Below are 55,441 nucleotides of genomic sequence, written 5' to 3' on the forward strand. Positions count from 1 at the left end.
ATCACCGGCGCACCTGGCCGGCCGGAGGGAGAACCGTGACCACCTCGAGTGTTGACCGTGCTCGGGAGATTCCCGACGAGTCCCGCTGGCCGGGCCTGGCCGCCCCGCCGCACTCGGCGCTGCGCGCGCGGATCGCCGCCACGTTGTTCCGCCGCGCGGTCCGCCCGCTCGATCTGCGGGTGACGTTTCCGGACGGCACGGTGCTCGGCGCCGGCGGGCCGGAATCGCCCGAAATGCGCATTCTGCGTCCCGAAGCGTTCTTCCACCGCCTCGGCGTCGACGCCAAGATCGGCTTCGGCGAGTCCTACATGGCCGGTGACTGGACTGCGTCCGACCTCGCCGAGGTGCTGACGCCGTTCGCCGAGCGGATGGCGACCCTGGTGCCGCCGGTGCTGCAGAAGTTCCGGAAGATCGCGGAGCGCACGCAGCCGCCGTCCGAGGCGAACACCCTCGAAGGCGCGCGGGCCAACATCCACCGGCACTACGACCTGTCGAACGACCTTTTCGGCGCCTTCCTCGACGAGTCGATGATGTACTCCTCGGCGCTGTTCGGCCCGGGCGACGACCTGACCGGGGCCCAGCACCGCAAGATCGACAGCGTGCTGGACTACGCCGGCGTCCGCGAGGGCAGCGAGGTCCTCGAAATCGGTACCGGATGGGGTGAACTCGCGATCCGCGCGGCCGCCCGCGGCGCGCACGTGACGTCACTGACCATTTCGGAGGAACAGCGCGCGCTGGCGACCGAGCGCATCGCGGCGGCCGGGTTCTCCGACCGCGTCGACGTGAAGCTGTGCGACTACCGCGAGTCGAGCGGTCAGTACGACGCCGTGGTCAGCGTCGAGATGATCGAGGCCGTCGGCGCGTCCTACTGGCCGGCGTTCTACGCCACGATCGGGGACCGGCTGCGCCCCGGCGGGCGGTTCGGCCTGCAGGCCATCACGATGGACCACGACCGGATGCTGGCGGCTTCGCGCGCCTACACCTGGATCCACAAGTACATCTTCCCCGGCGGCATCATCCCGTCGGTGCGCTCGGTCGAGGAGGGCGTCAAGGCGAACACCCGGCTCAAGCTGGCCGGGATGCGCGAGTTCGGCCAAGACTACGCGCGCACGTTACGGTTGTGGCGCGAACGGTTCCTGCACCGCTGGGCCGACATCGCCGGGTTCGGGTTCGACGACGTCTTCCGCCGGATGTGGGAGTTCTACCTGGCCTATTCGGAGGCCGGGTTCCGCTCCGGGTACCTCAAGGTCCACCAGTTCGGCTACGAGGCGACCGGCAAGTAACCCCGCCGGACAACCCGACCCGGTGCCGGGCGTCCTCCAGTAGAGGACGTGCGGTGTACTGACGACGACAGTTTTGTCCGGATCGGGATTGGGTGATGGTGATGACGTACCGTGGCGACGACGGCGGGCGCCGGATGCCGCCGCCCCGGCCCGGCGGGCGCCCCCGCGACCACCAGCGCGCGCAGATGATGCCGCTGCCCGGGCGCGGCCAGAGCCCGTACGACGAGCGCACCCGCCCCATGGGCACCCGCGAGGACGAGCGGCAGTACGCGCCGCCTCCGCCGCCGCGGCGTGACCCTCCGCGTCCGGACGAGGACTACCCGCCGTCGCGGCCGCCGCGCCGGCGTCGCCGCTGGAGCTTCGGCCGGATCCTGCTGACCCTGGTGCTGGTGTTCGTGGTGTTCCTCGCGGGCATCTGGGTCTACCTCGAGTTCTCCATCAAGCGCGTCGACGCGCTGACCGACTACTCCGGCCGCCCGGTCGCCGCGTCCGGCACCAACTGGCTGATCGTCGGTTCCGACAGCCGTGAAGGCCTCACCGCGGAAGACGAGGAGAGGCTGGCCACCGGCGACGTCGCCGCGGCCGGCGGCGGGCAGCGCACCGACACGATCATGGTCGCGCACATCCCGGACAACTCCACCAAGCCGACGCTGCTGTCGCTGCCGCGCGACTCCCAGGTGAAGATCCCGGGCCACGGCACGAACAAGATCAACGCGGCGTTCTCCCTCGGCGGCCCGACGCTGCTGGCGCAGACCGTCGAAGGCGCCACCGGGCTGCACATCGACCACTACGCGGAGATCGGCTTCGGCGGGTTCGCCAAGATCGTCGACGCGATCGGCGGCGTCGACATGTGCATCGACAAGGACATGAACGACACGATGACCGGCATCAGCATCAAGGCCGGCTGCCAGTCGCTCGACGGCCGCTCGGCGCTGGGCTTCGTCCGCATGCGCCACAGCGACGCGACACCGCGGTCGGACCTCGACCGCGTCGCCAACCAGCGCAAGTTCATCGGCGCGCTGGTGAGCCAGATCGCGAGCCCGGGCACGCTGCTCAACCCGTTCCACTTCTTCCCGCTGCTGGGCTCCGGCCCGGACGCGCTGACGATGGACTCGGGCGACCACGTGCACAACCTCGCGGGCCTGGCGATCGCGATGCGCGGAATTTCTTCGGGCGGCGTGGTGACGACGACGGTCCCGGTCACGAACGGCTCGGCGGAGAACTGGGACGCGAAGAAGTCGAAGCAGCTGTTCGACGCGCTGAAGAACGACACGGAGATCCCGGACAGCGTCATCGTCAATTAATTCGGGCGCGGTTTCGTTTCGGCCGGGGCACCATGGGGACATGGAGACCCCGGCCGAAACGTTCACCCGTGACGAGTTTTCGCTGACCCGCTGGCAGTCCGCGGACTGTGCGGCCGTCGCGGCCGCGGTCGCGGGGTCCGGGGCGCACCTGGCCGACTGGGTCCCGTGGGCGATGGACGGCTACACGGCGTCCGACGCGGCCGATTTCCTGCGGCTGACGCACGAGAACTGGGAGACCGGCCGGGCGTACGAGTGGGCGATCCGGGCCGGCGCGGCCTTGGCGGGCGGCGTGGGCGTGATGACCCGCGACGGCGGCGTCGAGATCGGCTATTGGCTGGCGCGGGAGTTCACCGGCCGCGGTCTGGTGACCCGCGCCGTCTCACTGCTGGTTTCGGACGTGTTCGCGCGCGGCGCCGGCTACGTCGAGATCAAGCACGACGAGGCGAACGTCCGAAGTGGAGCGATTCCGGCGCGGCTCGGGTTTTCCCTCGTGGGCAAGGAACCCCGCCCCGACGCCGTCCGGCCACCGTCGTGCGCGGGCACTCACCACGTCTGGCGATTGGAGCGGCCGTGAAAGAGACCTACACCGGCGACGGCTTCACCCTGGCCCGCTGGCAATTCGCCGACGCGCCGGAACTCACCGCGACCGTCGCCGGGTCCCTCGATCACATCGGGGCCTGGATGATCTGGGCGGCCGACGGCTACACCGCCGAAAACAGCGCCGAATTCCTGCAACGCACCCGGAAGAACTGGGACAGCGGGGAAACGCACGACTTCGCCCTCCGCGTCGACGGCTCGATCGCCGGCGGCATCGGCACGATGACCCGCGTGGGCGGGGTCGAGATCGGCTACTGGCTCGCGCGCGAGTTCACCGGCCGCGGCCTGATCACCCGCGCGGCGCGGCTGCTCACCAAGGAGGCCTTCCGGCTCGGTGCGGGCTACGTCGAGATCAAGCACGACGAGCTGAACGTCCGAAGTGGAGCCGTGCCCGCTCGCCTCGGCTTCACGAAAGTGCGCGAGGAACGGGTCGAGGAGCCGCTCGCCCCGTCGTGCAAGGGCATCAACCACGTCTGGCGCTTGGAGAAGCCGTGAACCTGGGTTATGTGACCGAACCGGGGCACCGGTGGCTGTGCGAACGCCCGCGCGCCACCCGGCCCGCGAGACGCCGGCGCGCCGACGAGGCTCCCGCTTGGGCTCGCCGGTGCGACGGGCGTCGGCGTGGCGGGTGGCCGGCCGGCCCGCGGCTGCGCCGGCCGCCGCGGGTCTGGCCGCCCCGCCGCTAGGAAACCTTGTCGCGCTCCCGCAGCACCTTGAGCGCCTGGTCGGCGTGGACCGTGAAGTTCAGCTCGCTCTTGATCTTCTCGAGCACCTTCCGGTCCTCGCCGATCACGAACGTGACGCGCTTGGCGTGCAGCGGCAGCAGTTTCCGCCAGACGCCGAACTGCTTCGCGACCTCACCCTCCACATCGGACAGCAGCGGGTAGTCGAAGCCGTTGGCCTCGGAGAACTGCCGCTGCTTGGTGACGCCGTCCGGGCTGATCCCGATCCGGTGCGCGCCGACCTCGGCGAACTCGGCGGCGAGGTCGCGGAAGTGGCAGCTCTCGGCGGTGCAGCCGCCGGTCATCGCGGCGGGGTAGAAGAACAGCACGACCGGCCCGGTGGCGAGGAAGTCCGACAGCGTGCGCTCGGCGCCCTGGTCGTCGGGCAGCGTGAAGTCGGGGGCGAGGTCTCCGGCGTCCATGGACGTCCCTTCTCGTCGGCGGCAGAACCCATCCTGCCGGGTCTTCGGAGCCACCGCCGCACCGGCTTGGTCTACCCGCCGGGGTGCCGCGCGATCAGCTCGTCGACCTCGTCGCCCGTCGCCGAATCCGTCACGAACGGGCCGCGCGCCGCCAGCACGCCCAGCTGCCGCAGCCGGGCCGCCTGCTCGTGCGTGCGGACCCCCTCCGCGCCCACGCGGAGCTTCAGCTCGCGCGCCCGCGTCACCAGCTGCGTCAAGTGCCGCAGCGCCGGCTCGGGCGGTGAGTCCGTGTCCAACGCGTCGATCACCGGGCCGGACAGGACCACGTGGTGGACCGGCAGCCGGTGCTGCGGGATCAGCTCCAGGTCCGCCGAACCCGAGATCGTCAGCACCAGCTGCGTGCCCAGCTCGGACAGCACCGCGAACGAGTCCAGGACCTCGCCGCGCGGGTCGAGGACCGAGTGGCGGTCCGTACACAGCCGGAGGGCGTCGGCCGGCAGCTCGTGCTTGTCCAGCTGCTCCTTCACCAGCAGGACCAGGTCCGGGTCGATGGCCAGCCGGGTCGGCAGCCGGACGCACACGTCCGGGGCCGCGTCGCCGAAGCGGGCGCGCCAGCGGGCCGTCGCCGCCAGGGACTCCGCCAGCAGCCAGCGCCCCAGCGGCACCGTCATCCCCGTCGTCTGGGCCAGCGGGTAGAACTCGTCCGAGTCCAGCTCACCCTTCTCCGGGTGGTTCCAGCGCAGGCCCGCGTTGACCGCGGCGAGGCTGCCGGGGTCGGCCAGGCGCACCGTCGGCTGGTAGACGAGCGAGAACTCGCCGTTCTCCAGCGCTCCGGCGATCACCGCGCCCAGCTGGTAGCGGCCGCGGTCGCGGGCGTCCAGCTCGGGGTCGAACAGCATCCACTGCGCCTTGCCGGCCTCCTTGGCCCGGTGCAGCGCGATCTCCGCCGCCCGCAGCAGCTCCGCCGCGCCGCCCTCGACGGCCGCGCGCACCACGATGCCCGCGCTCGCGCTCACGCCGATGCCGTGCCCGCCCAGGTAGATCGGCTCGTTGAGGTCCTCCAGGGCCCGCTCGACGAGCTCGACGACCTCGGCGGCGGTGAGCTTCCCGCGCAGCAGAACCGCGAAGCCGTCGCCGGACAGCCGTGCGACGAACCCGTCGTGGTGGCCGGTGAACACCGCCGAGAGCTTGCCCGCGACCCCGCGCAGCACCTGGTCGCCGACGCCGGCGCCGAGGCCGTCGTTGACCACCTTGAAGCCGTCGACGTCGAGGTAGATCAGCGCGATGTCGTCACGCGCGCCGGCGCCGAGCGCCGCTTCGAGCTTGGTCGTGAACGACGACGCGTTGGGCAGCCCCGTCAGCGGGTCGTGCACGTTCTGGTGCAGCAGCCGTTCCTGCAGCAGGTGCAGCTCGTTCGCGTCGGACACCATCAGCACCGGGTAGACCGACCCCGGCCGGTCGCCGGGGAGGCGGGCGAGGGTGACGTCGGTCCAGAGCTGCCCGTCCTCGGTGTGGTCGAGCAGCATCCGCTCCTGGTAGCGCTCACGCCCGCCGCGCACCTGCTCGAGGCCCGCCTTGAGCCGCGAGACGTCGTGGTCGGTGGAGCCGAGGTCGGTGAGGTGCCGGCCGCGCAGCTTGTCCGGCGAGCAGCCGAGCAGCTGGCCGAGCGCGAGGTTGGCCTCGACGATCTCGCCGCCGGGGTCGGCGAGCGCGATCCCCATCGGCGACGCGGCGTAGAGCGCCGTGAACCGGTGCAGGGCGCCGTCGTGGCCCGGGCCGGCGTGGTCGACCGCGTCGTGCGCGATCTCCAGCAGCAGTGGCTCCAGCTCCTCCGGGGGAAGTGTTACTCCTTTGGTGTCGGCCAACGTCGCCGCCCACCTGCGCGCCACGTCCAGCAGTCCTGGCGCGGCACCGGGCTCAGGCACACTCCACCTCTTCACGCACGGGTCAGGCCAGTTCAGCCGCGGTGTCGGGGATCATGAAGCCACACTAGGTACCCCTCGGCCGCGACCGATGCCACGCCATCATGCGCGTCACGGGGTGTCTACCGGCTGAACGAGTGAACGAATGTCCACATGCGGTAACTTTTCGTTACACCCGGTGTGCGTGCCCGGGTCAGCGACGGGTCAACCGCACCGGCAGACCGTCCGCGGGGACCGGCAGGGACACGTAGTCCCACTTCGCGGTGTAACTCTCCGGAACCGACCAGCGGTACGCCCGCAGCATTTCGTGCATCAGCAACTTCACCTCGAGGCTGCCGAAGTGGAGCCCGATGCACTTGTGCGCGCCGCCGCCGAAGGGCATCCACGCCATCCGGTGCGACTTGTCCTCGCGCCGCGGCTCGGCGAACCGCTCGGGGTCGAACTCGAAGGGGTTCGTCCAGCACTCCGGCGTGAAGTGGTTGACCGTCGGCGAGACGCCGCACAGGGTGCCGGCGGGGATGTAGTGGCCGAGGACCTCGGTGTCCTTGACGGTCTGGCGGGTCAGCGACGGCACCGGCGCGACGAGCCGCAGCGCCTCCTTCATCACGAGGTCCAGGGTTTCCAGCCGGTCGATCGCCTCGATGTCGAGGACGTCGTCGCCGAGGGCCAGCGACTCTTCGCGGGCGCGCTCCTGCCACTCGGGGTGCTTGGCGAGGTAGTACGCCATGGCGCTGCTGGTGATGGTCGTCGTGTCGTGCGCGGCCATCATCAGGAAGATCATGTGGTTGACGATGTCGGTGTCGGTGAAGCGGTCGCCGTCCTCGGTGGTGGCGTGGCAGAGCGCGGTGAACAGGTCGTCGCCGTCGGACTTGCGTTTGGCGGGCAGGGTTTCGCTGAAGTAGCGCTCGAGGACCTTCCGCCCGTGCAGGCCCGCCGACCAGCGCCCGCCGGGCACGGGGAAGCGCACGAGCGCGGTGCCGGCGCGCACGGAACTGACGAAGGCGCGGTTGATCCGGTGGGAGTCGGCGCCGCTGCGCATGCCCATGAACACGCGCGTCGCGACGTCGAGGGTGAGCTGCTTGAGCGCCCAGTACAGCCGCGGGCGCTCGTTCGAGCCCCAGCTCGCGACGCCTTCGCGCAGCGCCGGGCCCATCTCGTTGACGTAGCCCGTGAGCCGGGACCGGGTGAACGCCTCCTGCATGATCCGGCGGTGCAGGTGGTGCTCGCCGAAGTCCATCAGCATCAGGCCGCGCTCGAAGAACTTCTCGATGAAGAACTTCCAGCCTTCCTGCGAGAAGGCCTTGTCCTTGTTGATGAGCGCGATCTGCGTCGCCTCCGGCCCGGACAGCGCGACGATCTTCCGGCCGAAACCGCCGGTCCAGGAGACCGGGCCGTAGAGCTCGTAGCGGCGGAGGCCGAAGGCGGGGCCGAAGCGCATCATCTCGAGCATGTGCCCGACGACCGGCGGCCCTTCGTCGCCGAGGACGGGCTTCAGGCCGCTGCCGGCGGGCGGCGTCGCGAGTTCCTTGACGGGCCAGCGCGACTGCAGCCAGCGCTCGTCGACCTTGTGCGGCAGGGGGAGCGCCGTCAAGGGCGGAACGCGTTCGCGCAACGCTTCGGCGGCTCGGCTGACGGTGCCCGGCAAAGTGACCATCTCCCCGCTGAGATCGGCTACCCCTCCACGATGCACCCTTGTTGACGATGTGACAACACCTGGGCGGGCCTCTTTTCGGGTGGCTTCCGGAGATCCGGCCGGTGCTGTGCTCAGCGAGATGCCGCGCGCCGAACCTCGGATGGGTTGGCCCCGCGCACCCGCTTGAACGCCGCACTGAACGAAAACGCGTCGGCGTAGCCGACCGCGCGTGCCACCTCCGCGACGGTCGCCGCGTCCCTCCCCGCCAGGAGGTCGGCCGCGAGCGTCATGCGGTGGCGGGTGAGGTAGGTCAGCGGCGGCTCGCCGACCAATTCGCCGAACCGCTTCGCCAGCGTCGAACGCGATACGCCCACGCGATCGGCCAGCGTCCCGACCGTCCAGGGCTCCGCCGGCTCCGCGTGCAGGAGCCGCAGCGCGTGGCCGATGACCGGGTCGCGCTGGGCGGTCCACCACGCCGGGGGCGTGCCGCCGGGGCGGTCGAACCACTCGCGCAGCGTGCAGACGAGCATCCAGTCCAGCAGCCGGTCGAGCACCACCTGCTGGCCCGGCGCGTCGACCGCGACCTCGGCGGCGAGGTGGTCCAGCACGGCGTCGCCGGTCCCGCCGCCGGCCACGCGCAGCACGACGGGCAGGGCGTCCAGCAGCCGCCGGCCGATCTCGCCGCGGACGGGGTAGGCGCCGGTGATCAGGGTCGTCGGGCCGTCCCCGGAGTCGTGCCAGCCGAGGCGGTGGCGGGTCCCGCCCTGGTCCGGGGCGGCGCAGAACTCCCCGCACGCCACGGGTTCGGCGATCGTGCCGGGTTCGTCGACGAAGGTGAACGTCCCGGGGCCGCGCACGACCACGGTGTCGTAGGCGTCGAGCGGTTCCGGTGTCCCGTGGTCCGGCACGATCCAGCCGCCGCCGGTGAGAACCGTGCACAGGGTCAGCGGCGCGCCGTCCACGAAGTGCAGGGCCCAGGGCGGCGACAGGGCCGAGCTGCCGAAGAGCGAGCCGTGGGCCCGCAGGTCACCGAACGCGTCCACCTCCCCGACGTTAGACGATCGCGTAGGCAATCCGGTGTTTCACCCATGGAATCGTCCGACCGAGCCGGGTTGACTGGCCGTCATGAACGCATTGACCCCCGACGACCTCGAGTTCCTCCGCCGTCCGCTGCACGGGTTCCTGACGGTCGCGGGAGCGGAGCCCCGCCCGGTCTGGTTCGAGGCGACGACCGAGGGCACGCTCGAGCTGTTCACGGAACCGGACTCGCCGAAGGTCCGCCGGGTCCGCCGCGACCCGCGCGCGTCGCTCGTCGTGGCGGCGCCGGTGGGGGAGCGCGAACGGTGGGTTTCGGTCACGGGCCGGGTCTCCGTCGAGCCCGAGGGAGCACACGATCTCGCGTCACGCTTGGCCGCGCGCTACTGGGACCTCGACGACCCGGCCCGAGCCGCGGATCTCAAGGAAATCCTTGCGGTGGACCAGCTTCGGCTGGTGCTCCACCCGGAGAAGGTGCGCCGCTACAGGTACTGACCGAAGTAGCCGGCGAGCTTGGCGACGGCGGGGTCGATGTACTCGCGCTTGTCGTAGAGGTCGACGTGACTCGCACCCGCGATCCAGTGGATCTCCGCGGGCCCGGTGGCGCGCCGGTGGGCCTCCAGGCCCATCCACGCGGTGACCGCGCGCTCGCCGAGGATCTGCAGCACCGGGCGCGGGCCGATCAGCGGGACGGCGTGGAAGACGTCGCTCGCGGCCATCTTGTCGACGCTGTCCCAGGTGAGGAACTTCGCCGACCGCTCGTGGTAGCCGCGGGCGCCGCAGTAGTACTCCCAGCCCTCGACGCCGTGCGGCCCGCCGAGCGCGCCGGCTTCCGCGGCGGTCTCGGGGAACATCGTCAGCACCCCGGGGTCCTCGCCCCGGGCGGCGGCCGTGCGCGCCTGGGCGGCGGCGTCGAGCAGGCCCTGGAAGACGGCCGGGTCCTGCGTGCCGTCGGCGCCGTAGCGGAACTGGCGGGCGGGTTCGGCGGTGCTCACGGTCGCGACGGCCCGGACGCGGTGGTCCCCACCGGCGGCGGCGAGGGAGTAGCCGCCGGAGGCGCAGATGCCCAGCAGCCCGATCCGGCCGGCGTCGACCTCGGGCCGGGTGGTGAGACACGAGACGGCGGCCTTGAAGTCTTCGATCCGCTGGGCGGGGTCTTCGAGGCCACGCGGCAGCCCGCCGGACTCGCCCTGGTGGGCGGCGTCGAAGGCCAGGGTGACGAAGCCGCGTTCGGCCATCAGCCGGGCGTAGGTGCCGGAGGTCTGCTCCTTGACACCGGTGCCGGGGTGGCCGACTACGAGGGCCGGGAGGGGTGCGTCGGCGTTGTCGGGGAGGTAGAGGTGGGCGGCGATGTCGAGGCCGGCGCTGGGGAAGGTGACGTTCTTGGTCATGCCTCCACCTTCGGCCCGGGGCGCGGGGTGGAAAAGCCGCGGGTTCCTGCCTGGGAAGGATCCTGCCCCCGCACGCGGCACCGCGGAAGCTCCACACTGGAACCATGACCACCTGGACACCCGAAGACCTCGCCCTGCTCGCCGCCGGCTATTCGCTCGTCCTGACCGCCGGGGACCGTGGCGGGCCCGGCGTCGAGATCGGCATGGCGGTCGTCGACGGCGGGGTATACGTGCGTGCCTACCGCGGCGTCCGCTCGCGCTGGTACCGGGCAGCGCGCGACCACGGCCACGGCCGGATCGAGCTGGGCGGCGTCATCCGCGACGTCTCGTTCGCGACCGGTCTCGAACCACCCGCCGGGCTCGACGCCGCCTTCGCCGGCAAGTACGGACCGGTGTCCGACGCGCTCGTCGCGAGCCCCGAGGCCCGGGCCGCGACGGTCCGGATCGACCCGGCGGCGTGAAAAGCCCGGCCACACTCCGAAAAGTGTGGCCGGGCTCAGCGGGAGATCAGTCCCAGTCGAGGGCGCCGCCCGACTGGTACTCGATGACGCGGGTCTCGAAGAAGTTCTTCTCCTTCTTCAGGTCCATCGCCTCGGACATCCACGGGAACGGGTTCTCGGTCTCGCCGAAGATCGGGGCCAGCCCGATCTGCTGCGCGCGCCGGTCGGTGATGAAGTGCATGTACTGCTCGCACAGCTGCGCCGACAGGCCGAGCATGCCGCGGGGCATCGTGTCGCGCGCGTAGTTGACCTCGAGCTCGCACGCGTCCTTCAGCATCCCGCGGACCTCTTCCTGGAACTCGGGCGTCCACAGGTGCGGGTTCTCGATCTTGATCTGGTTGATGCAGTCGATGCCGAAGTTCAGGTGGATCGACTCGTCGCGCAGGATGTACTGGTACTGCTCGGCGATGCCGACCATCTTGTTCCGGCGGCCCAGCGACAGGATCTGCGCGAACCCGGTGTAGAACCACATGCCCTCGAAGATCACGTAGAACGCGACGAGGTCACGCAGGAACGCCGTGTCGGCCTCCGGCGTCCCGGTCTCGAAATCCGGGTTCTCCAGGTTCTGCGTGTACTTCAGCGCCCACGCGTCCTTCTCCGAGATGGAGGGGACTTCGCGGTACATGTTGAACAGCTCGCCCTCGACCAGGCCGAGGCTTTCGCAGATGTACTGGAAGGTGTGCGTGTGCACGGCCTCCTCGAACGCCTGGCGCAGCAGGTACTGGCGGCACTCGGGGTTGGTGATCTGCCGGTACACCGCGAGCACGATGTTGTTGGCCACCAAGGACTCCGCGGTAGCGAAGAAGCCCAGGTTGCGCTTGAGCATCTGCCGCTCGTCCTCGGTGAGGCCGTCCTTCGACTTCCACAGCGCGATGTCCGCCTGCATGGCGACCTCGGTCGGCATCCAGTGGTTGTTGCAGCCGGCCAGGTACTTCTCCCAGGCCCAGGTGTACTTCATCGGCAGCAGCTGGTTGACGTCGGCGCGCGCGTTGATCATGCGCTTGTCGTCGACGTTGATCCGGGCGGCCCCGACCTCGATCTCCCCGAGGCCGGTGGCGCCGGTCGTCTCCACGTTGGTCATGTTCTCGAATTCCTTACTGGCAGGCTTCGCAGTCGGGGTCGTCGATGCGGCAGGCGGCGCCTTCGGTGGCCACGAAGTCCACGTCGGGTGCCGGGGCCGGGGCCGGCGTCGGCGCGGGAGCGGGCGTGGGAGCCGGGGCCGGTGCCGGGGCGGCCGCCGCGGGAGCCGGGGCCGGGGTGGCCGAGACGGCGTTCAGCTTGCCGTCGGTGCCGCGCAGGGTGCTCTTCTCCACGTGCGTCGCGGACTGCGCCCGCAGGTAGTACGTGGTCTTGAGGCCCTTGTGCCACGCGTAGCGGTACAGCTCGTCGAGCTTGCGGCCGCTCGGCGCCGCGATGTACAGGTTCAGCGACTGCGCCTGGTCGATCCACTTCTGGCGCACCGAACCGGCGTCGACGATCCACTTCGACTCGATCTCGAACGCCGTGGCGTACAGCGCCTTCAGGTCGTCCGGGACGCGGTCGATCTGGCCCAGGGAACCGTCGAAGTACTTGAGGTCGCTGACCATGACCTCGTCCCAGAGCCCGCGCTCCTTGAGGCTCTTGACCAGGTGCGGATTCACGACGGTGAAGTCGCCGGACATGTTCGACTTGACGAACAGGTTCTGGAACAGCGGCTCGATCGACTGGCCGACCCCCGAGATGTTGGAGATCGTCGCGGTCGGCGCGATCGCCATCACGTTGGAGTTGCGCATGCCGACGGTCTTGACGCGCTCGCGCAGCGGCGCCCAGTCCAAAGTGGACGAGGTGTCGACGTCGAGGCCGTCACCCTGGCGCGCGTCGATGAGCAGCTGCAGCGAGTCGATCGGCAGGATGCCCTTGCTCCACAGCGATCCCTCGAACGACTGGTACTGCCCGCGCTCCTCGGCGAGGTCGGTCGACGCCGAGATCGCGTAGTAGGACAGGTGCTCCATGGAGACGTCGGCGAACTTCACGGCCTCGTCGGAGGCGAACGGGACGCCGATCTCGAACAGCGCGTCCTGGAAGCCCATGATGCCCAGGCCGACCGGGCGGTGGCGCAGGTTGGAGCGGCGCGCCTCCGGGATCGTGTAGAAGTTGATGTCGATCACGTTGTCCAGCATGCGGACGGCCGTGCGCACGGTCTTCTCGAGCCGCGCCGTGTCCAAACCGGACGGGGTGACGTGCTTGAGCAGGTTCACCGAGCCGAGGTTGCAGACCGCGACCTCGTCGGTGGTCGTGTTCAGCGTGATCTCGGTGCACAGGTTGGACGAGTGCACGACGCCGACGTGCTGCTGCGGCGAGCGCAGGTTGCACGGGTCCTTGAACGTGATCCACGGGTGGCCGGTCTCGAACAGCATGGTCAGCATGCGGCGCCACAGGTCGACCGCGCGGATCCGGCGGAACACCTTGATTTCGCCGCGGTCGGCCATCGCCTCGTACGCGCGGTAGCGGGCGGCGAACTCGTTGCCGTAGAGGTCGTGCAGGTCCGGGGTCTCGTTCGGCGAGAACAGCGTCCACTCGGCGTTGGCCTCGACGCGGCGGAGGAACTCGTCGGGCACCCAGTTCGCGGTGTTCATGTCGTGGGTGCGGCGGCGGTCGTCACCGGTGTTCTTGCGCAGGTCGAGGAACTCCTCGATGTCCACGTGCCACGTCTCGAGGTACGCGCAGGCCGCGCCCTTGCGCTTGCCGCCCTGGTTGACCGCGACCGCGGTGTCGTTGGCGATCTTGAGGAACGGCACGACACCCTGGGACTGGCCGTTGGTGCCCTTGATGTGCGCGCCGAGGCCGCGGACCGGGGTCCAGTCGTTGCCGAGGCCGCCCGAGTACTTGGCCAGCAGCGCGTTGTTCTTGTAGGCCTGGAAGATCGAGTCCAGGTCGTCGTCCACTGTGGTCAGGAAGCAGGACGACAGCTGCGGGCGCGTGGTGCCCGAGTTGAACAGCGTCGGGGTGGACGCCATGAAGTGGAAGCTCGAGAGCAGCTCGTAGAACTCGATCGCGCGGGCTTCGCGGTCCTTCTCGCGGATGGCCAGCCCCATGGCGACGCGCATGAAGAACGCCTGCGGCAGCTCGAAGCGGGTGCCGTCGTGGTGCTGGAAGTACCGGTCGTAGAGCGTCTGCAGGCCGAGGAACCCGAAGTCGAGGTCCCGCTCGGGCCGGATCGCGGCGGTGATCTTGTCGAGGTCGAAGCGCTGCAGCTCGGCGTCGACCAGCTCCAGCTCGATCGCGCGGCGCAGGTAGGCGCGGAAGTACGGCGCGTACTCGCTCGTCATCTCGTCCTGGCTGGCCTGGCGCGGCTTGCCCGCCAGGTAGCTCAGGGCCTCGCCGCGCAGCTTGTCCAGCAGCAGGCGGGCGGAGACGAACGAGTAGTTCGGCTCCTGCTCGACGAGCACGCGGGCGGCCAGGACCTGGGCCAGGGCCAGCTCGTCGGCGCTGATGCCGTCGTAGAGGTTGCGCTTGGCCTCGGCCAGCACCGGCTCCGCCTCGACGTCGTCGAGCCCGGCGACGGCCTCGCCCACGACGTGGGACACGCGGGCCCAGTCGAGCGGGCGCAGGACGCCGTCGGCGCCCTTGACGTTCAGGGCGACCTCGGTGGCGGCGGGCTTGGCGGCCTCGCGAGCCTTGCTGCGCTCCTCGCGGTAGAGGACGTAGGCGCGGGCGACCTTGTGGTGCTCGCCGCGCATGAGGGCGAGCTCGACGATGTCCTGGATCTGCTCGATGTGCAGGGCGGTCTCGGGGCCGGCGTGGCGCAGCAGGGTGGTCTCGACCTGCTGGGTCAGCTCCGCGACGACGTGGTGCACGCGGGAGGACGCGGCGGCGTCGCCACCCTCGACCGCGAGGAACGCCTTCGTCAGCGCGACCGAGATCTTCCCGGCGTCGAACGGCGACACGCTGCCGTCCCGCCGGATGACCCGGATCGCGGTGGGTGTGTCCGCGGCGGAGGGCCGCTGACCGGTTTCGACTGACATGCGTGTCTCCAAGTTTTCGGGCGCGTTCGATCGCCACACGGCGTCATGAGGCCGTGCGCTGCGGTTTCTTGAAAGCTGCCCGGCAGTACTCTGCAGCGGTCTCCCCGTCGCTGGGCCCTGCCGGTCACCAGAGACTACATGTAGGGGTCGGTCCCCGCGCGGGACCCAAGGGATGGCGTGTCGGCGGCTCACCCTGCCGGGTTACGTGATCACCCAGAGGTGCAGTTCACGCCGCGTGGGCGGGTCTTGCTCGGCCGTCTTCCGGCGGCGGTGGCGCCATGAAAGGGTCGTTCATGACGCTGGACGGCAGGAAAGAGTCGTTCATGACGTCGCCAACCCCCGCCCCACGTCGCGAATGACTCATTCGGGACCTCCGGCGCCCCCAATGACGCATTCGCGACACGCGGCTCGGCACGCGACCACCGACTTTGCCGGGGCCCTGGCGCCCGGCGAGGTGAAAGGGTCGTTCATGACGTCCGGCGGGGGACTCAGGCGCCGAAGCGCAGCTCCGAAGCCGGGAGCTCCAGGCTCGTCACCGGGCGGCGGCCCGCGAGGTACCCCAGGGGGCCGTCCGGGTTGAAGCTCCAGTCGGCCGACGCCGGCCTCGGGCGGATCTTCGCGCCCACCGGCGTCCGCAGGAGGCCGTCGCGTTCCTGGACCACCTCGAACGACGTCGGCACCCGCAGCGGCAGGCCCGGACGGCGCTTGAAGGCGGCCGTCGCGATCCAGTCGTCGGACGTGGCCGCGGTCGCCGTGAAGGTGCGGCCGCTCGTGAAGTCCAAAGTGGCCAGGCCCTTCGGGATCGCCCACAGCTCGCGGCCGCCGGCCATCGACGCCTCGCTGTCCACCCAGATCTCGGTGATCGAGCACGAAACCCGGCGCGCCTTGATCGACACCGCAGCCAGCAGTTCGTGGTAGGCCAGCTGCCCCGGCGGGGTGTAGTCGATCCACGCCGTGAACACCGTGGCCTGCCCGGCGACGACCAGGGGCTCCGCGGGCACCGCCGGCAGCTCCGCGACCGGCACGCGCCAGATCGACACGCGCGCGTCGGCGGTCAGGTTCCAGGGCTGCGGCGGATAGAGGCTCATTTGCCCGACCAGGGGAGGTACGACGGCAGGTCCTTGTCGACGCGCATGCCGAACGCGGGTGGCCGCTTCTGCAGGAACGACATGACCCCTTCGACGGCGTCCGGGCTCACGCCCAGCCCGCCGATCAGCTTCGAGTCGAGCTCGTGCACCGGGTACGGCGACTCGGCGCTCGCCATCCGGTAGAGCAGCTGGCGGGTCACCGCGACCGAGACCGGCGCGGTCGTCTCGACGATCTCGCGCGCCAGCTTGTAGGCCTCGTCGAGCACGGTTCCGGCGGGGAAAACCCGGTGCACCAGGCCTTTCGCGAGGGCTTCGGCCGCCGGGAACACGCGGCCGCTGATCATCCAGTCCAGCGCCGTCCCCATGCCGACGAGCCGGGGAAGGAACCACGCCGACGCGCCTTCGGGGTAGATGCCGCGGCGGGTGAACACGAAGCCGAAGCGCGAGTCCTCCGAGGCCAGACGGTAGTCACACGAAAGGGTGATCGTGACGCCACCACCGACCGCCGCGCCGTGCATGGCCGCGATCACCGGCTTGTTCATCGCGAAGATCCGCTTCGAGCACCGCCCGGCGGGCTCCTGCCAGGCCGCGTCCGGACCGGTCGACGGGTCGAAGTCGAAGCCGCCTTGGGAGAGGTCGGCGCCGACGCAGAAGTCCTTGCCGGCCCCGGTCAGCACGACCACGCGCACATCCTCGTCGCGGTCGGCGCGGTCCATCGCGGCGCCGAGCTCGTCGGCCATCCGGATCGTGTAGCCGTTGCGCGCCTCGGGGCGGTTCAGGGTCACGGTGGCGATCCGCTCCGCGACGGCGTAGGTGATCTCGGCGTAGTCGGCCATGCGAGGAAACTATTGCAGACCGACGCTACTGGCAAGGTGTCAATAGTGGGTGCGCAGCGTCCAGGGCGAAACAATCAGGCGTGCTTGATTTTTCCGGCGCCCGGTGCGACGCTGGGCGCCAGGACGCAAGGAGGCGGCGGATGGCGGATCTCGGCGTGATCCTCGGGGATCTCGACGCGGAGACACGGACGATCGACGACGTGGTGGCGGACCTGCCCGCGGCGGACTGGGCGCGGGCCACACCCGCCGAGGGGTGGACGATCGCGCACCAGATCGCGCACCTGGCCTGGACCGACCGGAAGGCCCTGATCGCCGCGGCTCACCCGGAAGACTGGCAGGCCGAGGTCGAGGAACTGCTCAAGGCGGGGGAGACCTACGTCGACGACGGTGCCGCGGCCGGGGCCGAACTCCCGCCGAAGGAGATCCTCGAAGACTGGCGAAACGGTCGCAAGCAGCTCGCCGAAGCCCTCGCCGCCGTGCCCGACGGGCAGAAGCTGCCCTGGTACGGCCCGCCGATGAGCGCCGCCTCGATGGCGACCGCGCGGATGATGGAGACCTGGGCGCACGGCCAGGACGTCTTCGACGCCCTCGGCTTGACCCGCGAGCCCACCGCGCGGCTGTGGCACATCGCCCGCTTCGGCACGCGCACCCGCGACTTCGCCTACCTGACCAACTCGCTCGCCCCGCCGGCCGAGGAGTTCCGCGTCGAACTGGCCGCGCCCGACGGCACCACCTGGGCGTTCGGCCCGGAAGCCGCCGAGCAGAAGCTGACCGGCAGCGCGCTGGACTTCTGCCTGGTCGTCACCCAGCGGCGGCACCCGGACGACACCGACCTCGTCGCGAGCGGCGCCGACGTCGAAGAGTGGCTCGGCATCGCGCAGGCCTTCGCCGGGCCGCCCGGGAACGGCCGGCAGCCGGGGCAGTTCGCATGACTTACCGCATCGGCAACGCGTCCGGCTTCTACGGCGACCGGTTCTCCGCGGTCCGCGAGATGCTCACCGGCGGTCCGCTCGACGTCCTGACCGGCGACTACCTCGCCGAGCTGACCATGCTCATCCTCGGCCGTGACCGGATGAAGGACGCCAACCGCGGCTACGCCAAGACTTTCCTCCGACAAATGGAGGAGAACCTCGGGCTGGCGCGGGAAAAGGGCGTAAAGATCGTCGCCAACGCGGGCGGGCTCAACCCCGCCGGGCTCGCGGACGCCCTGCGCGAGCTGGCCGATCGCCTCGGTCTCGACGTCAAGATCGCGCACGTCGAAGGTGACGACCTCGTGGCCCGCGCGGACGAGCTGGACCTCGGGAAACCGTTGACCGCCAACGCTTATCTCGGTGCCTGGGGCATCGTCGAGTGCCTGAACGCGGGCGCCGATGTCGTCGTCACCGGCCGGGTCACCGACGCCTCGGTCATCGTCGGCCCGGCCGCCGCGCACTACGGCTGGGCCCGCGACGACTTCGACGCCCTCGCCGGCGCCGTCGCCGCCGGGCACGTCATCGAATGCGGCGCCCAGGCCACCGGTGGCAACTACGCCTTCTTCACCGAACACTCCCTGGGTGTGCCGGGCTTCCCGATCGCCGAGATCGAAGCCGACGGCTCCAGCGTCATCACCAAGCACCCGGGCACCGGGGGAGTGGTGAACGCCGGCACGGTCAAAGCGCAGCTGCTGTACGAAATCACCGGTGCGCGGTACGCCGGACCCGATGTGACCACCCGGTTCGACACGCTCTCGCTCACCGAAGACGGGCCCGATCGCGTCCGGATCTCCGGCGTCCGCGGGGAAGCGCCGCCGCCGACCCTCAAGGTCGCGCTGAACACCCTCGGCGGGTTCCGGAACGAGACGACGTTCGTCCTCACCGGACTCGACATCGAGGCGAAAGCCGCACTGGTGCGGGAACAGCTCGAAGCGTCCATGAAGGACCGGCCGCCCGCCGACGTCCGGTGGACCCTCGCCCGGACCGACCACCCCGATGCCGACACCGAGCAGACCGCCAGTGCGCTGCTGCACGTCGCGGTCAAGGACGCCGACCCGAAGGTCGCCGGGCGGGCGTTCACCGGTGCTGCCGTCGAACTCGCGCTGGCCAGCTACCCGGGCTTCCACGTCACCGCGCCGCCGTCGGACGCCGCGCCGTACGGTGTCTACACGGCGGCCTATGTGGACGCGGGGACGGTGCCGCACGTGGCCGTGCTGCCGGACGGCATGCGTGTCGACATAGCGTCTTCGACGTCCACTCTGGACTTGTCCGATGTGGACGAGCCCGCGTTGCCCGAGCCCCTGGACCACGGGCCGGTGCGCCGGGTGCCGCTGGGCACGGTCGTCGGCGCCCGCAGCGGCGACAAGGGCGGCAACGCCAACCTCGGCGTCTGGGTGCGCTCGGATGAGGCGTGGCGGTGGCTCGTGCACCGGCTGACCGTCGCGGAGTTCAAACTGCTGCTGCCCGAGACCGCCGACCTGCCGGTGACGCGCTACCTGCTGCCCAACCTGTGGGCGATGAACTTCGTCGTCGAGGGCATCCTCGGCGCAGGCGTCGCGTCGCAGGCGCGGTTCGACCCGCAGGCCAAGGCCTTCGGCGAATGGCTGCGCTCGCGCGAGATCGACGTCCCGGAGGTACTCCTGTGACCGACCCCTTCCGGACGCCCGAACGGGCCGAGCTGCGCAAGACCGTGCGGAAGTTCGTCGAGCAGGAGGTTCTGCCGCACCTCGACGACTGGGAGCGCGCCGGCGAGCTGCCGCGCGACCTGCACCGCAAGGCCGGCGACCTCGGCCTGCTCGGCGTCGCCTTCCCCGAGGAGATCGGCGGGGGTGACGGCAACTACCTCGACGCGCTCGTCGTCGCCGAGGAGATGCACTACGCGGGTGGGTCCGGCGGGCTCTTCGCGTCGCTGTTCACCTGCGGCATCGCCGTCCCGCACATCGCCGAAGCCAACGACCCGGTCCAGCTCGAACGCTGGGTGCGCCCGACGCTGGCCGGCGACAAGATCGGCTCGCTGGCCGTCACCGAACCGGACGGCGGCTCGGACGTCGCCGGGATCCGGACCACCGCCGTCCGCGAGGGTGACGAGTACGTCGTCAACGGCGCCAAGACGTTCATCACCTCCGGCTGCCGCGCGGACTTCGTCACGACGGTCGTGCGCACCGGCGGCGACGGCGCGCACGGGCTTTCGCTGATCGTCGTCGAACGCGGGACGCCCGGCTTCACCGTCTCCCGCAAGCTCGAGAAGATGGGCTGGCTCTGCTCCGACACCGCCGAACTGTCCTACGTGGACGTCCGGGTGCCGGTCGAGAACCTGATCGGGGCCGAGAACAGCGGCTTCGCGCAGGTGGCCACCCAGTTCGTCACCGAACGCCTTTCCCTCGCGGTGCAGGCGTACGCGCACGCGCAGCGGGCCCTCGACCTGACGCTCGACTGGTGCCGGCTGCGCGAGACGTTCGGCCGCCCGCTCATCTCGCGGCAGGTCGTGCAGCACAAGCTCACCGAGATGGCGCGTCGCGTCGATGTCGCCCGGATCTACACCCGGCAGGCCGCGATCCGGCACGTCTCGGGCGAAGAGGTCATCGCCGAAGCCTGTTTCGCCAAGAACACCGCCGTCGAGGCCGCCGAGTGGGTGGTCAACGAGGCCGTCCAGCTGCACGGCGGGCTCGGGTACATGCGCGAGTCCGAAGTGGAACGCCACTACCGCGACGTCCGGATCCTCGGCATCGGCGGCGGCACCACCGAGATCCTCACCGGCCTGGCCGCGAAGCGATTGGGATACACCTCGTGACTACCTTGAGGTCCACAGTGGACACGCGGGCCGCCGAGTTCGGCGCGAACCGCGAGGCGATGCTGGAGAAGCTCGCCGAGATCGACACCGAGCAGGCCAAGGCCGTCGCCGGTGGCGGCGAGAAGTACGTCGAACGCCACCGCAAGCGCGGCAAGCTCCTGGCTCGCGAACGCGTCGAGCTGCTGCTCGACCAGGACTCGCCGTTCCTGGAGCTGTCGCCGCTGGCCGCGTGGGGCACCGACTACCGCGTCGGCGCGAGCCTGGTGACGGGCATCGGCGTCGTCGAAGGCGTCGAGTGCCTGATCTCGGCCAGCGACCCGACGGTCAAGGGCGGCGCCAGCAACCCGTGGACGACCAAGAAGTCCTTCCGGGCGGCGGACATCGCCGCGCAGAACCGGCTGCCGTCGATCAACCTCGTCGAGTCCGGTGGCGCGGACCTGCCGACGCAGAAGGAGATCTTCATCCCCGGCGGCCGGATCTTCCGCGACATCACGCGGGCTTCGGCCGCGGGCTGCCCGACGGTCGCGCTGGTCTTCGGCAACTCCACCGCCGGCGGGGCGTACCTGCCGGGCATGTCGGACTACGTCGTCATGGTCAAGGAACGCGCGAAGGTGTTCCTCGGCGGGCCACCGCTGGTCAAGATGGCGACCGGTGAGGAGTCCGACGACGAGTCGCTCGGCGGCGCCGAGATGCACGCGCGCACGTCCGGCTTGGCGGACTACCTCGCCGTCGACGAGGCCGACGCGATCCGCCTGGGCCGCAACATCATCAAGCGGCTCAACTGGACCAAGCAGGGCCCGACGCCGAAGCCGGACTATGCCGAGCCGTTGTACGACACCGAAGACCTGCTCGGGATCGTGCCGACCGATCTCAAGGTTCCGTTCGACCCGCGCGAGGTCATCGCCCGCGTCGTCGACGGCTCCGACTTCGACGAGTTCAAGCCGCTCTACGGCTCTTCGCTGGTCACGGGCTGGGCGAGCATCCACGGCTATCCCGTCGGTGTCCTGGCCAACGCGCAGGGTGTGCTGTTCGGCGAGGAGTCGCAGAAGGCCGCGCAGTTCATCCAGCTGGCCAACCAGATCCACACCCCGCTGGTGTTCCTGCACAACACGACCGGCTACATGGTCGGCAAGGAGTACGAGCAGAGCGGCATCATCAAGCACGGCGCGATGATGATCAACGCCGTGTCGAACTCGAAGGTGCCGCACCTGTCCGTCCTCATGGGAGCGTCCTACGGCGCCGGGCACTACGGCATGTGCGGTCGCGCCTACGATCCCCGCTTCCTGTTCGCGTGGCCGAGCGCGAAGTCCGCGGTGATGGGCCCGGCGCAGCTGGCCGGCGTGCTGTCCATCGTGGCCCGCGCGGCGGCCGAAAGCCGTGGCCAGGATTACAACGAGGAACACGACAAGGCCATGCGCGCCATGGTGGAGGGCCAGATCGAAGCCGAGTCGATGCCGATGTTCCTCTCCGGCATGCTCTACGACGACGGCATCATCGACCCGCGCGACACCCGCACCGTGCTGGGGCTGAGCCTGTCCGCGATCCACAATGGACCAGTGAAGGGCGCCGAGGGCTTCGGCGTCTTCCGGATGTGAGTGAGCGATGATCCAGAACCTGCTGGTCGCCAACCGTGGCGAGATCGCCCGCCGCGTCTTCTCGAGCTGCCGTGACGCCGGGATCGGCACCGTGGCGGTGTTCTCCGACGCCGATGCCGCCGCACCCCATGCGTCGGAAGCCGACGCGGCCGTCCGGCTGCCCGGCAACGCGCCGTCCGAGACGTACCTGCGCGCCGAACTGCTGGTCAAGGCCGCCGTCGAGACCGGCGCCGACGCCGTCCACCCCGGCTACGGCTTCCTGTCCGAGAACGCGGCTTTCGCCCGGGCCGTGCTCGACGCCGGGCTGACCTGGGTCGGGCCGCCGCCGGAGGCCATCGAGACCATGGGCTCCAAAGTGGAGTCCAAGCGGCTGATGGCCGCCGCCGGGGTGCCCGTGCTGTCCGAATTGGACCCGTCGTCAGTGACCGAAGACGACCTTCCGTTGCTGGTCAAGGCTTCCGCCGGTGGAGGCGGGCGTGGGATGCGCGTGGTCCGCTCACTCGACGAACTGGCCGAAGCGGTGGAAGGTGCCAGTGCGGAAGCCGGGTCCGCGTTCGGCGACCCGACCGTCTTCTGCGAGCGGTACCTGGAGACCGGACGCCACATCGAGGTCCAGGTGCTCGCCGACTCCCACGGCACGGTGTGGGCGGTGGGGGAGCGGGAGTGCTCCATCCAGCGACGGCACCAGAAAGTCGTCGAGGAAGCACCCTCGCCATTGGTCGACGCCGCCATGCGCGAGGAGCTGTTCGACGCCGCGCGCAAGGCAGCCAAGGCCATCGACTACGTCGGCGCGGGCACGGTCGAGTTCCTCGCCGGGCCCGACGGCCGGTTCTACTTCCTCGAGATGAACACGCGGCTGCAGGTCGAGCACCCCGTCACCGAGAACGTCACCGGCCTCGACCTCGTGGCGCTGCAACTGCGCGTCGCCGAGGGCGAGCGGCTCCCGGCCGACCCGCCGCCGACCGTCGGGCACTCCATCGAGGTCCGGCTCTACGCCGAAGACCCGGCGGCCGGCTGGCAGCCGCAGAGCGGCACGCTCCACACGTTCGAAGTGCCCGATGTGGACCGTGCGTTCACCCACGGCCCCGGGCTCCGGCTCGACTCCGGCTTCGAGACCGGCTCGGTGGTGGGTGTCCACTACGACCCGATGCTCGCCAAGGTCATCACCTGGGCGCCGACCCGCGCCGAAGCCGCCCGCCGGCTCGCCAAGGCCCTCGCCGCGACGAAGATCCACGGCGTCGTCACCAACCGCGACCTGCTGGTGAACATCCTGCGGCACGAGGCTTTCCTGGCGGGGGAGACCGACACGGCGTTCTTCGACCGCCACGGCCTCGACACCCTCGCCGCGCCGCTGGCCACGCCCGACACCGAACGCCTCTCGGCTCTCGCGGCGGCTTTGGCGGACGCGGCGGGTAATCGCGCGTCGGCGACCACGCAAGGCAGGTTGCCCAGCGGCTGGCGCAACGTGCGCTCGGCCGGGCAGCGCAAGGTCTTCACCGTGGCCGACCGCGAGTACGAGGTGGTCTACTCGCTGACTCGCGATGGGCTCCGGGCCGAAGGCTTCGACGTGGAGCTGGTGTCGAACGAACCCGGCCGGGTCGTGCTGGACGTCGCCGGCGTGCGGCGCGCGTTCGACGTCGCCCGCCACGACGGCGTGTCCTACGTGGACTCCGCGCTCGGTTCGGTGGCGCTCAAGGCCGAGCCGCGGTTCGCCGACCCGGACGCGGCTCTCGCGGCGGGATCGCTGGTCGCCCCGATGCCGGGCACCGTCGTCCGGCTCGCCGTCCAGGCGGGGGACCCGGTGAAGGCGGGCGACCCGTTGCTGTGGCTCGAAGCGATGAAGATGGAACACCGGATCGCCGCTCCCGCCGATGGCGTGGTCGTGGAACTGCCGGTGACAGTGGGACAGCAGGTCGAAGTGGGCACGATCCTCGCGGTGGTGGGAGAAGCAGAATGAACGCCATGAACTTCATCGAGCCGGAGGAGCGGATCGCGCTTCGCAAGGCCGTCGCCGAGCTCGGCGCCAAGTACGGGCACGAGTACTACGCCAAGAAGGCCCGCGCCGACGAGAAGACGCACGAACTGTGGGACGAGGCCGGGCGTCTCGGCTACCTCGGCGTCAACATCCCCGAGGAGTACGGCGGCGGGGGAGCGGGCATCGCCGACCTCGCCGCGGTCCTCGAAGAACTCGCCGCCGTGGGCTCGCCGCTGCTGCTCATGGTCGTCTCGCCGGCCATCTGCGGCACCGTGATCTCCCGCTTCGGCACCGACGAGCAGAAGAAGCAGTGGCTGCCCGGCATCGCCGACGGCAGCAAGCGGATGGTCTTCGCGATCACCGAGCCGGACGCCGGGTCGAACTCGCACAAGATCACCACCACCGCCAAGCGCGACGGCGACGGCTGGGTCCTCAGTGGACGCAAGGTCTACATCTCCGGCGTTGACGAGGCCGACGCGGTGCTCGTCGTCGGCCGCATGGAGGACTCCAAGACCGGCCGGCTCAAGCCCGCGCTGTTCATCCTGCCGACCGGCACCGAGGGCTTCGAGTACACGAAGATCCCGATGGACATCATCGCGCCGGAGAACCAGTTCTCGCTGTTCCTCGACGACGTCAAGCTCCCCGCCGAGGCACTGGTCGGCGAGGAGGACGCGGCCATCGCGCAGCTGTTCGCCGGCCTCAACCCGGAGCGCATCATGGGCGCGTCGTTCTCCCTCGGCATCGCCCGGTACGCGCTTTCCAAGGCCGTCTCCTACGCCAACCAGCGCCAGGTCTGGGGCACTCCGATCGGCGCCCACCAGGGCCTCGCGCACCCGCTCTCCGAAATCAAGATCGAGCTGGAGCTGGCGAAGCTGATGACGCAGAAGGCGGCGTCGCTCTACGACTCCGGCGACGACTTCGGCGCGGGGGAGTCGGCCAACATGGCCAAGTACGCCGCCGCCGAGGTCGCCATCCGCGCGACCGACCAGGCCGTGCAGACCCACGGCGGCAACGGCCTCGCCACCGAGTACGGCCTCGGCACGCTGGTCACGGCGGTACGGCTCGGCCGGATCGCCCCGGTCAGCCGCGAGATGGTGCTCAACTTCGTCGGCCAGCACAGCCTCGGCCTGCCCAAGTCCTACTAGGAGAGTCGTTATGTCTACATTGGACGGCAAGACGATCCTCATGTCCGGCGGCAGCCGCGGCATCGGCGAAGCGATCGCGCTCCGGGCCGCGAAAGACGGCGCGAACATCGCGCTGCTGGCCAAGACGGCCGAGCCGCACCCGAAGCTGCCCGGCACGATCTACACGGCCGCCGAAGCCATCGAGAAGGCGGGCGGGCACGCGCTGCCGATCCTCGGCGACGTCCGCGACGACGACGGGGTCGCCGCCGCGGTGGCGAAGACGGCCGAGCAGTTCGGCGGCATCGACATCGTCGTCAACAACGCCAGCGCGATCGACCTCACGCCGACCGAGCAGGTCAGCATGAAGCGCTACGACCTGATGCAGGACATCAACGCGCGCGGCACGTTCCTGCTGTCCAAACTGGCCCTCCCGCACCTGAAGAACGCCGCGAACGCCCACATCCTGACGCTGTCGCCGCCGATCAGTCTCGACGAGAAGTGGTTCACCGCCGGACACCTCGCCTACAGCATCGCGAAGTACTCGATGAGCCTGGTGACCGTCGGGCTCGCCGCCGAACTGAAGAAGGACGGCATCGCGGCGAACTCGCTGTGGCCGCGCACCACGATCGACACCGCGGCGATCCGCAACGTCGTCGGCGCGGAGCTGGCGTCGCGCAGCCGGACGCCGGAGATCATGGCCGACGCCGCGTACGCGATCCTGACCAAGCCGAGCCGGGAGGTCACCGGGAACTTCTTCCTCGACGACGAGGTGCTGCGGGCCGAGGGCGTCACCGACTTCGCGAAGTACCGCGTCGGCGACACCGCGGAGGAAGACCTGCAGCTCGACTTCTGGGTCGAACCGGCTTGACCGGCGTCCGCGAACCCCAGCAGGAACGCAGCCGCACCACGCGGCGGCGGTTGATCGAGGCCGCGCTCGACGGGTTCGGCGAGCGCGGCTGGCACGGCGTCACCGTGGCCGGGATCGCCGAACGCGCCGGCGTCTCGCGCGGCGCGGCCCAGCACCACTTCCCGACGCGCGAGGACCTCGTCGTGGCGGCGGTCGACCTGCTCGGCCAGGCCCAGATCGACGAGCTGCGAGCGCAGGCCGCGGACCTGCCGAGCGGGCCGTCGCGCACCGAGCACGTGGTCGAGATGGTGCTGAACCTCTACACCGGGCCGTTGTTCCGCGCGGCCCTGCAGCTGTGGGCGGTCGCGGCGACCGACGAGGCCCTGCGGGACGTGCTGGTGCCCCTGGAAGCGCGGGTCGGCCGCGAGGCGCACCGGGTGGCGGTGGAGCTGCTCGGCGTCGACGAGTCCCGGCCCGGGGTGCGCGAACTGGTCCAGGCCACCCTCGACCTCGGTCGCGGGCTGGGCCTGGCGAACCTGCTCACGGACGACGCGCGCCGCCGGAAGCAGATCGTGCGGGAGTGGGCGCGGACGCTGGAGCTGCGGCTCGGGTGAGCCGGTCCAGCGCGGCCTGGCTCCGCTCGTCGGCGGCGCGGTGGATGACCAGCAGCTGGTCCGGGTCCTGGACCGGCCGGAGCGTCTCGAACTGCACGGTGAGGACGCCGGCCTCGGGGTGCCGCACGACCTTCTGCCCGCGGCCGTTGACCTTGACGTCCTGTTCGGCCCACAGCCGCGCGAATTCCGCGTTCCCGCCGGTCAGTTCGTCGATGAGGCCGGACAGCGCCCGGTCGTCCGGGTGCGCGGCCCACGCGGCACGCAGGTGGGCGATCCCCTCCCGCACGACGGTTTCCCGGTCGACGTAGAACTCGCGCACCAGCGGGTGCATCAGGCACAGCCACATCGCGTTGCGCCGAGCCGGCGGCAGCGTGCCGAAATCCACCAGCAGCCTGGCCATCTCGGGGTTCCAGGCCAGGACGTCGTAGCGGTGGTTGAGCAGCATGGCCGGCAGCGGCGACAGGTCGGTGACGAGCCGCGCCAGCGGCGGCGTTGCGGCGATGGCGAGTTCACCGTCATCACGCGGGCGCTGCCGGGTCAGGTCGAAGAGGTAGGCGCGTTCGTCGGGAGCCAGCCGCAGCGCCCCGGCCAGCGCTTCGACGACGTCAACCGAGGGCCGCAACCCGCGGGCCTGTTCCAGCCGGACGACGTAGTCGACGCTGATCCCGGCGAGTTCGGCGACGTCCTCCCGGCGCAGCCCCGGAGTCCGCCGGCGCGGCGGCAGGCCGAAGTCCCGCGGGTCCAGGCGTTCCCGCCGGGTCCGCAGGAAGGCCGCGAGCTCCGCGGTGGGGGTCGTCATGATCGTTGCAACAGCGAAGGTGGGACTGGTGTTCCCAGGAAGTCCTTTCCCTTAACGCGGTCTCGCCGCGAGCGGAGACTCACCGCCATGGCATTGACACTGGACACCTACCGGCTGCTGGGCCGTTCCGGGCTGCGGGTTTCCCCGCTGGCCCTGGGCACGGCGACGTTCGGCACGGAGTGGGGCTGGGGAGCGGAGAAGGCGGAAGCCCGCAAGCTGTTCGACACGTACATCGAGCGCGGCGGCAACTTCATCGACACGGCGAACACCTACACCGACGGCAGCGCCGAGCGCCTGCTGGGCGAATTCGCGGGTGACCACCGAGAGAGCCTCGTGCTGGCGACGAAGTACACGACATTGCGCCGCCCCGGCGACCCGAACTCATCGGGAGCGCACCGCAAGAGCCTGGTGGCATCGCTGGACGCGAGCCTGCGCAGGCTGGGCACGGACTACGTGGACGTGCTGTACCTGCACGTGTGGGACTTCACGACCCCGGTGGAGGAGATCCTGCGCGGCCTGGACGACCTGGTCGCGAGGGGCAAGGTGCTGTACGTGGCGATCTCGAACGCCCCGGCGTGGGAGATATCGCGCATGCAGGCGATCGCCGACCTGCGCGGCTGGTCCCCATTGGTGGCACTGCAGGTCGAGTACAACTTGATCAACCGAGCGGCGGAGCGCGACCTGATCCCGATGGCCCGGACGATGGGGCTGGGGGTGACACCGTATTCACCACTGGCGGGCGGGCTGCTGACGGGCAAGTACCGCTCAGGGGCGTCGAAGGGCGCCCGGGAGAGCTTCAACGCGGCGCTGGGGATGGTGACGGAGCGAAACCTGGCGATCGCGGACGTGGTGACGGAGATAGCGAAGGAACTGGGACACACACCGGCCCAGGTCGGCTTGGCATGGCTGCTCCAAAACCCGGCGGTAACGGCCCCGATCATCGGAGCCCGAACCCCCGAGCAACTGGAGGACAACCTGGCGGCACTAAAGGTCGAGTTCACCAGGGCGCAGCTGAACCGGCTCGAGGAGGCAAGCGCGATAGAGCTGGGCTACCCACACGACGTACTGGCCAGCAACCACATCGGAGCAGTAATGAGGGGCGAACTGAAGTTCGAGCCCCGCAAGTAGGGGCAACTCGGCACCCCGAGAGAACAGCTGGGTGGTCATCCCGTCGCCTGAGGCCGGTAAATCACTTTGAGCCGGGCCCGCAACCCACTGCCCGAGATGAGGGAACAACGCAGGCTTGCGGGCCCGGCTCAAAGTGATAGGCCTCGTTCAGGCGACGGGATGACCACCCAGCAACCCACCCGCCAGAGCAAGGGGACTGCAAGGGCCATCCCAGAGCCTGCCCGCCCGGCGAGGGCATCTTTTAGGAGGGACGGCACAAGGCGAGGGTCTTTTGGACGGCACAAGGCGAGGGTCTTTTGGACGACATAAGGCAACGGTCTTTTGCACCGCACAAGGCAACGGTCTTTTGCGACCACGCTCAACGTCCGGCACGAGCGCCCCAATGTGGCCTTGGTTGCGTCTCACGCACCGAAGGCCACATTGGGTGCGTCTGACGCACCGAAGGCCACATTGGGGCGCATCCGACCGACCGCTCGCCGAGACCCCCGAACCGCTCACCGACACCGACCGAGACCCACCGGAACCCTGATCTGCTCCGAAACGTCATAGTGCTACAAGTAACACAATAGTCCCAACGGGCGAATGACTATACGTAGCAAGACCGCAGAGGAAGGCAGTCCGGTGTCCGGTTCAGGAGTCGAGCTCACCCACCGCGCGATGGCGATGCTGAAGGCGGTGGCCGCTGGACGTGCGCAGATGTCGTGCAGCTGCGAGCCTGACCTCTTCATCGACGGATTCGCGTGCTGCGATCAGATGACGGCCCACGCGCTCGCCCACGGTGGCTACCTGCGTCCCGCTGTCGAAGCCGCCACCGGGCGCGTGCCGGCCGAACTGACCGAGGCCGGCCGCGCCGCACTGGAGATCACCGTCGCCGCCTGAGCGTCACGCACCGTCGTTGTTCGCTCAGGTGTTCGATTCGCCGTCCCGTCGCGTCAGCACCCGGGCGGCGCCTTCGGTCACGGCGACCGTGTGCTCGGTGTGGGCTGTGCGGGAGCCGTCCGCCGAGCGGATGGTCCAGCCGTCGGGGTCGTAGACGATCCGGTCGGTCGTGCGGGCGAACCAGGGTTCGAGCGCGAGCGTCAGGCCCGGCTTCAACGTCATCCCGCGTCCGGGCGTGCCCTTGTTGGGAACGTGCAGGTCCTCGTGCATGGTGCGGCCGATGCCGTGCCCGCCGAACTCGGTGTTGACCGGGTAGCCGTACTCGCGGGCCACCGCCCCGATCGCCGCCGAGATGTCACCCAGCCGGTTGCCCGGGCGGGCCGCGTCGATCGCCGCCTCCAGGGCTTCCTCGGTGGCGCGGACGATCCGCAGGTCCTCCTCGGCGGGCGTGCCGACGATGACCGTGCGCGCCGAGTCGGCCGCCCACCCGTCGACGCTGACCGCGATGTCGGCGGTGAGCACGTCGCCGTCGCGCAGCACGTAGTCGTGCGGCAGGCCGTGCAGCACGGCGTCGTTGACCGACAGGCAGATGACGTTGCGGAACGGGCCCTTGCCGAACGACGGCGCGTAGTCCCAGTAGCACGACTCGGCGCCGCGCCGCTTGATCATCCCGCGCACGTGGTGCTCGAGGTCCATGAGGTTGACGCCCACGTCGGCGAGCTCGCCGACCTCGGTCAGGATCTCGGCGACGAAGCGGCCGGTCACGTGCATGCGGTCGACTTCCGCAGGCGTCTTCAGTTCGATCACGAAAACCTCGCGTCACAAGAGGGTCGGTATAGTTATACCGGAACGGTAGCACGTTCCCGGTATAGGAATACCAGTCCCGGGTGAGCGGTCCCGGAACCCCTGCCGACCTGGCAGGCTTGGGCCCATGGCGGAACCCCCACCACCGGTGGACGACGAGGCGACGGTCTTCCTCCCCAGCGAGCTGCGCGGCGCCCATTGGCCGACCCGCGACCTCGACGTCTCCCGGCGGCCCTACGACGAGTTCGCCACCCAGATCGTCGCGCGCCCGCCCGCCTCGCCGGTCAGCGCCGGCCGCGGCGAGGGCGCCGGCTCGTCGCTCGCCCGCTCGAGCGGCCGGATGGCCGTCGCCTCGGCCGTCAGCCGGATCACCGGGTTCGTCGCGAAGCTGCTGCTCGCCGCCGTCGTCGGCACCGGGGTCGTCAACGACTCCTTCACCGTCGCGAACACGCTGCCCAACATCGTGTTCGAGCTGCTCTTCGGCGGCGTGCTCGCCAGCGTCGTCGTGCCGCTGCTCGTCCGCTCCCAGGACGACCCGGACGGCGGCCGCGCCTACACGCAGCGGCTGATCACCATGGCACTGGTGCTGCTCACCGTCGGCACGGCCGTCGCGGTCGCGATCGCGCCGCTGTTCACCGCGCTCTACGTCGACAAATCGTCCCCGACCGCCAACCCGGGGCTGACCACCGCGCTCGCGTACCTGCTGCTGCCGCAGATCCTCTTCTACGGCCTCTTCGCGCTGCTCTCGGCGATCCTCAACGCCCAGAACGTCTTCGGCCCGCCGGCGTGGGCGCCGGTGCTGAACAACGTCGTCGTCACGGCCACGCTCGTCGTGTTCGCGCTCGTGCCGGGGGAGCTGACGCTCGACCCGGTCCGGATGGGCGACCCGAAGCTGCTGGTCCTCGGCCTCGGCACCACGCTCGGCATCGTCGTGCAGGCCGCGGTGCTCTTCCCCGCGTTGCTGCGCACCGGGTTCCGGTTCCGCTGGCGCTGGGGCTTCGACCCGCGGATCAAGGAGTTCGGCGGGCTCGCCGCGTGGATCCTCGGCTACGTCGTGGTCAGCCACGTCGGGTTCGTCGTCACCACCCGCGTGCTGACGCACGGGAACAGCGGCGGCGTCACGGCGTACAGCTACGCGTCCCTGCTCTTCCAGCTCCCGTACGGCATCCTCGGCGTCTCGCTGCTCACCGCGCTGATGCCGCGGATGAGCCGCGCCGCCGCCGACGGCGACACGGTGTCGCTCGTCGGCGACCTCTCGCTCGCCTCCCGCATCTCGACGGTGCTGTTCCTGCCGATCTCCGCCGTGCTCGCCGTCGTCGGCACGCCGGTCGGGCTGGCGATCTTCACGTTGGGGCGCGGCACCGTCGCCGACGCCGAGCGGCTCGGCCAGACGCTCGCCGTCTCCGCCGTCGGGTTGCTGCCCTTCGCGCTCGTCATGTTGCAGCTGCGGGTGTTCTACGCGATGAAGGACGCCCGCACGCCCACGCTCATCATGCTCGTGATGACGGCGGTCAAGATCCCGTTGCTGCTGCTGTGCCGCGGGCTGCTCGACGGCGAGCACATCGTCTACGGCGTGATGCTCGTGAACGGGGCCGGGTTCGTCGTCGGAGCCGTGCTCGGGCAGGTGTGGCTGTGGGTCCGGCTCGGGCACCTGCGCAGCAAGCGGTCCCTGCGGGTCGGGCTGATCACCTTGTCGGCCAGCGCGCTCGGTGTCGGGGCCGCGGTGCTGGCCGGTTACGCCGTGCCCGGTTCCCTCGGCACGGTCGCGGGCGCGTGGGTGAAACTGCCGGTCCAGACCTTGCTCGGGATGGCCGTCCCGTTCGGCTTGCTGGCCCTGCTGCGGCTCCCGGAATTCACCCCGGTGACCCGGCGCGTGGGTGGTCTGCTGCGGCGGTTCGCGGCTCGTTGACGACTACGGCCACCGGCGCGATCCGGATGTCTCGAAACGGTAACGAGACCGCTGCGATCAGCGCGTTTACAATTCCGGCGCGGCTTCCTAATATCCACCCCGATCAACGATGGGGCGGAGGTCGTGCATGACGCGCAGGGCGCGCAGGCGGCGGGACCGGGTGTCGATCGACGAACTGCTGCAGGAAGCCGGGGTGCGCCCGAGGCGGCCGGGTTCGCGGTCGGCCGAGACGGCGGCCCGGCGCGACCCCGGTGAGGAGCCGCGCGGCGCGGCGGGCCGGATCGCGCTGGCGTCGGCGGTACTGGTCGTGCTGGGCGGGCTGGTGGTCGTCCTGGCATCGCGGCCCGAGCCCGTTCCGGGCACCACGCAATTCCCGCAGCTGCAGCCGGCGACCGGTATCCCGACGTCGACGGCGGTCGCCGCGCCGACGCAGACGACCACGCCGTCCCCGGTGGTGATGCACGCCCGCAAGACCCCGACGCCGACGCCCACGGTGACGGTCGAGCTGCCACCGTCCCCGACGACGACGGTCACGCTGCCGTCGTCCACATGGGACTGGAGCCGGTGCTACCCCTACGGCTGCCGCCGCGGTGGCACGCCGGTGCGCTGAAAGCTTTCCCGCTCACCGGCACGGGTGCCGCTCACCGGGACCCGAAACCCGCGAAGACCCCCTCACCGGCCCCGATGCCGGTGAGAGGGCCTCCGACAGCCCCACTACGGGTCTCGCGTCAGCCGGCGTACCCGGCGACGATCTTCGTGAACGCGTACTTGTCCTGCGAGATGCCGCTGCACTCGCCGCCGCCGCTGCAGTCGCGGTTGGTGGCCCAGAACGTGAAGCGGGCCAGGTGGTGGCTCGTCGCGTAGCCGCGGATGGAGTTGAAGTTCGCCACCGTGACCGTCTCGCCCGCGTTGTCGGTCTTGCCGTTCATCGAGGAGAGGCCGCTGTGCCGGTAGGCGGTGTCGTCGTTCCAGCCGAACGTGGTCTTGAGCTGGTTCTTCAGCCCGTCGACCGCGGACTTCGTCAGCGCGGCCATGTCGCCGCCGCTGGAGAAGTCGAACGGCATGACCGACCAGACGTCGACCGGGGCGCCGATCGCCTTGGCCTGGTTGATCAGGCGCTTGCCCCACGAGTCGGGGCCGGTCGTGGTGGTGCCGATGGTGATGACGACCTTCAGGTTCGGGTTCTTCTGCTTGGTCAGCTTGACCGCGTTGAGGATGCGGTCCTGGACCGTGTTGTTCTGGAACTCGTCGGTGTTCTCGATGTCGAGGTCGATCGCCTTGAGGCCGTAGGCGTCGATCACCTTCTGGTACGCACCCGCCAGCGCCGAGGCCGACGTGCACTTCGAGCCCAGCTTAGTGCCGGACCAGCCGCCGAAGGAGGGGATCACGTCCCCGCCCGCGTTGCGGATGTTCTGGATCATCGTCTTGTCCGAGCCGGTCAGCGAGCGGCTGCCGTCCCACTTCGGGTTGCAGGTGCCGTCCGACAGGACGAACGCGAGGGTAAACGCTTTCACGCCGGTGGCCGACATCGCCGCGGTCGGGCTGGTCTGCCCGCCCCACTGGTACAGGTACGGCGACGCGAGCACCGGGTCGACCGCGGCCATGGCCTGCGGGGCGAGACCGACGGCGGTCGCCATCGCGGCTCCGGCCGCGACCGCGAGGGTCACCAGACGGCGCATCGATTTCATCAGGGGTCCTCCAAGCTTGCCGGTTGGAGCACCTCCGGTTTGAGGCGGCGGGATCATCCCGGGAGGAGCGCTGTGTGCCACCACACAGTGGACTAGACCAATGTTGTGTGTCAACCCTCCTTCGGTCGGAAAAATGACGCACGGTGCGCACGCGGGTGCCCAGCGTCGGCGGTGTGAGATTCCCCTGAAGGCGGAGTGACACCGCCCGTCATTCCGGCTACTTTGCCGAAATGGTGGGGGATTCGGTCGCCGCCGGCGGGGGACGCCGCCCGGGCCGGTTCCTGCCCGCCGTCGTCCTGCAGCGGTGGGCGCTGTGGCGGCTGCCGCGGCGCGGCCAGGTCCTCTACCTCGTCGCGATCGACGTCCTCGCCGTCGCCGCCGCCGTGCTGGCCGCGCTCCGGTTCCCGCCGCAGGCCGCCATGCTCACGCCGTTCGCGCTGCTCCTGGCCGGCATGCTCGTCTCGGCCGAGCTCGCCCGGACCGTCGAGCGCCACCGCGAAGACACCCTCCTCGGCCCCGGCGTCGACACGCCGTGGATCTTCGCCGGGGTGCTCGTGCTCCGGCCCGGCCTCGCCGTCGCACTGGTCGTGCTTTCCGCGCTGCACCAGTGGTTCCGGGTCCGCAGAAGACCCGGGTACCGGCAGGTGTTCGGCGCCGCGGCGACGGCGCTGGCCGGCCTCGTCGCCGGCGCGTTCCTCACCGCGACCGGCGTCCGGCCGCTCGGGGACGTCCTCGACTCGCGCACGGTCGCCCTGCTGACCCTCGCCGGCGTGGTGTTCCTGGCGGTGAACGCCGCGCTCGTCACCGCCGCCGACGGCCCCCGCCCGCTCCGCGCGGCCCTGCCCGGCCACGCGTTCGACGCCGCGATGGCGGCGTCCGCCCTCCCGCTCGCCTGGGCCGTCGAAGCCGCGCCGCTGCTGGTCCCGGTGCTGGCCGGCGCCACGGTCGTGCTGCACCGCGGCGGGCTCGGCCACGGCCGCCGCGACCACGTGACCCTCGACCCCGGCACCGGCGTGCTGACCGCGGCGTCGTGGCGCGGCGCCGCGGAAGCCGAACTGGACCGGCTCGGCCGCCACGGCCCGGGCCAGGCCGTGCTGCTGCTCGACCTCGACCACTTCCGCCAGCTCAACGACCGCTACGGCGCCCGCATCGGCGACGCCGTCCTGCGCGCGGTCGCCGACACCCTGCGCGACGAGGTCCGGGCCGCCGACCTCGTGGGCCGCTCGGGCGGCGAGGAGTTCGCGGTGCTGCTGCCCGGCACCGGCCGCTTCGACGCGATGGCGATCGCCGAGCGCATCCGGCTGAAGGTCGCCTCGACGCTGGTGGCGCTGAAGGCCTCCGGCGACGGCCCGCAGTTCGTCGGCGTGACGGTGTCGATCGGTGTCGCGGCCTGCTCGGACGGGCTCCTCGAGAACGCGCTGCTGGCGGCCGAGGCGGCGGTGCTGCGCGCGAAGGCCGCGGGCCGCAACCGGACGATCTGCGCCGAACCGGCGTCGTGAACCCGGCCCGGGCGCGACCGCCGGGAAAATCCGCTATTGAGCGACCGTGATCGCGTTCAGCTTTTCGCGCAGGTAGTCCGAAGCGATCACCTCGGGGTACGTCGTCTTGCCCAGGGGCGGAGCCAGTGACGTGATCCGCGCGTCGTGGTCGGTCTCGTAGAAGAAGATCAGCGACACCAGGTCCTCGTCGGGTGCGGTGGCCGCCGGTGGGAGGACGCGGTGGCGCGTCGAGCGCCAGCGGTCGCCCGTCCAGCGGGCCATCAGGTCGCCGATGTTGACCGTGAACGCGTCCGGGTGGAACGGCGCGTCCTCCCACTCGCCGTCGGCGGTGCAGACCTGCAGGCCGCCGACGCCGGCCTGGCGGTCGAGCACCGTGACCGTGCCGAAGTCGGTGTGCGGGCCGATCCGGAACTGCTCCGGTTCCGGCGCGCCGACGTGGGTCATCGGCGGGTACCAGTTGATGTTGAACGTGTACGTCGGGTGCGCGGTGTGCCGCGTGAAGTGGCTCTCGGCCAGGCCGAGCGCCGCGGCGCAGATCTCGAGGAGGTGGTCGGACAGCGCGCGCATCCGGCGCATGTACTCCGTGGCCGCCTCGGCGAGGCCCGGGACCTCCACCGGCCAGACGTTGGGCTGGAACCAGAAGCCGTCGATCTCGGCGACGCCGACACCGAGGTCCGCGCCCGCGGAGAACGACTCCTTCAGGTCCGGCGGGGTCTCGGTGCCCTCGGCGTAGCCGTTCGCCTCGACCCCGGGTGGCAGCCAGCCGCGGCCGCCGACGGTAACGGCGTAGCGCTGCTTGACGTCCTCGGGCAGCGCGAAGAACTCCCGCGCCAGCTCACGCGTCCGATCGCGCAGGTCGTCCGGCACCCCGTGCCCGGTGACCAGCAGGAACCCGGACTCCCGCAGCGCGGCGTCGATCCGCGTCGCCACCTCGGCCCGGCCTTCGGACGTGCCCGCGAACCACGGTGAGAGGTCCACGAGCGGAACGGTTGACGGCATACCGGCTCCTCAAGCACTGTCCTATTCGGACTTTTCGACCCCGATGTCTTCGAACCACAGGTCCGGGCGCGCGGCGATGAACTCCGTCATCAGCGCGGTGCAGGCGGGATCGTCGAGCAGGGTGATCTCCACGCCGAGCCCGGCGAGCCAGTCGTGCCCGCCGTGGAACGTCGTCGCCTCGCCGATGATGACGCGCCCGATCCCGAACTGACGGACGAGCCCGGAGCAGTACCAGCACGGCGAAAGCGTCGTGACCATGATCGTGTCGCGGTAGTGCGGGCGGCGGCCGGCGTTGCGGAACGCGGAAGTCTCCGCGTGCATCGACGGGTCGTCGTCCTGCACGCGCCGGTTGTGCCCGCGGCCCAGCAGCGTGCCCGCCGCGTCGAACAGCGCGGCCCCGATCGGCACGCCGCCCTCGGCCTTGCCCAGCTCGGCTTCTTCACGGGCGACGGCCAGCAGGGCTTCCGGGTCGATCGGCATGCGTCACTCTTTCGCCCAGGCCGGTCCGTGGCAAGTGTTTGACGATTCAACTGCACCTTCCGGCGGATCGCGGACCGAAGCTGTCCTCGATGTCTGGCACACTGCGTCCCATGTACGGGACATCGGAACGCCTGCTCAGGCTGCTGTCGCTGCTGCAGGCCCGCCGCGACTGGCCGGGCGCGGACCTCGCGACGCGGCTCGAGGTCGACGTCCGCACGATCCGCCGCGACGTCGAACGCCTGCGGTCCCTGGGGTACCCGGTGCACGCGACGCCCGGCGTGGCCGGTGGCTACCGGCTCGGCGCGGGGGCCGCGTTGCCGCCGTTGCTGCTGGACGACGACGAGGCGGTCGCGGTGGCCGTCGGCCTGCGCACGGCGGCGAACGGCACGGTCAGCGGCATCGAGGAGACGTCGGTGCGCGCGCTGGCGAAGCTGGAGCAGGTGCTCCCGGCGCGGCTGCGGCCGCGGGTCGGCGCCCTGGGCGCGGCGACGGTGTCGCTCCCCGGCGGCGGCCCGACGGTGGACGCGTCGGTGCTGACGGCGATCGCGGCGGCCTGCCGCGACCACGAGCGGCTGCGGTTCCCCTACGTCGACCACGCCGGCACCGAGACCGAGCGGTCGGTCGAGCCCCTGCGGCTGGTCCACACCGGCCGGCGCTGGTACCTGGTCGCCTACGACCTGGACCGGGCCGGCTGGCGCACGTTCCGGGTCGACCGGATCACGGGGGTGCCGGCGCCGAGCTTCCGGTTCACGCCCCGCGAGCCGCCGGCCGAGGACCTGGCGGCGTACGTGTCGCGCCAGATCTCGTCGGCGCCGTACCCGCACCAGCTGGTGCTGCGCGTCGCGGCGCCCGCGTCGGTGCTGGCCGGGCGGGTCCCGCCGACGACCGGGGCGGTGGAGCCGATCGACGAGCACAGCTGCCGCGTCCGGACCGGGGCGAACACCCTGGACACCGTTCCGTACTACCTGGCGCAGTGGGGGTACGACTTCGTGGTGGAGGAGGCACCGCCGGGGCTGGTGGAGCGGCTGCGGGAAGTGGCGGAGCGCTTCGCCCGCGCGGTCGGTTAGAGCCGAACGGCCTCGCTTTCCCCGTCGCTCAGGAACGACGCCAGTGCGCTCCCTTCTTCCGTGACTTCGCGGCGTTCGCTCTTGGCCAGTTTTCGCAGCGGCTGCACGACGACTGTGGCGTTCTCGACCTTCCACGTCGCCGAGACCCGGCCGTCGACCAGCACCACCCGCTCGCCGGCCACCGAGAGCAGGCGGTGGGTGTCGTCGATGACGCGGGTCCGGTCGTCGTAGCCGAGGATCGCGTTGTCGAACGCCGGCAGGAACCGCACCGGCGCCGGCGTGCCCGGGTCGGGGCGCGGCGCGTCCGGCAGGTCGAGCAGCTCGCGGCCGCGCTCGTCGCGGAAGACCACCAGGTCGTCGCGCACGGCTTTCACCGCCGCCGGCAGCCCGGCCAGGCCGGACCAGGCGCGCAGGTCCGCCGTCGCCGCCGGGCCGTACGCCGCCAGGTAACGCCGCACCAGCGCCCGCCCGACCGCGTCGCCGGGGTCGAGCGGGTCGACGTCGCGGCCGAGCCACGCCGCCAGCGGCAGGTTCCGCACGCCGGCCTTGACGCGCCAGAGCCCCCGGGGCGGCAGCTGCGCGACGGGGATCAGCGCGGCGACGAGCATCTCGCCGAGCGGCCGCGGCCCGGCGGACGGCCACCGGCCGGCGACCGCCCGCGCGAGGTCACCCATCGAGCGTGGCTCGCCGTCGGCCAGCACTTCCCGGCCCGCCGCCGCGAGCTCGTCGAGGTCGACCCCGTCGAGTTCCCGGCGGTACACGCCGAGGACGCGCTGGCGGAGCATGGCGTCGAAACGCGTCCGCCACGCCAGGACGTCCTCGGCGGTGAGCAGGTGGACGGTCCGGCGCATCAGGTGCGTCCGCACGACGCGCCGCTCGGTGAGCAGGTCCGACAGCACGGCCGGGTCGAAGCGGCGCAACCGCGCCCACAGCCCGGTGAAGGGCTCCTGCGGTTCCTGCGCCTGCAGGCCGCCGAGGTGCGCGACGGCGTCGTGCACGGGCAGCTCGGCGCGGTCGAGCAGGAGCTGCCGGGCGAGCGTGGCGCGGTTGAGAGCCAGGGGGCCGAGAACGGTCACGTCGCCTTCTGCCCGTCGAGGGTCTCGCGGAGGATGTCGGCGTGGCCGGCGTGCTGGTAGGTCTCGGCGATGACGTGCAGCAGGGCCCGCCGCGCGGTCCACTTCTGTCCGGTCCGGGCGTCCCACGGCGCGTCGGGCAGCGGGTGCGTCACGGACAGGTCGGGCACCGTGCGGATGACGTCCTCGCTGCGCTTGGCGACGTCTGCGTAGCGCGCCCGGATGGCCGCCAGGGTGTCGGAAGGCTGCATGGCGAACTCGTTCTGGTGGTCGATCATCCATTGCGGGTACTCCCGCGCGGTCCCGGCGAGGATGTCAGCCCAGGTCACGCCCTCGGGCAGGTCGTACCGCACGGCCGAGGAGCCTTCGACGACGAAGCGCAGCCAGTTCTCTTCCATCGACGCGACGTGCTTGAGGAGGCCGCCGAGGCACAGCGCGCTGACGGTCGGGGTCGCGCCGGCCTGCTCGTCGGTGAGGCCGTCGGTGGTGCCCAGCAGGGCGGCCCGGGCGTCGGCGAGTTCGGCGATGAGGTCGTCGCGTTCGGTATCGGTGGTCATGCGCCGAGCATGTCAGGGATAGCGGACAGCTCGTGTCCGCTATCGGAGGTCGATCGAAGGCTTCCGGCGTCGTCAGCCCGCCGGTCCCGCACCAAGCGCCCGCTTACAATGGGCTGGACCGGAGCCGGCCATTCCGGGCGGCGGGGTCTGGGAGGATCACCGGATGACGATGTCGCTGTCGGCCGATCTGTGGCCGGATGTGCAGCCCGAGACCGCTCGCCGGTTGATGCTGGCCGGGGTGGAAGCCTTTGCCAAGCGGGGTTACCACGCCACCACCACGCGGGACATCGCCGGGGCCGCGGGGATGAGTCCCGCCGCTCTTTACGTGCACTTCCCGTCCAAGGCCGCGCTGCTCTTCGCCATCAGCCGGTACGGTCACGAGCAGACCCTCGCCCTCGTCGAGAACGTCGTCGCCAAGGAGTCCGATCCCGTCGAACGGATCCGGCTCATCGTCGAGGACTTCGTCGCCTGGCACGCCCGGCGCCACACCGTCGCCCGGGTCGTCCAGTACGAGCTGCAGGCCCTGCCCGAGCAGGAGTTCGCGGTGGTCGCCGAGCTGCGGCGGCGCATCGAGCGGATCGTCCGGGAGGTCATCGCCGACGGTGTCGAGGAAGGCGTCTTCACCGTCTCCGACGCGCACACCTCCGCCCGCGCCGTGCTGTCCCTCGGCGTCGACGTCGCCCGCTGGTACACCGAGCGCGCCCGCCAGACGCCGGCCGCGCTCGGCACGGAGTACGGCGGCCTCGTGCTGCGCATGCTCGGCGCGTCGCGGCCCGGCCCTCAGGGCACGGACTGAACGAGCGCGGTGTGCTCTTCCGGCGTGCCGCCGCGCCGGGCGGACGCGGGGGCCCGCTCGGGTCGCAGTCCCACGCCGACGAGGTACACCGCGAACGTGCGCAGGACCGGCAACCACCGCGCCGCGGTCATGAGCCGGCCCGGCGGTCCCGCTTGCTCCCCGGACCGGATCGGGCCCGCGAGATCGGCGTGCATGATCCGCTGCAGGGCCTGCACCAGCACCAGCGACGGCAACCGGCGCCGCCGCACCCGGGCGAGGTCCCTCCCGCGCACCGCACCCCGCCGTAGCCGCCCGGCCAGCAGGTTCGCGGTCGCGACGGCGTCCTGGACGGCGAGGTTGACGCCCACGCCCCCGACCGGCGACATGGCGTGCGCGGCGTCCCCGATGCACAGCAGGCCCTCGGCGTGCCAGCGGCGCCGGCGGTCGAGCCGGACGTCGAGGAGCTTGACGTCGTCCATCGAGACCAGCTCGCCGACCCGGTCGGCGTACTCCGGCAGGAGTTCGGCCACGTCACGCCGGAACGCGTCGATGCCGCGAGCGCGCAGCCGGCTGTCGGTGCCCTTGCGCGCGACGTACCCGATCTGGAAGTAGCCCTCCCGCGGGATGACGATCGCGAACCGTCCCCGTCCCGGCCGCCGGGTCAGCTGTTCGACCTGCTCGCCTTCGCGACGCGAGAGGCGGAACCACCAGGTGTCGAACGGAACGTCGAACTCGGTCACGCCCAGCCCGGCCGCCGCGGGCAGCACCGAATTCCGGCCGTTGCACGCCACCGTGAGGTCCGCCCGGAGCTCGGCCGTCCCGCCGCCGGGCCCGCTCGTGCGGTAGCGGACCCCGGCGACCCGGCCTCCCTCGTGGATCAGCGAGGTCACCGCGGCGCCCCTTTCGAGCCGGAACGCCGGTTCCACCCGCGCGGCGTCGGCGAGCAGGTTCAGCAGGTCCCACTGGGGAACGATCGCCACGTACGGATGCCGCACGCCCCACTTGCGCAACGCGCGGAAATCGCCGATCCGCCGGACCCCGCCGGCTCCGTCGGGCAGGACCACCTCGGTGATCCGGGTCTGGGGCAGCCGCGCGAAGCAGTCGCCCAGGCCGAGGTCGTCGAGCAGCCGCAGGGTCGCCGGATGCACGGTGTCGCCGCGGAAGTCGTGCAGGAAGTCCTCGTGCTTCTCCAGCACCGTGACCTCGACCCCGGCCCTCGCGAGCAGCAGTCCGAGCACCATGCCCGCCGGGCCCCCGCCCACGACGCAACACGTCGTCCGCTCCACCGCGCCCCGTTTCCCCCGTCGATCGGCCGCCCCACCCCCTTCTACACCGGAGACGCCGGCCCGCGCCGCGGACGGGAGTATTCCGGGCAGCTTCGCCGCACAAACGGTCCAGGGGTGCCGGATCGCGAAACCTTCGAGCTGCCGAGGCCTCGCCGGCGTGTTCCGGTGGAACGCGGCGAGCCGTGGTGTCGTCCTAAGTAGACGGAGTGCTCAGCATCCTTGCGGCCAGCTCCGCGTAGAACTCGCCGAGGGCTTCGGGTGAATCCGCACCGTCGAGCCGGTACCAACGCACCAGATCGACGCCGAGGGACAAGATCGCGCGCACTGACCGGTCGATGTCCGGTACGTCGAACACCCCCTCGCGGGCTCCCTTCTCCACCGCGGTCCGCACCAGTGCGGAAAACCGCTGCCGGAGGTCGAGGATCTCCTCCAGGTGCTCCGGATCGAGCGCCGCCAGTTCGTACTGGCACACCCTCGCCACCGTGTGGTGGCGGGCGTGCCACGTCACGTGGGCGGCCACCAGACGCCGGATCTGCCGACCGGGGTCGCCGTCGTCGGGCTCGGCCGTCAGTGCCGCCAGCGCTCGCGAGTGTCCGGTTCGGGCGATGTGGAACAGCACCGCCTCCTTCGACGCGAAGTGCACGTACAGCGAACCGGGGCTGAGGCCGACGACGCTGGTGATGTCGCGCGTCGTCGTCGCGTGGAAACCCTTGCGCGCGAAGCACTGCACCGCCGATGACAGCAGCGCGCGCGATACCGGGGACGTCCGCTCGCCCCAGAACTCGTCCGGGACGGCCTCGGGGCCGAGCTTCGTCTTCAACCGTGCCGCCGGGTGGGGGCCGCCGCCGCGGCGGCGCTCCTTGCCTGACATCACGTGCTCCCCTCGGCTTGACACCCGCCGGTGCCGGAGTCATGGTAACTGGGCGCTCAGTCAGTCGATGAAGACGCGAGGAGAGCCGCGATGGGAAAGACCACGCCGACCGTCGTCCTCGACGGCTTCTCCTACCTCGAGTGCCCCCGGTGGCACGACGGCCGGCTGTGGGTGTCGGACTTCTACACCGAGAAGGTCGTCGCGATCGACGGCCGCGGTGCGGCCGAGGTCGTCGCCGAAGTCCCCGGGCAGCCGTCGGGCCTCGGGTTCCTGCCCGACGGGCGCCTGCTCGTCGTCTCCATGCGCGATCACCGCCTGCTCGTGCGCGACGAGTCGGGGCGGCTGGACGAGCACGCCGATCTGTCCGGTGTGGTCTCCGGCGTGCTCAACGACATGGTCGTCGACGACCGCGGCCGCGCCTGGGTGGGCAACTTCGGCTTCGACCTCATGGGCGGCGCGCCCCTGCGCTACACCACGCTCACCCGTGTCGACGCCGACGGGAGCGTGGCCGTCGCCGCCGAGGACCTCGGGTTCCCCAACGGCATGGTGATCCTGCCCGGCGGCGTGCTGGTCGTCGCCGAGACCTTCGCCGGGCGGCTCACCGCCTTCGACATCGGTGCCGACGGCGAGCTGACCGGCCGGCGCGTCTGGGCGCAGCTCGGGGACACCCCGCGGACCGAGGACGTCGGCGAGGCGGTGGCGGCCCTCGAGGTGGCGCCCGACGGCATCTGCGCCGACGCCGAGGGCGCGATCTGGGTGGCGGACGCCGTCCACACCCGCGTCCTGCGCGTCGCGGAGGGCGGCCGGGTCCTCGACGAGATCGACACCGGCATCGGCGTCTTCGCCTGCATGCTCGGCGGCGACGACGGCCGGACGCTCTACCTCTGCGCGGCACCCTCCTTCGCCGAGCACGAACGCCGGCCGGTCCGGGAGGCGCAGCTGCTCGCCGTCCAGGTCGACATCCCGCACGCCGGCCTGCCCTGAACCGAGTGGAATGGAGGGTCCTCATGGAGGTCTCCTGCGCTTTCCCGACCGCACTCGACTCCCCGGACCACATCGCCCTGGCCGAAGAGCTGGGCTACGCGCGGGCTTGGGTCTACGACACCCCGCAGCAGAGCCCCGACGTGTGGATGACCCTCGCGCTGGCCGCCGCTCGGACCGAGCGGATCGGGCTCGGCCCCGGCGTCCTGGTGCCCAGCCTGCGCCACCCGATGGTCAACGCCGCGGCGACCGCCACCCTCGCCGCGCTGGCGCCCGGCCGCGTCGCGGTCTCCTTCGGCACCGGCTTCACCGGCCGCCGCGCCATGGGGTACCGCGCGATCACCTGGTCGTTCATGGAGGCCTACGTCCGCGCCTACCGCGGTCTCCTGCGGGGCGAGGTCGTCGAGTGGGAAGGGGCGCGGATGCGGATGCTGCACCCCGACGGCCACGCGCCCGCCCGGCCCGTCGACGTCCCCGTCCTGATCGGCGCGCTGGGACCGAAGGGCCACCGGGTGGCCCGGGAACTCGGTGACGGCCTGTACGTGACGCTGCAGCTGCCCGAGTTCGCGACCGAGTACTCGTGGGTGCCCTACCTGGTCTGGGGCACGGTGCTCGACGCGGGAGAAGCCACCGACACCGAGCACGCGCGCCACGCGGCCGGCCCCGGCTGGGCGCTGGCCTACCACGGCGCCTACGAGTTCGGCGGCCCCGCGGCCGTGCGCGAACTCCCGGGCGGCGCGGAGTGGCTGGCCGTGGTGGAGCGGACGCCGGCGCAAGAGCGGCACCTCGCGGTCCACCGCGGGCACTGCGTGGAACTCGGGGAAGCCGACCAGGCGGCCTGGCGGGCCGGCGGCCACCGGATGCTGCGGGACGTGACGATGACCGGCACCCGCGCGCAGCTGCGGGAGCGGCTGGCCGAGGTGGCCGCCAAGGGCGTCACCGAGATCGTGTTCCAGCCGACCGGGCCCGACGTCCGGGGCGAGCTCGAGCGGTTCCTCGACGCCGCGACCGCCTGACCGTCAGTGCGGGCCGGCGTGTTCGGCCAGTCCGGTCGCCATGCCCTGCATGAAGCGCCGCAGGTAGCGCTTCAGGAACCAGCGCATGCCGAAGCGCGCCGAATACGTGCCGTGCCACCGGATCCGCGTTCCGCCGCCGGGCAGTTCCGTCAGCTCGACCGCCGCCCGGTAGCCGGTCAGCTGCGGGTTTTCGGCGCCCTCGTAGGCGAACCGGCGGTCCGGTTCGAGCGCGGTGATCCGCTCCTTCGTGACGACCTTGCCGGTCCGGAACGCGCGCACCGCGCCGACGCCGTCCCGGCCGTCGGAGGAGAGGCCGGTCGATCGCGTCGCCTCCAGGGCGTCGACGCGGGACCAGGCCGGCCAGCTGCGCGGGTCGAGCAGCAAGGCCCACACGGCCGAGGGCGGTGCCGCGGATTCGGCGGTGACGTCGTAGGACTGGCGGCTCATGAACGCAGGCTATGACGAGGGCATGGCGCCGCCCAGGCGTGGAATTGCGGTCTACCGGTCAGGAATTGCGGTAGACCGACGGGCGGACCCCGGTGTGCCGGACGAACGCCGCGGACAGCGCGCCGGCCGTGGCGAAACCGCACCGCGCGGCGATGCGCTCGAGCGGCAGGCCGGTTTCGCGCAGCAGCCGTTTCGCCTCCTCGACCCGCAGTGCGGTGAGGAACCGGTGCGGGGTCTGCCCGGTCGCGGCGCGGAACACCCGGACCAGGTGGTAGACCGACAGGTGCACTTCGTCGGCGAGGTCGGCCACCGTGACCGGCTCGGCCAGCCGCTCGCGCAGGAACGCCACCGCCGCGCGCATCCGGGCGTCTTCCCGCCGGGGAGTCCCGCCAGCCGGTAGCCGCCCGTGCCGGGTCAGCAGGTGCGTGGCCAGGAACGCGGCCGCGGTCTCGGCGTACAGGTCGTCCGCCGTCCCCGGCGACCCGAGCGCGCGAACCGCCGCCTCGAGCAGCGGGTCGCCGGTGGCGACGGACGCGGCCATGGCCTCGAAGTCCGGGACGTCGCCACCCAGCCGCGCCGCGGTCGCGTCGACGGTGTCGCGCGGGATGTGCACCTGGACGCTGCGCATGTCCGCGTCCCCGTGGTAGCGGCGGACCACGGCCTGGTGCGGGAGGCCGAGCTGGACCCGGCCGGGCAGCCAGCGCTCGCGGACCGCCCGGCCGCCGGCCCGCGTCTCCAGCTCGGCGCGCCCCGACACCGGCAGCACCAGGTGCAGGTCGGCGGCCGCGGGCAGCGCCATCTCCTCGGCGACCGGGACGTGCTCGAACCGCTGCACCAGCAGCGACCGCCAGCCCGCGTCTTCCCAGCTGCAGAACGTCCGCCGTACGAACCGATCCGTCTCGAAACCGGTGTACGGCCGCAGATCGAACCGGGCCGAGTCGAAGACCATGGTCCCGAGGCTACCTACCCGGCCGCGACGCGCACCCCCGCCGCGAGCCGGGCGGTGAGCTGCCGGAGTTCGGGCTCGCCCGCGTTCAGGAGCGTCTCGACCAGCGCGGATCCGACGATCACCCCGTCCGCGAACCCCGCCACCTCGGCCGCCTGGGCCGCGTCCGAGATCCCCATTCCGACGCACACCGGCAGCTCGGTGACCGCGCGCAGCCGGCGCGTCAGGACCGCGGCCGCCTCGTCCACCGACTCGCGCGTTCCGGTGACGCCCATCAGCGCCGACGCGTAGACGAATCCCGTGCCGGCCGCCGCGGTTTCCGCCAGCTGGGCGTCCGTGCTGCTCGGTGCCACCACGAACACCGTCGCCAGGTCGTGCGCCGCCGCGTGGCGGCGCCACTGCGCGGACTCGGCCACCGGGAGGTCCGGCAGCACGCAGCCCGAGCCGCCGGCCGCGGCCAGCTCGCGGGCGAACCGCTCGACGCCGTAGCGGGACACCGGGTTCCAGTACGACATCACCAGCACCGGCTTGCCCGTGGCGTCGTGGACTTCCCGCACCGTGCGCAGGACGTCCGCGATCCGGACGCCGCCGCGCAGCGCGATGTCGTCGGCCGTCTGGATGATCGGGCCGTCCAGCACCGGATCGCTGTGCGGCAGGCCGACTTCGACGATGTCCGCGCCCGCGTCGAGGGTCGCCCGCAGCGCCGCGATCCCGCCGTCGACCGTGGGGAAGCCGGCCGGCAGGTACGTGACGAGCGCGGCCCGGCCGGCCGCCTTCGTACGGGCGAGGGTTTCGGTGAGCAGGCTCATCGCGCACCCTCCAGTCCGAAGTGGACGGACGCCGTGTCCATGTCCTTGTCGCCGCGGCCGGACAGGTTCACCAGCAGGAGCGCGTCCGGGCCGAGCTCGGTGCCGGCCCGCAGCGCCCCGGCCAGGGCGTGCGCGCTTTCGATCGCCGGGACGATCCCCTCGGTCGAGGCGAGCAGCCGGAACGCCGCCATGGCTTCGTCGTCGGTGACCGGGCGGTACTCCGCGCGGCCGGAGTCGTGCAGGTGCGCGTGTTCCGGGCCGACGCCGGGGTAGTCGAGCCCGGCCGAGATCGACCAGGCTTCGCGGATCTGGCCTTCGTCGTCTTGCAGGACATAGGAACGGGAGCCGTGCAGGACGCCCGGTTCGCCCGCCGACAGCGACGCCGCGTGCTCCCCGCTGTCCACGCCGTGCCCGGCGGCCTCACACCCGATCAGGCGGACGCCGGGGTCGTCGAGGAACGCGTGAAACAGCCCGATCGCGTTCGATCCGCCGCCGACGCAGGCGATCGCGGCGTCGGGCAGCCGGCCGGTCCGCTCCAGCAGCTGCCGCCGGGCCTCGACGCCGATCACGCGCTGGAAGTCGCGGATCATGGCGGGGAACGGGTGCGGCCCGGCGACCGTGCCGAAGAGGTAGTGCGTGTCCTCGACGCGGGCGACCCAGTCGCGGAACGTCTCGTTGATGGCGTCCTTGAGGGTGCGGGACCCCGACGTCACCGGCACGACCCGCGCGCCGAGCAGTTCCATCCGCGCCACGTTGACCGCCTGGCGGCGCATGTCCGTCTCTCCCATGTAGACGGTGCAGTCGAGGCCGGTCAGCGCGCACGCGGTGGCGGTCGCGACGCCGTGCGAGCCCGCGCCGGTCTCGGCGATGACGCGGGTCTTGCCCATCCGCTGGGCCAGCAACGCCTGGCCGAGCGCGTTGTTCACCTTGTGCGAGCCCGTGTGGTTGAGGTCCTCGCGCTTGAGGAAGACCCGCGCGCCCCCGGCGTGCGCGGCGAAGCGCGGCACCTCGGTGAGCGCGCTCGGGCGCCCGACGTAGTGGGCGAGCAGGTCCTCGAACCGGGCGACGAAGGCGGGATCCGCTTTCGCCCGTTCGTATTCGGCCGCCACCTGGTCGACGGCGGCGACGAGCGCCTGCGGGATGAACTGGCCGCCGAAGGCACCGAAGTACCCTCGGGCGTCGGGAAAGTGCCCGGCCGCGGCCGGGAAGAAGAAGTCCATGGTGGAGGTGCTCCTGACCCGGGAGGTCCCGGGTGGTTCGTGGCTGGTCGGGGATCACCGGAGCGCACGAACGCGCGGGATCACGAAGACTTCAGTGATCCCTCGCGACGCGCGGCACGCGGTGCCATCGCATCCCGTCGACCTGGCCCGCCTCGGAGCCGATCGCGTACCGCACCCGGCGCCCGCGCACGCGCCGCGCGGGCGCCTGGCAGCCACGCGGCCGGCGGCCACGGGCGAAGCGGACGGTGAGGGGCACGAGCGCAGCTTAGCCCGCCGGAGTGCGGGGCCCGCAAGCGTTTTGGCGTGGGTCCCGTCACCCCGGGGCCTGGTCGACCCGGACGACGTACTTGCCCCGCACGCCACCGGCCTCCAGGGCGCGGTGCGCGGCGGCCGTCTCCGCCAGGGGGAACACCCGGTCGACCGCCGGGGCGAGTTTCCCTTCGGTCACGTGCCGGGCCAGGTCGTCGAAGTCCGTCCGCTTGGGGTTGCCGCTGAACGCGCGGACGCGGCCGCGTCCGTGGCGGACACTCACCGCGAGGTAGCCCAGCGAGCCGACCGGCCGGGTGAGGTCGAAGGCGATCGTGACCATACGGCCGCCCGGGGCCAGCAACCGCCGGAAGTCCGGGAGGCCGGTGCCCGCCGTGTCCAGCACGACGTCGAACCGGCCCAGCTCCGGGAGCCGGACGGTCCCGTGGTCCAGCGCCGTCGTGGCGCCGAGCCCGCGGACGAAATCGAGGTTGGCGGCGCGGGCCAAGGCCGTGACTTCGGCGCCGTACGCGTGTCCGAGCTGGACGGCGGCGTTGCCGACCCCGCCCGCCGCACCCCGGACGAGCAGCCGCTCGCCGGGGCGCAGCGCCACCTTGTCCCGCAACGCGGTCACCGCCGTGGTGGCGACCGGCAGGGCCGCGGCGTCCACCAGGTCCAGGCCTTCGGGAACCCGGCCGATCCGGTCGGCCGGCACCGTCACGTACTCGGCGGCGCTGCCGAAACCGGACGTGCGCCCCAGCACGCCCCAGACGCGGTCGCCGATCGCGAACGCCGTCGTCCCGGTGCCGAGCGCCGCCACCTCACCGGTGAAGTCGAGGCCGACGCGCTTCGGGAACTTCCGGCCGGTGAGGAGGCGGATCTTCCCGGCGCGGGCGGCGAGTTCGCCGCCGTTGACGCTGAAGGCGCGCACCCGCACCAGGACTTCGCCCGGTGCCGGCTCGGGGCGCGGCACCCGGCCGACGTAGAGGACGTCCGGGTCGCCGTAGCGGTCGAAGAGCACTGCTTTCATCGTGCGGTCGGTCATGACGGCGAGCGTAGGCTCGCAAGTGGACGAGATCATCCGGTTCGGTCGAGGTGAGAGACAATGCCCGGGGCACCTTCTCGGATACCGGCCCGCGACGACCTGCGGGCCGACGCGCGGCGCAACCAGGAACGCATCCTGGTCGCCGCGCGCGAGGTCTTCGCCGAGCGCGGGATCGACGCGCCGATGGCGACCGTGGCCCGGCGCGCCCGCGTCGGGGTGGCGACGCTGTACCGGCGGTTCCCGAACCGCGACGCGCTCGTGCGCGCGGCGTTCGCGCAGCAGATGGCCACCTGCACGCGGGTGTTCGCCGACGCGCTCGCCGACCCCGATCCGTGGCGTGGGTTCCGGCGGCTGATCGAGGCGGTCTGCGAGCTGCAGCGCGAGGAGCGGGGGTTCCCGGAGGCGTTCCTCGCGGCCTTCCCGGACGACGCGGCGGCCCACGTGCGGTTGCGCGGCACCGCCGACCGCGAGCTGGCGACGCTGGTCCGCCGGGCCCAGGCGGCGGGGGCGCTGCGGGCCGACTTCCGCCCGTCCGACCTGGCGGTGGTCTTCCTCGCGCACGGCGGGCTCGTGACGGCGTTGCCGGCGGACGGCGCGGCGTCCCGGCGGCTGGTCGCGTACCTGCTGCAGGCCTTCCGCGCCGAGGCGGCGAGCGAGCCGCTGCCGGCACCGTCCACGTTGGCACTGGGTGGCTTCCCGCCGCCGGACGAAGAACAACTCAAATGACCGATGCCCGGCCCCGCGCTCTCACGTAGCGTGGGAAGCCCAGTCGTCGACGTTTGCGAGGTTCCGGATGGGTCAGGGACAGACAACCGAGAACGAAGTGACCACCAGTGGCCTGCTGATCAGCGTCGAGCCGCTGACCACCGCCGTGGACCGGGGCAAGGCCAACGGTGCCGTGGCCGACAACGACGGCAACGACTAGCCGTCCGTGACGGAGATCCCCGGACTGGCCGGCCTCGTGGCTCCGCTCGAGGCCGGCCAGTTCTTCGCCGACGTCCTGGGGAAGGCGCCACGGCGCTTCCCGGGGGAGCGGGGCCGGTTCGCCGGCCTGCTCCCGTGGCCGGAGCTGGACCGGGTGCTGCGGCAGCACCGCCTCGAGTTCCCCCGGCTGCGCCTCGCGCTCGACGGCGACGTCGTGCCTGCCCACACCTACACCGAGATGGTGTCCACCCGGCGCAACGGCCTGGTGCCGCGCGTGCTGTCGGCGCCCTTCGCCGAGCACCTGCGTGCCGGCGCGACGCTCGTGGTCGATTCCGTCAACGAGCTCGTCGACGGCGTCGGCGAGCTGGCCGCGCGGCTCGAACACGACCTGCGCGAGCGGATCCAGGTCAACCTGTACGCGGGCTGGGGCACCACGCACGGCTTCGACGTGCACTGGGACGACCACGACGCGTTCATCATCCAGCTCTCCGGCCGCAAGCGCTGGCGCCTGCACGGCGTCACCCGGCGCTCGCCGCTGCAGCGGGACGTCGAGCTGCCGGAGCGTCCCGAGGGCGAGCCGCACGAGGACTTCCTGCTGGAAGACGGCGACGTCCTCTACCTGCCGCGCGGGCACTGGCACGACGTGTCCGCCGTCGGCGAGGAGTCGCTGCACCTGACCATCGGGTTCAACGCCGCCACCGGCGTCGACCTCGTGGCGTGGCTGGCCGACCAGCTGCGCGCCGACGAGGTGTTCCGCGAGGACCTGCCCCGGTTCGCCGGCCCGGCGGCCCGGGCGGAGCGGGCCGAGGCGCTGCGGCACCGGCTGGCCGAGCTCGTCGCCGGGGACGTCGTCGACCGGTTCCTCGCCGATCGCGACGCCCAGGCGCCCGCGCAGACCCGCGTCGGGCTGCCGTGGGCGGCGACGGCGGCGCTGCTGCCCGCGGACGACGACTTCGAAGTCCGGCTGCTCGCCCCGCGGGCCGCGCTGACCGACACCGACGGCACGGTCGCCCTGGTCGCGGCCGGGAAACGCCTGGTCTTCGCGGCGCCCGCGCGGCCGGTCCTGGCCGCGCTGCTCGGCGGTCTCCCGCAGCCGTTCAAGGTGCTGGCCGACGCCGCACCGGGCGTCGATCGGGCGACGGTGCGCGCACTGCTGGGCGAGCTGGTCACCCAGGGGCTCGTCGCCCGCGCCTGAGTTCACCCGGAATGCCCGGTTTGCCGCCGTGTGCTGCCCGATCGGGTGGCGGTGCACGGCGAGCCGGTCACATCGGGGCGATTGACGGGCGGAGTTTCGGGTACGCTTAGGCATGCCTAAGTCGAGCTCCCTGGCTCAGGCGCCCCTCTGCTCCTCGGGACCGGACGCGGCGCCCGGGTGCGCCGCGCTGACCCGGGACCTCGGCGGCGACCCCGCCGGGACCGCCGCCCGCATGACGTCGTGGCTGCTCGTCGAGCACCCCGGGTCCTGGTCGCCGGACGCCCTCGAAGACGTCATGGCCGAAGCCTTCCCGGCGGGGACACTGGACGCCGCGCGCGACGCCGGCCTGCGCCCGCTGCTGATCCGCAAGCCGGGCCGCCACGCCCGCGTCCCCGGTGCACCGCGCGCGGTCTACGTCGCCAGCGGCCGGCCCGGGCACCGCTGGCTCGAACGCCTCGACGTCGCCGACCTCGGCGAGCTGGCCCGGCTGGACCTCGAAGCCGTGGCCGCCGGGCGCCGCGGGCACGGCGAGCCGGTGAACGGCCCGCTCTTCCTCGTCTGCACCCACGGCAGCAAGGACATGTGCTGCGCGGTCTTCGGCCGCCCACTGGTGACCGGCCTGGCGCAGAACCACCCCGGCCAGGTGTGGGAGGTCAGCCACGTCGGCGGCGACCGCTGGGCCGGCAACCTCCTGACGGTGCCGGACGGCTTCCTCCACGGCAGCCTCGCGGTGACGGAGGCCGAGCTCGTGGCGAAGGAGGCGCTCGGCGGCAACGTCCGCCTGGAGCACCTGCGCGGACGGACGTCCGCGCCGAGCCCGTGGGCCCAGTTCGCCGAGATCGAGATCCGCGGCCGCACGGGCCTGCGCGGCATCGACGCGGTGCTGGCGGTCGAGGAGGAGACCGACGCCGACGACCGGCGGGTGCTGGTGAACGCGGGCGGCCGCCGCTACGAGGTCGTCGTGCGCCGGCGGCCGGGAACCGCGTCGGGTCACAGCCGGTGCTCCGAGCGCGTGGTGCTGTCGCGGTTCGAGGCGGAGTCGGTGCGCGAGGTGCCGCGCGCCTGATCGATTTCGGCGGGGCGCGGAGCCGGTGGTGTGGCGCGAAAGCCGGGATCGGTCCCGAAGCGGTGATCGGGCCGCTCGGCTTCACCGCGGGACTGTGGCCGGCCGGTCCACCTGAGGCGGGATCGGCGAACGCAAAGCCCGTACTTCCGGCAGAGGACCGTCGAAGCGTTCGACGTCCACGGCCGCGTGCTGGCCCGCGCAGCCCTGGGACAACCGGGACGACGGGATGTCGGCGGTCAGGACGTTCGGGTTGCCGTGCGCGCACAACGGTCCGCCTGCGTGGTCCTCGACCGGGTCGAACCACGCGCCGGTCGGGAGCTGGGCGACGCCGGGCCGCAGGGCGTCGTCGAGGACCGCGCCCGCCAGGCAGGCGCCGCGGTTGTTGAACACCCGGACCACGTCACCGGTCGTGATGCCGCGGGCCGCCGCGTCGGCCGGGTTGAGCCGGATCCGCTCGCGGCCGGCCACCTTGCCCGCGCGGCTCGTGTCGCCGGCGTCGAGCTGGCTGTGCAGGCGCGTGTGCGGCTGGTTCGCGATCAGCCGCAGCGGCCCGGTTTCGGTCGGCGCAAGCCAGACCGGGTGACCGGGGCAGTCCGGGTAGCCGAAGCCGGCGACGGTCGCCGACGTGATCTCGATGCGGCCGCTGGGTGTCTTCAGCGGGTGGGCGTCCGGGTCCGCGCGGAAGTCCGCGAACAACGTGTGGTGCTCGCGGCCGGGCGGGAGCCGCAGCCCGCCCGCGGCCCAGAACTCGTCGAACGCCGGTTCCGAGCGCCAGCCGCGGTAGAGGTGTTCCAGCCACTGCCGTGCGGACCGGCCTTCGGTGAACGCGCCGGAAACGCCGAGCCGGGCGGCCAGCGCCGCGAAGATCGCGTAGTCGTCGCGTGCTTCGCCCGCGGGAGAGGCGATCCGGTGCATCGCGACGACGTGCGTGTCCCGGCGGCCGGAACCGAGGTCCTCGCGTTCCAACGCGGTGGTCGCGGGCAGGACGATGTCGGCGTGCCGCGCGGTGGCCGTCCAGTGGGGTTCGTGGACGACCACCGTGTCCGGCCGGGTGAACGCGCGGCGCAGGCGGTTGAGGTCCTGGTGGTGGTGGAACGGGTTGCCACCCGCCCAGTACACGAGTCGCGTGTCGGGGTAGCGGCGGACCTCGCCGTCGTAGTCGTAGCTTTCGCCGGGGTGCAGCAGCAGATCCGCGATCCGGGCGACCGGGATGAACTCGCCGACCGGGTTGACGCCTTGGGGCAGGTGCGGGATCCGCAACTCGGGCCCGGTGTCGCCGACGTCGCCCATCGACCCGTAGCCGTGGCCGAACCCGCCGCCCGGTAGCCCGATCTGGCCCAGCATGGCGGCCAGCGCGATGCCCGCCCACACGGGTTGTTCGCCGAACTCGGTGCGCTGCAACGACCACGTCACCGTGACCAGGGTGCGGTGCGCGGCCATCTCACGGGCCAGTGCGACGATGTCGGCGGCCGGGATGCCGGTGATCCCGGCCGCCCACTCCGGGTCCTTGTCGAGCAGGGAGCGTTCGAACTCCGGGTAGCCGACGCAGTAGCGGTCCAGGAAGCCGCGATCGTGCAGCCCTTCCGCAACCAGGGTGTGGGCCAGCGCGAGCATCAACGCCGTGTCGGTGGCGGGCCGGATCGGGTACCACCGGGCGTCCACAGTGGACGGCACGTCGTCGCGCAACGGGCTGATCAGCGCGACGCGGCCGCCGAACCGCGTGAGGTGCCCGGGCGTCCCGTGGACCGTGACCCCGCCGGGCGTCACGAACACGTTCTTCTCCGGCACCCCGCCGAACGCGACGATCAGCTCGGTGTGCTCGGCGATCGTCGGCCACGTCGACGCCTGCCGCAGCACCGCGTGCGTGTCGCCGACGACGTGCGGCAGCAGCACCGACGACGTCCCGTTGCTGTAGGAGTTGCGCGACGCCGTGAAGCCGCCGATCGTGTTCAGGAACCGGTGCAGCTGGCTCTGGGCGTGGTGGAACCGGCCGGCGCTGGCCCAGCCGTACGAGCCGCCGAAGATGGCCTGGTTGCCGTGCCCGGTCCGGACGCGGTCCAGTTCGGCGGCCAGCCGGTCGAGCACGTCGTCCCAGGGCACCTCGACGAACTCGTCGCGGCCGCGGCGGTCGTCCGGGCCGGGGCCGTTCTCGAGCCAGCCGCGGCGAACGGCCGGCCGGGCCACCCGGGTCGGGTGGTCCAGCGCGGCGCCGAGGTTGCCCAGCAGGGGTGACGGTGCCGGGTCGGCCGGGTGCGGCTCGACGCGCAACCGGCCTTCGGCGTCGACCTCGGCGGAGAAGGCGCCCCAGTGCGAAGTGGTCGGCTTCATCCCCCGACGGTAACTTCCCCGAAGTTTTTCCGGCCGTGCGTGTCGAGAACGGACGGCCGGCTCCGACTGGGGGACACCGGCGGCCGGAAGGGGCCGCCACCACGAGTGGAGCACGAACCATGACCAAGGTGACCGCGCAGATGTCGGTGTCCCTCGACGGCTGCTACACCGGACCCCGGGACACCCACGACCACCAGGACATGAGCGGCTGGATGCGGGGCCCCGAAGCGCCCGGGTTCTTCCGGGTCACCCGCTGGGCCGTCGACGCCATGGCCTGGCGCGAGCGGCAGGGCTTCGCCGGCGGCGAGCAGTCGGTCGACTCGGAGATCGTCGCGGAGACGTTCGCCGCGGCCGGCGCCTACGTCATGGGCCGGCGCATGTTCGACGCCGGGGAGGTTCCCTGGGGCGACGAGCCGCCGTTCCAGGCTCCGGTGTTCGTCGTCACCCACCGCCCGCGGGAGGTGCTCGAACGCGCGGGCGGTACGTCCTTCACCTTCGTCACCGAGGGCGTCGAACGGGCCGTCGAGCTGGCCCGGGCCGCGGCCGGCGGCAAGGACGTCGCCGTGGCCGGCGGCGGGGAGCTCCTGCGTCAGGTCCTGGCCGCCGGGCTGCTCGACCAGCTCGAGCTGCACATCGCACCGGTGCTGCTGGGTGACGGCCAGCGCCTGTTCGGCCCGGACCTCGGCCTCGGCGCCGGCGAAGGTGTCGAGCTGACCCCCGTTCGGGTCGTCGAGACGCCCGGGGTCACCC

General features: G+C 71.7%; 52 protein-coding genes (1 of these 52 cut by a window edge). 27 read left to right on the plus strand and 25 right to left on the minus strand.

The window, feature by feature from the left end:
- Window positions 1–35 precede the first annotated feature (35 nt).
- From BLV96_RS44860 to BLV96_RS44875, 4 genes are all read left to right on the plus strand, one after another.
- Window positions 36–1,283: an SAM-dependent methyltransferase gene (locus BLV96_RS44860; RefSeq protein ID WP_086672458.1), complete on the plus strand. Its 1,248-nt coding sequence runs from the start codon at window positions 36–38 to the stop codon at window positions 1,281–1,283.
- A gap of 95 nt (window positions 1,284–1,378) precedes the next feature.
- Window positions 1,379–2,587: an LCP family protein gene (locus BLV96_RS44865; RefSeq protein WP_086672456.1), complete on the plus strand. Its 1,209-nt coding sequence runs from the start codon at window positions 1,379–1,381 to the stop codon at window positions 2,585–2,587.
- Window positions 2,588–2,627: 40 nt separating this feature from the next.
- Window positions 2,628–3,161, plus strand: coding sequence for a GNAT family N-acetyltransferase (locus tag BLV96_RS44870; protein ID WP_086672454.1), 534 nt, complete (start codon window positions 2,628–2,630; stop codon window positions 3,159–3,161).
- Window positions 3,158–3,679, plus strand: a complete 522-nt coding sequence (locus BLV96_RS44875) for a GNAT family N-acetyltransferase (RefSeq protein ID WP_158104069.1) — start codon at window positions 3,158–3,160, stop codon at window positions 3,677–3,679. The genes BLV96_RS44870 and BLV96_RS44875 overlap by 4 nt, the downstream gene beginning before the upstream one ends.
- A 187-nt stretch (window positions 3,680–3,866) precedes the next feature.
- On the opposite strand, the gene BLV96_RS44880 is transcribed toward BLV96_RS44875, so the two are convergent.
- From BLV96_RS44880 to BLV96_RS44895, 4 genes are all read right to left on the minus strand, one after another.
- Window positions 3,867–4,328, minus strand: coding sequence for a peroxiredoxin (locus tag BLV96_RS44880; protein ID WP_086672450.1), 462 nt, complete (start codon window positions 4,326–4,328; stop codon window positions 3,867–3,869).
- Between the two features lie 71 nt (window positions 4,329–4,399).
- Window positions 4,400–6,217, minus strand: coding sequence for a putative bifunctional diguanylate cyclase/phosphodiesterase (locus tag BLV96_RS44885; RefSeq protein ID WP_086672448.1), 1,818 nt, complete (start codon window positions 6,215–6,217; stop codon window positions 4,400–4,402).
- Window positions 6,218–6,443: 226 nt separating this feature from the next.
- Window positions 6,444–7,904 (minus strand): cytochrome P450, encoded by a 1,461-nt coding sequence (locus BLV96_RS44890; RefSeq protein ID WP_086672446.1) that lies wholly within the window; start codon window positions 7,902–7,904, stop codon window positions 6,444–6,446.
- A 110-nt stretch (window positions 7,905–8,014) separates the two neighbouring features.
- A complete protein-coding gene (locus tag BLV96_RS44895) occupies window positions 8,015–8,926 on the minus strand; it encodes an AraC family transcriptional regulator (protein WP_086672444.1) in 912 nt (303 codons plus the stop codon).
- Between the two features lie 82 nt (window positions 8,927–9,008).
- Here BLV96_RS44895 and BLV96_RS44900 point away from each other — a divergent pair, with 82 nt between their 5' ends.
- Window positions 9,009–9,413 (plus strand): pyridoxamine 5'-phosphate oxidase family protein, encoded by a 405-nt coding sequence (locus BLV96_RS44900; RefSeq protein ID WP_086672442.1) that lies wholly within the window; start codon window positions 9,009–9,011, stop codon window positions 9,411–9,413.
- Here BLV96_RS44900 and BLV96_RS44905 read toward each other — a convergent pair.
- Window positions 9,401–10,309 carry an alpha/beta hydrolase gene (locus tag BLV96_RS44905; RefSeq protein ID WP_086672440.1) on the minus strand — a complete coding sequence of 303 codons (909 nt, stop codon included), beginning with the start codon at window positions 10,307–10,309 and terminating at the stop codon, window positions 9,401–9,403. The two genes, BLV96_RS44900 and BLV96_RS44905, sit on opposite strands and share 13 nt — an antisense overlap.
- Window positions 10,310–10,413: 104 nt before the next feature.
- On the opposite strand from BLV96_RS44905, the gene BLV96_RS44910 reads away from it, so the two are divergent.
- Complete coding sequence (locus BLV96_RS44910; RefSeq protein WP_086672438.1) at window positions 10,414–10,770, plus strand: DUF2255 family protein; 357 nt, start codon at window positions 10,414–10,416, stop codon at window positions 10,768–10,770.
- Between the two features lie 46 nt (window positions 10,771–10,816).
- Here BLV96_RS44910 and BLV96_RS44915 read toward each other — a convergent pair whose 3' ends face one another.
- The 4 genes from BLV96_RS44915 to BLV96_RS44930 form a co-directional block, all read right to left on the minus strand.
- Window positions 10,817–11,890 carry a ribonucleotide-diphosphate reductase subunit beta gene (locus BLV96_RS44915; RefSeq protein WP_086672437.1) on the minus strand — a complete coding sequence of 358 codons (1,074 nt, stop codon included), beginning with the start codon at window positions 11,888–11,890 and terminating at the stop codon, window positions 10,817–10,819.
- Between the two features lie 13 nt (window positions 11,891–11,903).
- Window positions 11,904–14,813: a ribonucleoside-diphosphate reductase subunit alpha gene (locus tag BLV96_RS44920; protein ID WP_086672435.1), complete on the minus strand. Its 2,910-nt coding sequence runs from the start codon at window positions 14,811–14,813 to the stop codon at window positions 11,904–11,906.
- 488 nt (window positions 14,814–15,301) lie between these two features.
- Window positions 15,302–15,901, minus strand: a complete 600-nt coding sequence (locus BLV96_RS44925) for an acetoacetate decarboxylase family protein (protein WP_086672433.1) — start codon at window positions 15,899–15,901, stop codon at window positions 15,302–15,304.
- Window positions 15,898–16,737: an enoyl-CoA hydratase-related protein gene (locus BLV96_RS44930; protein ID WP_086672431.1), complete on the minus strand. Its 840-nt coding sequence runs from the start codon at window positions 16,735–16,737 to the stop codon at window positions 15,898–15,900. The genes BLV96_RS44925 and BLV96_RS44930 overlap by 4 nt, the downstream gene beginning before the upstream one ends.
- A gap of 140 nt (window positions 16,738–16,877) precedes the next feature.
- Here BLV96_RS44930 and BLV96_RS44935 point away from each other — a divergent pair, with 140 nt between their 5' ends.
- From BLV96_RS44935 to BLV96_RS44970, 8 genes are read left to right on the plus strand one after another with little or no spacing between them, the layout of a single operon-like run.
- Complete coding sequence (locus BLV96_RS44935; protein ID WP_086672429.1) at window positions 16,878–17,669, plus strand: TIGR03084 family metal-binding protein; 792 nt, start codon at window positions 16,878–16,880, stop codon at window positions 17,667–17,669.
- Window positions 17,666–19,354, plus strand: a complete 1,689-nt coding sequence (locus BLV96_RS44940; RefSeq protein WP_086672428.1) for an acyclic terpene utilization AtuA family protein — start codon at window positions 17,666–17,668, stop codon at window positions 19,352–19,354. Before BLV96_RS44935 ends, BLV96_RS44940 begins: the two co-directional genes overlap by 4 nt.
- Window positions 19,351–20,499, plus strand: coding sequence for an acyl-CoA dehydrogenase family protein (locus BLV96_RS44945; protein ID WP_086672426.1), 1,149 nt, complete (start codon window positions 19,351–19,353; stop codon window positions 20,497–20,499). The genes BLV96_RS44940 and BLV96_RS44945 overlap by 4 nt, the downstream gene beginning before the upstream one ends.
- Window positions 20,496–22,094, plus strand: a complete 1,599-nt coding sequence (locus BLV96_RS44950) for an acyl-CoA carboxylase subunit beta (RefSeq protein ID WP_208608505.1) — start codon at window positions 20,496–20,498, stop codon at window positions 22,092–22,094. The genes BLV96_RS44945 and BLV96_RS44950 overlap by 4 nt, the downstream gene beginning before the upstream one ends.
- Before the next feature lie 7 nt (window positions 22,095–22,101).
- On the plus strand, window positions 22,102–24,051 hold the full coding sequence (locus BLV96_RS44955) for an acetyl/propionyl/methylcrotonyl-CoA carboxylase subunit alpha (RefSeq protein WP_086672422.1): 1,950 nt from the start codon (window positions 22,102–22,104) through the stop codon (window positions 24,049–24,051).
- Window positions 24,048–25,214, plus strand: a complete 1,167-nt coding sequence (locus BLV96_RS44960; protein WP_086672420.1) for an acyl-CoA dehydrogenase family protein — start codon at window positions 24,048–24,050, stop codon at window positions 25,212–25,214. The genes BLV96_RS44955 and BLV96_RS44960 overlap by 4 nt, the downstream gene beginning before the upstream one ends.
- A 10-nt stretch (window positions 25,215–25,224) precedes the next feature.
- Window positions 25,225–26,061 carry an SDR family oxidoreductase gene (locus BLV96_RS44965; protein WP_086672418.1) on the plus strand — a complete coding sequence of 279 codons (837 nt, stop codon included), beginning with the start codon at window positions 25,225–25,227 and terminating at the stop codon, window positions 26,059–26,061.
- A complete protein-coding gene (locus BLV96_RS44970) occupies window positions 26,058–26,654 on the plus strand; it encodes a TetR/AcrR family transcriptional regulator (protein WP_086672416.1) in 597 nt (198 codons plus the stop codon). The genes BLV96_RS44965 and BLV96_RS44970 overlap by 4 nt, the downstream gene beginning before the upstream one ends.
- Here BLV96_RS44970 and BLV96_RS44975 read toward each other — a convergent pair.
- A complete protein-coding gene (locus BLV96_RS44975) occupies window positions 26,581–27,453 on the minus strand; it encodes a helix-turn-helix transcriptional regulator (RefSeq protein WP_086672414.1) in 873 nt (290 codons plus the stop codon). The two genes, BLV96_RS44970 and BLV96_RS44975, sit on opposite strands and share 74 nt — an antisense overlap.
- A gap of 87 nt (window positions 27,454–27,540) precedes the next feature.
- On the opposite strand from BLV96_RS44975, the gene BLV96_RS44980 reads away from it, so the two are divergent.
- Window positions 27,541–28,581, plus strand: coding sequence for an aldo/keto reductase (locus BLV96_RS44980; RefSeq protein WP_086672412.1), 1,041 nt, complete (start codon window positions 27,541–27,543; stop codon window positions 28,579–28,581).
- Between the two features lie 621 nt (window positions 28,582–29,202).
- On the plus strand, window positions 29,203–29,460 hold the full coding sequence (locus BLV96_RS44985) for a hypothetical protein (protein ID WP_086672410.1): 258 nt from the start codon (window positions 29,203–29,205) through the stop codon (window positions 29,458–29,460).
- Window positions 29,461–29,484: 24 nt separating this feature from the next.
- Here the strand turns inward: BLV96_RS44985 and map are convergent, their stop codons facing one another.
- On the minus strand, window positions 29,485–30,267 hold the full coding sequence (gene map, locus BLV96_RS44990) for a type I methionyl aminopeptidase (protein WP_086672408.1): 783 nt from the start codon (window positions 30,265–30,267) through the stop codon (window positions 29,485–29,487).
- A 124-nt stretch (window positions 30,268–30,391) separates the two neighbouring features.
- On the opposite strand from map, the gene murJ reads away from it, so the two are divergent.
- A complete protein-coding gene (gene murJ, locus BLV96_RS44995) occupies window positions 30,392–32,173 on the plus strand; it encodes a murein biosynthesis integral membrane protein MurJ (protein ID WP_244180953.1) in 1,782 nt (593 codons plus the stop codon).
- Between the two features lie 127 nt (window positions 32,174–32,300).
- Window positions 32,301–32,783, plus strand: coding sequence for a hypothetical protein (locus BLV96_RS45000; RefSeq protein WP_244180954.1), 483 nt, complete (start codon window positions 32,301–32,303; stop codon window positions 32,781–32,783).
- Between the two features lie 118 nt (window positions 32,784–32,901).
- Here BLV96_RS45000 and BLV96_RS45005 read toward each other — a convergent pair whose 3' ends face one another.
- Complete coding sequence (locus BLV96_RS45005) at window positions 32,902–33,861, minus strand: chitinase (RefSeq protein ID WP_244180955.1); 960 nt, start codon at window positions 33,859–33,861, stop codon at window positions 32,902–32,904.
- A gap of 230 nt (window positions 33,862–34,091) precedes the next feature.
- Here BLV96_RS45005 and BLV96_RS45010 point away from each other — a divergent pair, with 230 nt between their 5' ends.
- Entirely contained in the window at window positions 34,092–35,360 is a 1,269-nt protein-coding gene (locus BLV96_RS45010; RefSeq protein ID WP_086672404.1) for a GGDEF domain-containing protein, read from the plus strand.
- Window positions 35,361–35,393: 33 nt separating this feature from the next.
- Here BLV96_RS45010 and BLV96_RS45015 read toward each other — a convergent pair whose 3' ends face one another.
- Together BLV96_RS45015 and BLV96_RS45020 are read right to left on the minus strand one after the other, a co-directional pair.
- A complete protein-coding gene (locus BLV96_RS45015) occupies window positions 35,394–36,359 on the minus strand; it encodes an isopenicillin N synthase family dioxygenase (RefSeq protein ID WP_086672402.1) in 966 nt (321 codons plus the stop codon).
- A 21-nt stretch (window positions 36,360–36,380) separates the two neighbouring features.
- Window positions 36,381–36,839 carry a nucleoside deaminase gene (locus tag BLV96_RS45020; protein ID WP_086672401.1) on the minus strand — a complete coding sequence of 153 codons (459 nt, stop codon included), beginning with the start codon at window positions 36,837–36,839 and terminating at the stop codon, window positions 36,381–36,383.
- Between the two features lie 110 nt (window positions 36,840–36,949).
- Here BLV96_RS45020 and BLV96_RS45030 point away from each other — a divergent pair, with 110 nt between their 5' ends.
- Complete coding sequence (locus tag BLV96_RS45030; RefSeq protein WP_167379937.1) at window positions 36,950–37,906, plus strand: helix-turn-helix transcriptional regulator; 957 nt, start codon at window positions 36,950–36,952, stop codon at window positions 37,904–37,906.
- On the opposite strand, the gene BLV96_RS45035 is transcribed toward BLV96_RS45030, so the two are convergent.
- Together BLV96_RS45035 and BLV96_RS45040 are read right to left on the minus strand one after the other, a co-directional pair.
- A complete protein-coding gene (locus tag BLV96_RS45035) occupies window positions 37,903–38,982 on the minus strand; it encodes a winged helix DNA-binding domain-containing protein (protein ID WP_086672399.1) in 1,080 nt (359 codons plus the stop codon). The two genes, BLV96_RS45030 and BLV96_RS45035, sit on opposite strands and share 4 nt — an antisense overlap.
- Window positions 38,979–39,536, minus strand: coding sequence for a DinB family protein (locus BLV96_RS45040; protein ID WP_086672397.1), 558 nt, complete (start codon window positions 39,534–39,536; stop codon window positions 38,979–38,981). The genes BLV96_RS45035 and BLV96_RS45040 overlap by 4 nt, the downstream gene beginning before the upstream one ends.
- Before the next feature lie 163 nt (window positions 39,537–39,699).
- Between BLV96_RS45040 and BLV96_RS45045 the strand changes: the two genes are divergently transcribed.
- Complete coding sequence (locus tag BLV96_RS45045) at window positions 39,700–40,332, plus strand: TetR/AcrR family transcriptional regulator (protein WP_086672395.1); 633 nt, start codon at window positions 39,700–39,702, stop codon at window positions 40,330–40,332.
- Here the strand turns inward: BLV96_RS45045 and BLV96_RS45050 are convergent.
- Together BLV96_RS45050 and BLV96_RS45055 are read right to left on the minus strand one after the other, a co-directional pair.
- Window positions 40,317–41,597 carry an FAD-dependent oxidoreductase gene (locus BLV96_RS45050; RefSeq protein ID WP_167379938.1) on the minus strand — a complete coding sequence of 427 codons (1,281 nt, stop codon included), beginning with the start codon at window positions 41,595–41,597 and terminating at the stop codon, window positions 40,317–40,319. The two genes, BLV96_RS45045 and BLV96_RS45050, sit on opposite strands and share 16 nt — an antisense overlap.
- A gap of 193 nt (window positions 41,598–41,790) precedes the next feature.
- Window positions 41,791–42,468 (minus strand): TetR/AcrR family transcriptional regulator, encoded by a 678-nt coding sequence (locus BLV96_RS45055; protein WP_091390382.1) that lies wholly within the window; start codon window positions 42,466–42,468, stop codon window positions 41,791–41,793.
- 90 nt (window positions 42,469–42,558) lie between these two features.
- On the opposite strand from BLV96_RS45055, the gene BLV96_RS45060 reads away from it, so the two are divergent.
- Window positions 42,559–43,452, plus strand: coding sequence for an SMP-30/gluconolactonase/LRE family protein (locus tag BLV96_RS45060; RefSeq protein WP_086670698.1), 894 nt, complete (start codon window positions 42,559–42,561; stop codon window positions 43,450–43,452).
- A gap of 23 nt (window positions 43,453–43,475) precedes the next feature.
- Window positions 43,476–44,465, plus strand: a complete 990-nt coding sequence (locus tag BLV96_RS45065; RefSeq protein ID WP_086670699.1) for an LLM class flavin-dependent oxidoreductase — start codon at window positions 43,476–43,478, stop codon at window positions 44,463–44,465.
- A 3-nt stretch (window positions 44,466–44,468) separates the two neighbouring features.
- On the opposite strand, the gene BLV96_RS45070 is transcribed toward BLV96_RS45065, so the two are convergent.
- The 6 genes from BLV96_RS45070 to BLV96_RS45090 form a co-directional block, all read right to left on the minus strand.
- Window positions 44,469–44,912 (minus strand): SRPBCC family protein, encoded by a 444-nt coding sequence (locus tag BLV96_RS45070; RefSeq protein ID WP_086670701.1) that lies wholly within the window; start codon window positions 44,910–44,912, stop codon window positions 44,469–44,471.
- A gap of 58 nt (window positions 44,913–44,970) precedes the next feature.
- Complete coding sequence (locus tag BLV96_RS45075) at window positions 44,971–45,861, minus strand: helix-turn-helix domain-containing protein (RefSeq protein ID WP_086670703.1); 891 nt, start codon at window positions 45,859–45,861, stop codon at window positions 44,971–44,973.
- A 14-nt stretch (window positions 45,862–45,875) separates the two neighbouring features.
- Complete coding sequence (gene trpA / locus BLV96_RS45080; protein ID WP_086670705.1) at window positions 45,876–46,667, minus strand: tryptophan synthase subunit alpha; 792 nt, start codon at window positions 46,665–46,667, stop codon at window positions 45,876–45,878.
- On the minus strand, window positions 46,664–47,887 hold the full coding sequence (gene trpB, locus BLV96_RS45085; RefSeq protein WP_086670707.1) for a tryptophan synthase subunit beta: 1,224 nt from the start codon (window positions 47,885–47,887) through the stop codon (window positions 46,664–46,666). The genes trpA and trpB overlap by 4 nt, the downstream gene beginning before the upstream one ends.
- Before the next feature lie 91 nt (window positions 47,888–47,978).
- Complete coding sequence (trpM, locus tag BLV96_RS50165; protein ID WP_167379939.1) at window positions 47,979–48,143, minus strand: tryptophan biosynthesis modulator TrpM; 165 nt, start codon at window positions 48,141–48,143, stop codon at window positions 47,979–47,981.
- A gap of 57 nt (window positions 48,144–48,200) precedes the next feature.
- Window positions 48,201–49,178, minus strand: coding sequence for an NAD(P)-dependent alcohol dehydrogenase (locus BLV96_RS45090; protein ID WP_086670709.1), 978 nt, complete (start codon window positions 49,176–49,178; stop codon window positions 48,201–48,203).
- A gap of 60 nt (window positions 49,179–49,238) precedes the next feature.
- Here BLV96_RS45090 and BLV96_RS45095 point away from each other — a divergent pair, with 60 nt between their 5' ends.
- The 3 genes from BLV96_RS45095 to BLV96_RS45105 all read left to right on the plus strand — a co-directional run bounded on the left by BLV96_RS45095 (window position 49,239) and on the right by BLV96_RS45105 (window position 52,363).
- Window positions 49,239–49,904, plus strand: a complete 666-nt coding sequence (locus BLV96_RS45095; RefSeq protein WP_086670710.1) for a TetR/AcrR family transcriptional regulator — start codon at window positions 49,239–49,241, stop codon at window positions 49,902–49,904.
- 205 nt (window positions 49,905–50,109) lie between these two features.
- Entirely contained in the window at window positions 50,110–51,297 is a 1,188-nt protein-coding gene (locus tag BLV96_RS45100) for a cupin domain-containing protein (protein WP_086670712.1), read from the plus strand.
- Between the two features lie 112 nt (window positions 51,298–51,409).
- Window positions 51,410–52,363, plus strand: a complete 954-nt coding sequence (locus tag BLV96_RS45105; protein ID WP_086670714.1) for a sucrase ferredoxin — start codon at window positions 51,410–51,412, stop codon at window positions 52,361–52,363.
- A gap of 81 nt (window positions 52,364–52,444) precedes the next feature.
- Here the strand turns inward: BLV96_RS45105 and BLV96_RS45110 are convergent, their stop codons facing one another.
- Complete coding sequence (locus BLV96_RS45110) at window positions 52,445–54,691, minus strand: molybdopterin-dependent oxidoreductase (protein ID WP_091390385.1); 2,247 nt, start codon at window positions 54,689–54,691, stop codon at window positions 52,445–52,447.
- 119 nt (window positions 54,692–54,810) lie between these two features.
- Here BLV96_RS45110 and BLV96_RS45115 point away from each other — a divergent pair, with 119 nt between their 5' ends.
- Window positions 54,811–55,441, plus strand: partial view of a dihydrofolate reductase family protein gene (locus BLV96_RS45115; protein ID WP_086670748.1) — the 5' portion only. Its footprint extends 89 nt past the window's final position; 631 of the gene's 720 nt are visible here — the first part of the coding sequence; its start codon is at window positions 54,811–54,813; the stop codon falls past the right edge of the window.

Source organism: Amycolatopsis pretoriensis, from assembly GCF_900107925.1.
In the GTDB taxonomy this organism is placed as follows: domain Bacteria; phylum Actinomycetota; class Actinomycetes; order Mycobacteriales; family Pseudonocardiaceae; genus Amycolatopsis; species Amycolatopsis pretoriensis.

What these genes read in the sequence shown, in the direction of transcription:
- BLV96_RS44865 (WP_086672456.1), top strand. Translation starts at nt 1,379, where the DNA reads ATGGTGATGACGTACCGTGGCGACGACGGCGGGCGCCGGATGCCGCCG.
- BLV96_RS44870 (WP_086672454.1), top strand. Translation starts at nt 2,628, where the DNA reads ATGGAGACCCCGGCCGAAACGTTCACCCGTGACGAGTTTTCGCTGACC.
- BLV96_RS44880 (WP_086672450.1), bottom strand. Translation starts at nt 4,328, where the DNA reads ATGGACGCCGGAGACCTCGCCCCCGACTTCACGCTGCCCGACGACCAG.
- BLV96_RS44890 (WP_086672446.1), bottom strand. Translation starts at nt 7,904, where the DNA reads ATGGTCACTTTGCCGGGCACCGTCAGCCGAGCCGCCGAAGCGTTGCGC.
- BLV96_RS44900 (WP_086672442.1), top strand. Translation starts at nt 9,009, where the DNA reads ATGAACGCATTGACCCCCGACGACCTCGAGTTCCTCCGCCGTCCGCTG.
- BLV96_RS44905 (WP_086672440.1), bottom strand. Translation starts at nt 10,309, where the DNA reads ATGACCAAGAACGTCACCTTCCCCAGCGCCGGCCTCGACATCGCCGCC.
- BLV96_RS44910 (WP_086672438.1), top strand. Translation starts at nt 10,414, where the DNA reads ATGACCACCTGGACACCCGAAGACCTCGCCCTGCTCGCCGCCGGCTAT.
- BLV96_RS44915 (WP_086672437.1), bottom strand. Translation starts at nt 11,890, where the DNA reads ATGACCAACGTGGAGACGACCGGCGCCACCGGCCTCGGGGAGATCGAG.
- BLV96_RS44920 (WP_086672435.1), bottom strand. Translation starts at nt 14,813, where the DNA reads ATGTCAGTCGAAACCGGTCAGCGGCCCTCCGCCGCGGACACACCCACC.
- BLV96_RS44925 (WP_086672433.1), bottom strand. Translation starts at nt 15,901, where the DNA reads ATGAGCCTCTATCCGCCGCAGCCCTGGAACCTGACCGCCGACGCGCGC.
- BLV96_RS44930 (WP_086672431.1), bottom strand. Translation starts at nt 16,737, where the DNA reads ATGGCCGACTACGCCGAGATCACCTACGCCGTCGCGGAGCGGATCGCC.
- BLV96_RS44935 (WP_086672429.1), top strand. Translation starts at nt 16,878, where the DNA reads ATGGCGGATCTCGGCGTGATCCTCGGGGATCTCGACGCGGAGACACGG.
- BLV96_RS44940 (WP_086672428.1), top strand. Translation starts at nt 17,666, where the DNA reads ATGACTTACCGCATCGGCAACGCGTCCGGCTTCTACGGCGACCGGTTC.
- BLV96_RS44955 (WP_086672422.1), top strand. Translation starts at nt 22,102, where the DNA reads ATGATCCAGAACCTGCTGGTCGCCAACCGTGGCGAGATCGCCCGCCGC.
- BLV96_RS44960 (WP_086672420.1), top strand. Translation starts at nt 24,048, where the DNA reads ATGAACGCCATGAACTTCATCGAGCCGGAGGAGCGGATCGCGCTTCGC.
- BLV96_RS44965 (WP_086672418.1), top strand. Translation starts at nt 25,225, where the DNA reads ATGTCTACATTGGACGGCAAGACGATCCTCATGTCCGGCGGCAGCCGC.
- BLV96_RS44975 (WP_086672414.1), bottom strand. Translation starts at nt 27,453, where the DNA reads ATGACGACCCCCACCGCGGAGCTCGCGGCCTTCCTGCGGACCCGGCGG.
- BLV96_RS44980 (WP_086672412.1), top strand. Translation starts at nt 27,541, where the DNA reads ATGGCATTGACACTGGACACCTACCGGCTGCTGGGCCGTTCCGGGCTG.
- murJ (WP_244180953.1), top strand. Translation starts at nt 30,392, where the DNA reads ATGGCGGAACCCCCACCACCGGTGGACGACGAGGCGACGGTCTTCCTC.
- BLV96_RS45000 (WP_244180954.1), top strand. Translation starts at nt 32,301, where the DNA reads ATGACGCGCAGGGCGCGCAGGCGGCGGGACCGGGTGTCGATCGACGAA.
- BLV96_RS45005 (WP_244180955.1), bottom strand. Translation starts at nt 33,861, where the DNA reads ATGAAATCGATGCGCCGTCTGGTGACCCTCGCGGTCGCGGCCGGAGCC.
- BLV96_RS45010 (WP_086672404.1), top strand. Translation starts at nt 34,092, where the DNA reads ATGGTGGGGGATTCGGTCGCCGCCGGCGGGGGACGCCGCCCGGGCCGG.
- BLV96_RS45015 (WP_086672402.1), bottom strand. Translation starts at nt 36,359, where the DNA reads ATGCCGTCAACCGTTCCGCTCGTGGACCTCTCACCGTGGTTCGCGGGC.
- BLV96_RS45020 (WP_086672401.1), bottom strand. Translation starts at nt 36,839, where the DNA reads ATGCCGATCGACCCGGAAGCCCTGCTGGCCGTCGCCCGTGAAGAAGCC.
- BLV96_RS45030 (WP_167379937.1), top strand. Translation starts at nt 36,950, where the DNA reads ATGTACGGGACATCGGAACGCCTGCTCAGGCTGCTGTCGCTGCTGCAG.
- BLV96_RS45040 (WP_086672397.1), bottom strand. Translation starts at nt 39,536, where the DNA reads ATGACCACCGATACCGAACGCGACGACCTCATCGCCGAACTCGCCGAC.
- BLV96_RS45045 (WP_086672395.1), top strand. Translation starts at nt 39,700, where the DNA reads ATGACGATGTCGCTGTCGGCCGATCTGTGGCCGGATGTGCAGCCCGAG.
- BLV96_RS45055 (WP_091390382.1), bottom strand. Translation starts at nt 42,468, where the DNA reads ATGTCAGGCAAGGAGCGCCGCCGCGGCGGCGGCCCCCACCCGGCGGCA.
- BLV96_RS45060 (WP_086670698.1), top strand. Translation starts at nt 42,559, where the DNA reads ATGGGAAAGACCACGCCGACCGTCGTCCTCGACGGCTTCTCCTACCTC.
- BLV96_RS45065 (WP_086670699.1), top strand. Translation starts at nt 43,476, where the DNA reads ATGGAGGTCTCCTGCGCTTTCCCGACCGCACTCGACTCCCCGGACCAC.
- BLV96_RS45070 (WP_086670701.1), bottom strand. Translation starts at nt 44,912, where the DNA reads ATGAGCCGCCAGTCCTACGACGTCACCGCCGAATCCGCGGCACCGCCC.
- BLV96_RS45075 (WP_086670703.1), bottom strand. Translation starts at nt 45,861, where the DNA reads ATGGTCTTCGACTCGGCCCGGTTCGATCTGCGGCCGTACACCGGTTTC.
- trpA (WP_086670705.1), bottom strand. Translation starts at nt 46,667, where the DNA reads ATGAGCCTGCTCACCGAAACCCTCGCCCGTACGAAGGCGGCCGGCCGG.
- trpB (WP_086670707.1), bottom strand. Translation starts at nt 47,887, where the DNA reads ATGGACTTCTTCTTCCCGGCCGCGGCCGGGCACTTTCCCGACGCCCGA.
- BLV96_RS45090 (WP_086670709.1), bottom strand. Translation starts at nt 49,178, where the DNA reads ATGACCGACCGCACGATGAAAGCAGTGCTCTTCGACCGCTACGGCGAC.
- BLV96_RS45095 (WP_086670710.1), top strand. Translation starts at nt 49,239, where the DNA reads ATGCCCGGGGCACCTTCTCGGATACCGGCCCGCGACGACCTGCGGGCC.
- BLV96_RS45105 (WP_086670714.1), top strand. Translation starts at nt 51,410, where the DNA reads ATGCCTAAGTCGAGCTCCCTGGCTCAGGCGCCCCTCTGCTCCTCGGGA.
- BLV96_RS45110 (WP_091390385.1), bottom strand. Translation starts at nt 54,691, where the DNA reads ATGAAGCCGACCACTTCGCACTGGGGCGCCTTCTCCGCCGAGGTCGAC.